The organism is Lactiplantibacillus sp. ME-2 (assembly GCF_022549155.1).
GTDB classification, from domain to species: domain Bacteria; phylum Bacillota; class Bacilli; order Lactobacillales; family Lactobacillaceae; genus Lactiplantibacillus; species Lactiplantibacillus plantarum.
In genome coordinates, this window is record NZ_JAKZEQ010000008.1 from 1 (window position 1) to 57,671 (window position 57,671).

The following is a 57,671-nucleotide window of genomic DNA, read 5'->3' on the forward strand; positions in this document are numbered from 1 at the left end:
ATAAAAAATACCTCCAAAGCTAAAGCTTTTACTTTAACTTTGGGGGTATAGGTCAAGGATTAATTGCCGAGTATCGGTTATTTTATAGAAAAGTTTAGACAAGTTGAGTTATGAGGGTAGGAACGACATATGTTGGTATTTATTGTGATTACCGTTGTTTATGCCCTACTGTTTGTTGGGGGGACGACAACGATTCAATAAGCAAAAGCAAACAAAATAGGTCGGCTGAAGATCCAGAATGTTGATGAAATTACGCGTGCTGGACTTTTTAGACTATTGCAGGTATTAATAAAGGCATTATTTCGTTTTTGACGAATCTAGTTAGGTATAATGATATTTATACCATGATTACGGGGAAAGTTGCCGTTACCGGTAAGAAGTGTTTATGCTTAGCAGGTGTGGCTTGGACATCCCTGAACTCTGTGCCTGTCTCAGGAAAGCAAAGAAGTGAGGTAGAACATATGGATGTTGATGAGAATTGGTGGTATGAGAGCGTACTAAATAAAGTTCAATAAAGGTGGTAGTCTAGTTCAGATTTAATCCTAAAGCTGCTAAGAATACCCATATCCCTGTCGGTAAATAGAGAAAGAGTAGAGAAATATGAATATAGAAGAAATCAATTCAGAAATATTAAAGGTTAACAATTATTTAAAAAAATGTTTATGGATGGATTTTGAATTTGCTAGTGTGGATGGTGGAGATATTGTTGTAGCAGGTAGAATAGATACTTCATATGATGAGCTTGCCATTAACATTGATTTCGGGAAACCTTATTATCTGTCTAGTTTGCTGTATTGGAACTTAAATAATTCTAAGCCATTTATAGAGTTGGCGGCAGGTAAAGAAATGTGGGAAATTATCGATAAATACCAAGTAGAAGGAGGAAATTATATATTTAAGATTAATGCTGAAGATTTTGACACAGCACCAATAATTATTGCTAGTAAAGGTCTTAAAGTTGAAATAATAAATAAAGATCCATTTTAAAAACAGGAATCACTGAGTTATTAAATCAAGTACAATACTTTCAACTCGTTCTTAATCAGGATTTTAGCTGATTAGCCCATTCCAGATGGTTTTGGATAACTTGAAGACCAGTGATGGTTCAGGAGCGCATCGATTGGTCCTTGGGTATGAGTTTCTGGTTCAACTGTGGCTTTGGTTAGTCCCGTGTTTCACGATTAGTATGGTATACCATTGTGCTAATCACTTATGACAAGTCTGAAAATTCTTAGCTATTATCGAAATTTGCAGCTTTTAAATGTTCTGGACCATATCCATGATTTGCTGGATAAGACAGTGATGGGTATGGCAATGGAAAAGGTGATGTTGGACCTCGTAAAGGTATTCGAAAATAGTAAAAAATGACAATGATTATCATTATTTGAGCAGTCATCATAGGAATTACGCTGGGATTAGGATTATGGAGTTATTGGTTGAGAAAAAGGACCCAAACTAATTTAGTAGATGTCATTATTCCAGTAGCTTACTTTGCCGTTCGAGCAATCTTAGCTGTGATGATACAAACTACGACACATGGCCTAGTATCGTCATTAGTTGGTAGCTTGTTATTCAGTTTGGCTTACTATGGTTTATCTGCTTGGGGGAAGTGCCTGGCTAATAAGTAATGTGGACTAAACCGATATTCGACGAGGACTAATTACCGAGTATCGGTTATTTTATAGAAAAGTTTAGATTGGTTGAGTTGTGTGGGAGAAAACAACACGTGTTGGTATTTTATCGTCCGGTTAGTCTTTGCACTGGTACTCGATGACGGCATTCGAGAACTGATAACCAGTTTAGTCGGTAATTTAGTGATTACCGTTATCTATGTCGGGGACGACTGGGACGCCTTCAGAAAAACTTTCTCTGAAACCTGGGACAGATACCTCTGTATATAGAGTAATTAAGAAAATTCCAAATGTTGAACGAGCAAAAGTTGTGCCTTGGTTTGGTATGCCAAGTGGGGGAATTTAAAGCAAACTTTCTATGTCTATTGAAGAACTTGTTAAGGGAGGATATATTGAGTTAATAACAAAATAGGAGGGGTGTAATGTTTAAACTATCAACAGAAGATTTGAAAATTTACATATTAGAAAGAGTTTCCAGGCTGGGAAATATTAATATTAAAGAATACAATTTCTTGGAAAACAAGCATGGAAGTGAAGATGGTTTTTATATTTATTCGGATGGTCAGCGATACCATTTTGTGTATAGTGAGCGAGGAACAGAAAATAAGCATAATGTGACCGATAATCTTTTTGAAATAACATATTGGGTTATTAGTTCTATTACAGATACGTTAGCAATAGGATATATGAGAACGCATATTTTACCAAATCAAAGTCAAAGAAAAATTATTTTTGATAAAAAATTAAGTCTGTTAAGTATAGTAGGTGAAAACTATAAGAAAGCTGGAGAAATAGAAATTAGTGAAATATTGAAAACATCTCCTTTATAGGTATCCTGAACTGCCGGATTAAGTACAAACTTTCAGACTAAGCAAGTAATCTAGTTAATCAAAGTCTGGTAGCAATCTTATTGCTAATTAGTAACTAAGAATTTGATGTAGCTACTGGCTCGAGGTGTTTAGGATAGCTTGAGAACTAATAATGGTCAGAAAACAACGAATAATCTTTGAGTATGAGCTCCCCAATTAATTGATTCTAGTTCTCGTTGGTACCATATTCTTGTGTTGAGTAAGAGCGCACAAAGTGGATGATTGCTGAATATTGGTTACTTCTTAAGTAAAGTCGCGAAAAATAAAATAATGGTAGAAGATTTAGTATGAATCCTCCAGAAGAAATTAAAGGAAGCTCAAGGTATATTCAATATCACCCTGGTGGTCACCATGGCGATTCACCTTATTATAAAGTTTCTTCTCCAGAACATGGAATTATTAGGATTTATACGAATGGGAAGGTTGTGAAATGATGACTGAAGACGTAGAAAAGTTAACAATGTTATATGACAGGGTTATCGAGAATCTTCAAGAGTTTTCAATGTCTCTAGAGAATCAGATAAAACAATTAAAAGGTTTTTCGGTCGCTGATGAACTAGCTTCGGATTTTTCTGATATTACATTAAATTATGCAAAGAAATTATTTGAAAATGCTTGGATAACTACAAAACAGTATTAGCAGTTCCTGAGCATTGATGAAAAATTAGAGGATATGAGTAAGAATAAGGCGCTTTGGTGTGAAGAAGCACTTAAAGATGCTAGTGAATGGAACAAATGTAGGAAAGCTGGAACAAAACTGCTAGCATCTTTGGAGGGCGAACGCTCGACCTATTCTTAAACAATGATCGATTTAATCAAGACTTGGTAGAATATCTATGCCTGCTTGATAACCAGATATTTGCTGTGGTTGGTGATTCAAAGCATCTTGAATAGATTTATTAATAAGGAATAATCTTTTTATTGAAATTAAAATCAATTCAGTTAGTAGGAACATTGTAAATGTAACAGTTACTTCTATAACAATGATATTCAAAACGGTGATTTTATTTTTATATGGAAGCATATCCAAAGCTAACCCTATTATTAACATATATGAGTTCGAATATGAGGCTGTCATTACTAGCAATAGTAGTTTTGAATTTTATATGGGGGAGAAGAAAATATTCTTTATACTTGATAATGAAGAATAAAACAATCAAGAATCAGACAGTAGGTTCGGTTATTTTATAGAAAATCTTAGACAAGTTGAGTTATGAGAGAGGAAATAATACATGCTGGTATTTATTGTAATTGGATTGATTACGGCGGTAATCACGATTGGCTTGGGTTATTGGAGCTATATTTTAGGGAAGCGTAACAAGTCGAATATAGTCGGTAGTGTTATACCAGTTGGGTATTTTATCGTCCGATTAGTCTTTGTGTTAGTACTGGGTGAAGGCGTTCGAGAACTGATAACCAGTTTAGTTAGTAATTTGGTGATTACCGTTATCTATGTCCTGTTGTTTGTTTGGGGACGACAACGATGCAATAAGCAAAAGCAAACAAAATAAGTTGGTTAAAGGCTCAGAGCGCTGATGAAGCACGCGTTTTGGGCTTCTTAGATACTTACAAGTGATGGATACTAAAATCTATCTAATTAATGCAGCAATCAAGGCTTTTCCAAAAAAACATCTAAGAGCAGTGCTGAAATTGCCACGAATTGCCGGAAAACAGAGCGAGGCGGCGTAATGGCTGTTCTAAACTTAAGGCTATGTTGTTGAGGATAGCAGTTATCAAATAAACGAGAATTAATTATTTTGACGCATATTAAAAATCAGTCCGTCGTATTCTGCCGTGATAAAGGCAGAGAATGCGATGAACTGATTTTTTGAAACCACTAATTTAACAAGCTAGGATCAATCTGGCGGTCTTTAAAGTAGTACTGACGGTCGTGATCATTAATGTGTCGCAAGATATGGGCGGGATTCCCCACGGCGACGACGTTATCGGGTAAGTCTTTGGTCACGATGCTACCAGCGCCAACGACGACATTGTCGCCAATCGTAATACCGGGTAGTACGATGGCACCTGCGCCGAACCAACAGTTACGGCCGATATGAACTGGCATATTGTACTGATAAGCTTGTTCGCGCAATGATGGCAAAATCGGATGGCTCGCGGTTGCAATTGTCACGTTGGGGCCGAACATCGTATAGTCGCCAACGTAAATATGGGTATCATCTACCAGTGTTAGGTTAAAATTGGCGTAAACCCCCTTGCCAAAGTGAACATGGTGCCCACCAAAGTTACTGTGAAACGGTGGTTCGATGTAACACTTCGGGCCGATTTCTGCGAACATCTTGCTAAGTAGAATTTGGCGCTTGGTTAGTTCGCTGGGCCGAGTTTGGTTGAAATCATAGAGCTGATCGAGATAGCCAAATTGGCGTTTTTCAAGTTCAGGGTCGTTAGGTAAGTAGAGTTCGCCAGTATGAAGACGATCGTTATTATTGGTCATTAATTAAACTTCCTTTCGTGGATGATGGCTGCCGGTAATCAAGGCTAAGCCACCTAAAATGAGCATAATCCAAATGAGAACGTTGGCGGTGAGCGTCTGCGGCCCAAGTTGGCCGAGACTGTTCCAGACCAGTGGCGCAAAGAAAGCGCTGATAATGGTGGCAATCGTCAGGTAGCTACTCAGGACGTTGACTTGAATGGTATCCAGGCCAGTATTGCTAGTGAAGACCAAATATGGCCCGGTGTACGAGTAAATAAAGTTGAAAAATACGGCAGCGCCAATAGCCACAGTTGCATTGGGTGCCAACCATAATACTAAGACTGAAATAGCTGCTCCGGCATAGCCTAAGGTTAAGGTGAACCGGTGTAAATAGCGGTATAGATAGCCAAAGGTGAGACCAGCCAGCAAGCCACCGATGTTCATGGCTGCTAAGGTTAAGTTGATAGTGGCAGCGTTACCAAAATGACGGGCGCTAAAGTAACTCGGCAGCTTTAATTGAACGCCCCAGATGAGTAGATAGGTGATAAAGGTAAGTCCTAGTAACGTCCACTGGTGCCGTGGTAGTTGTGTCTTTTCAGTGCGTGCGTGATTAGTCGTTGTTGATGGAACAGTGGGTTCCGGTACGAACCACGCCACGCCCCCAGCAACAATCACCAGTAGCCCGTATAGCCAAAAGACGGCATGCCAACTGAGACTGATCAGCAGGCCTGCTAATCCTAGCAATATCGCGTTACCTAGGGCTGAGAGGCCCGTCTGGTAACCTAACAGTCGGGCCCGTAAATCACCGGTAAAGCTGTGGGTCAACAAACTGATGGCATGTGGTGAAAAGAGGCCGACGCCTAATCCTAATCCGAGCCGACTGACCATGATTACGGTAAAGTTAGTCGTGATAGCGGGAATCAGTCCCATGATGGCGCTGATCAAGAGTCCACTAATCACGATTGGCCGTAATCCCCACCGGCTTGTTAATCGGGGGTTGAGTAACAAAGTAATCAATGCGCTACAGTTGGCGATGGTGACGAGCCATTCAATCAGCGTAGTCGGGACGGTGGGAAAGGTCCGTTTGAGCTGGGGAATGATTCCTGTAATAACGGTAGTGATGCCTGTTACAGTGGAGAGGCTAAGAATACTGATGGTGGTGGTCAACCGTGGCTGCATGGCTTACGCCTCCAACCAGTTTTTGATCCACTGTAAGACGCCTTGTTCTTGGTTTGTACCTGTCGTGGCGTTGGCTACGGCTGTCACGGCTGGTTGAGCATTCGCCATGGCAACGCCGCAGCCGACCTCCCGGAGCATTTCTAGGTCATTGCCCCCATCGCCAAATGCAGCCATGTCAGCGAGGTCGATTCCGAGAACCTGTCCGAGTTGCGCTAAGCCAGCCGCCTTATTCATGCCGGGTTGGATAATGTCGATGTCGCCGTGACCACTGCTGGTTGGTTCGGCGACATCCGTCAGTAACTCGCGTAGTTGCGTCACAATCGCTGTGGTGCGTTCTGGTGGACATGTGATGGCGAACTTCATAATGTCATCATCAAGCTGGTCGTAACTTTCAACGACGGCTAAGTGATGATAATAATGTCGCATTTGTGCCACGTGCTCAGGATTAGTGGTCGTTAGGGTGTAGGCACTTTTGGCACCGCAAACCAGTAGCTTTAAATCCGGGATGGTTTGAATCTTATTCAGAATCGTCTGGATTGCGTCTGGCTGAAAGGCGTTAAGTGCGTAAACGTGGTCGGCATCGCGGATATAAGCCCCATTTTCAGCAAGGTAGATCATCTCAGGATAGTCCTTGAAGAAGGACTTGAGTTGGAAATATTGATTGCCGCTTGCAATCACGAACCGTACGCCCCGTAGTTGTAATTGTTGATAAAGCAGTGCAAATTGAGCTTCATCGTAAGTCATATCGTCACGCAAAAAGCTGCCATCCATATCAGTTGCCATTAATTTAATCATGGTTAAAATCTCCCGTCGTTTAATTGATAGCCGTAGCTTACCACGAAATTCAGACCACGAAGGGACATTTTTAGAGGCAACTAGTATCAATTCGGTGATAGCGGGCATAGGCTTGGCGATAGTCGGTAGGCGTCATACCCTTCCAAGATTTAAAATTCCGATTGAACGTCTTACTATTCGGAAAGCCGCATTGCATGGCAATATATTCAATCTTATGGTCGGTCTCTAACAGGAGGCGACGGGCGTTCATCAATCGGATCAGTCGTAAGTATCGGTTAACGGATAGTTGGACGTTTGCATTGAATTGCTGATTCAAAGTGGTCAACGAAACGTGAAATTGCTCGGCAAGGGTATTACCATCGATGGGCTCAGCGTAATGTTGATTGATGGCAGTCATGACCGTATCCGTTAATGTCAAGTTAGGGCTGACCGTTGTTGCAGTCAGAGGAACGGTAAACGTTTGCCCCAGAGTGACAAGTAACTGGTAAAAGTGGCTGAGGATTTGTAATCTCAGTAGATCGGTCGTGGGGGTCGTCAACAGGTCGTGAATCGTGACTAATTGTTGGCGGACATCGGCGTAGGCTTGCGGGTGAGTTTTCGATGAGGCCGCGCCGTTCAATGTCAATTGCCAGTTCGCACTTGCCGGAATTTGAGTTTGTAAGAAATCGTCGTCAATGATGAGGCCGAACTCTACCCAGTCAACTTCGGTGGGCCCACTAGCGCTGTGAACCACGCGTCGATTAGTAGTCCAAAGGTCACCAGGCCGATATTCATTCGTCTGTCCATCGGTGACGAATTTTAAGGTCGTACCGCTGACGAGATAATTTAACTCAATCCCTTGGTGCCAGTGTGGGGCAACGTTGATATCAGTCAATGGATCATGTTCGTAATATTTAAAGGGGAGGCGGGGAATTGTCTGGACCGTCTCGTGTAAGATTTTCATCACTAAACCTCGCTTCAAGATTTTGTAAAATCGCACCGCTTCCTTTCAAAAATCAACCTTGATGGCTGACGCGCTATGCTATATTAGAATTATAGTTCGCGATGAGCGGTGGCATGACTTAATTGTAACCGTATTCGCAGTTGAAAGGAACGAAAACCCATGACAATTAAATTAATTGCGATTGATATTGATGACACGCTTCTGGATTCAAAGGGGCAATTATTACCAAGTACGATTGCGGCAGTTAAGGAAGCCCACGACCAAGGGATTAAGGTGGTTTTGTGTACCGGCCGGCCACTTGCTGGGGCGCAACATTATTTAGATGCGTTAGGCCTTGCTGGTGATGACCAGTACGTGATTACGTATAACGGTGCTGTAATCGAGAGCATTGCTGGCCGGATCGTCGCCAAACATTTAGTGGATAATGCGCACTATCGGCAATTAACCGCGTTTGGAAAACAACATCACGTGCCCTTTAACGTGCTCGATGCGGACAGTACGATCTATACAGCTGACCGCGATGTTAACTGGGTCACAGTTGTACAGGCGTGGGAAAACAAAGCTGGGCTGTTGATTCGAGACCCTGACGATTTACCAGCTGATTTTCAAATTGCCAAGGGGGTCTTTGTAGGTGAAGGCCCGCAACTCGATGCCGTAGAAGCGCAAGTTAAGACGACTTTTGGTAGGGACCTGTACGTGGTACGTGCGGCAACTAACTTCTTGGAACTGATGCATACTGGTGTCAACAAGGGGCAGGCAGTTCAGGATTTAGCGGCAGCTCTGGAAATACAACCGGACGAAGTGATGGCACTGGGAGACGAACAGAATGATCTGCCAATGTTTGCTTTCGCTGGAACAGCTGTCGCGATGGGCAATGGCAGTGATATTGCTAAGGCACACGCTGATCACGTGACGGCTACTAATGATGCGAACGGGGTCGCAGCTGCGATTCGGCAGTGGGCATTATCGGATTAACTCGGATGATTATTTTTAGAGAAACAGTTGACAAGACTACGCAATGAGTTTATGATTGCAAATATTAAAAATAAATGAGACTAAACGTGATGATCAGGAGAGTAAAGTCAGGGTAATCTTAAGCGAGCCGCTGGATGGTGTGAAGCGGTGGTGAGCCTGGCTGGAAAGTAGCCTGAGAACTGCTAATGCGACGAGCTGGAGTGTTAGCTGGGTGCCCCCATTAACGGGCCAACGTATCGTCAGTTAACATTACTGTTTGGGGAAACCCGTCATCAGTGTTATCAATTGGCCGTACGCGCAAAGGTGACGAGCTGCGGTTCGTGACGAATTAAGGTGGTACCACGCGTTAGCGTCCTTACAAAATCATTAATTGATTTTGTAAGGACGCTTTTTTAGTCTCATGGCAGTTTTGAGAGGATGGGGACAATGCGCTTAACAAGTAGTGATGGTGGTTTGTATCGAGTGCTCTTACTAGTGATTGTTCAAACTGGTTGATGAGAACGACGCTTAACGGAGGAGAGACGACGATGCAAATAACGCGAAAATTAACAATCAAACATTACATCATTATTGGATCAATGCTCTTTGGGATGTTTTTTGGGGCTGGCAACTTGATTTTCCCAATTCACTTAGGACAGCTGGCGGGGGCCAATTGGTTGACAGCTGGTTGGGGATTCTTGCTGACAGGGACACTATTGCCACTGTTAGGAATTATCGCCATCAGTGTGACGCACAGTAGTGGGATTTATGAGCTAGCGCGGCCAATTGGCAAACGCTACGCGACGATTTTTATGGTACTGACTTGTGCGACTTTGGGCCCCTTGTTCGCGACGCCGCGGACAGCCACTACGCCGTTTCAAATTGGTATTGCTAGTCATGTGAGTTCGGCACAGGCACCGTGGTATTTATTAGCTTACTCATTGATTTTCTTCAGTATCACTTACTGGGCAGCTCGTAGGCCCACCCGGATCGTCGATACGATCGGTAAATTGTTAAACCCAGCTTTTCTGATTTTGCTCGCCTTAATTTTTGGGATTGCCTTCAGCCGGCCGTTAGGGACCACGAATGCGACACCGACCGCGGCCTACCAACACGGCGCGTTCTTGAACGGCTTTTTGCAAGGGTATAATACGATGGATGCGTTAGCTGCCTTGTTGTTCGGAATTGCAGTTGTCACCACGATTCGGGGCCTTGGTCAACGGGATGCCGGAGCGATTGCTAAGACGGCCGCCAAGTCTAGTTTGTTGAGTATTAGTTTAGAAGCAGTCATTTATCTTGGCCTGATCTGGATTGGCGCGACGTCGTTATCGCAATTTAAGTTGTCTGCGGATGGTGGCATTGCCTTTGGTCAGATTGCCAATGCTTTTATGGGCACGCCGGGTGCGATTGTTTTAGCAATTATGGCGACCTTGACGTGTCTGACAACGGCAGTGGGTTTGGCGACGTCATTTGCGGAAGCCTTGCACGCTAAATTTCCTAAAATCAGTTATCGCGCTTGGAACCGCTTGGCCTGTGGGGCCTCATTTCTCATCGCTAATATTGGGTTGGATCAAATTATTGCATGGTCGACGCCGATGCTGATGTTCCTGTATCCGTTGGCGATTACACTGATTATCTTAGCAATTGCCTCACCGCTATTTCATTGTGATCCGCTCGTTTATCGATGGACGACGGCGTTAACTTTGATTCCAGCGTTCATTGATGGTCTAGGTGCTGCACCAGCCCTGATTACTCGGTTAGGATGGGTTCAAACGATTCTTGCATGGGATCAACGCTACTTACCATTAGCTAAACTAGGATTTGATTGGGCACTTCCCGCCATTATTGGTCTACTGATCGGCTTGGGCTGGCACTATGCGCGCCGCTTCCAGAACGCCCATGCCTACAAGATGAGCCAGGACTAAAGGTGTATGATAGATGGTAAGACTTTTGATGGATGGGTGAGCACATGGATTTTTTGGGAATACTTTGTTTGTTGATTTTGGCGACAACCCTCGCTGGGCACTTTGCTCACCGTGCGGGGATTCCTGCCGTGATTGGTGAGATTCTGGTCGGGGTGATATTAGGGCCGGCACTACTTAACTGGGTCCATTTAACGACTTTAGTTCAAACGTTCTCAGATATTGGGGTCGTGGTACTGATGTTCATCGGTGGACTGGAAAGCAACTTAGCACTTTTACGTAAGTATTTACGCCCTGCCATTATCGTGGCTATTATTGGAGTGATCTTTCCAGTCGTTATTATGGGGCTTGCGAGTCGCTTCTTTCAGTTTAGCTGGTTTGAATCACTGTTTATCGGTGTCATCTTTTCAGCCACGTCGGTTTCGATTTCCGTGGAGGTACTAAAGGAATTTAAAGTGTTGGATACTAAGGAAGGAGCCACGATTCTAGGGGCCGCGGTCGCTGACGACATTATCGGGGTGATTCTGTTGAGTATCATGATTGCGATGATGGGTGGTCAGAGTGGTGTTGCCCAGACTAATCTCGGTATCGTGCTCTTGGAACAGGTTGGCTTCTTCATAGGGGTCTTCATCGTGATTAAGTGGGTTGCCCCGTATCTGATGCGCTTGAGTGATCATCTGTTGATGGCTGCCAGCCCAACTATTATGGCGATTATTATTTGTTTAGCGTTGGCATGGTTGGCAGAACTAGTGGGCTTGAGTGGTGCTATAGGTGCTTTCTTCGCCGGAGTCGCAATTGCACAAACTGATTACCAACACGTGGTGGACGTTAGTATTGAACCAGTGGGCTACACGACGTTTATTCCATTATTCTTCGTCAGTGTGGGTTTAAATATGACGTTCAAAGGGGTCTGGCAATCGCTACCGTTTATCGTGGTCATGACGGTGCTCGGTGTGTTAACTAAGTTGTGGGGTTGTGGACTGGGCGCGAAGTTAAATGGGTTCAGTCGCCATAGTAATTACTTAGTCGGTGCCGGTATGATCTCGCGTGGTGAAATGGCATTGATAACGGCGCAAATTGGGTTTTCAGCGCACTTACTATCAAACGATTACTATTCGGATATTATTTTGGTCATCATTGTGGTGACGATGATTGCACCATTCGTCTTAAAGAATGCCATTCATCGCGCCGGTCAGGTGACCGCAACACATAGCATCATAGAAGAACATTAACCACATAGATTGGGCGGAAGTTAAGGACCGCTTGGACGCCGTAGTATGGGACTACGGCGTTTTTTTAGTCTGATAGATTTGAACGAGGCGTGAGGGTGTTGTATTAGCATGTTGACTTATTGTCGTGGTGGTTGTCGACTAAACGGCTATTTTCGTGGTATCGGTGAATTATTGTATGATAATAGCTAAAAATATGACGTTTGTAAAAATATCGTTCGATAGGTCGGGTGGGTGTTATATTAAGAGCATAGAAAGCAATTAATATTGAATTGATAAGCAACAAAAGTAAACTGATTTTATCGTTAAATATTTTTAAAGAATCCGGATTTTTAAATCAAATTGATGAAATATAAATATAGGAAAAGGTGATTAAAATGAAAAATATTAATAATTTTCAGGCATTGCAAAAAAATGAGCTTTCTAAAGTTAACGGTGGGATTGGGCAATGGATTGTGGGCGGTTTAGGCTTTCTTGCTGGTGATGCATGGTCCCATTCAGATCAAATCTCAAGTGGAATTAAAAAACGCAAGAAAAAAGGTTATGGCTACTAGCCTTTTTATGGTTAAATACAGTTGTTAAGGTGGGTGATTAACCTGAAGAAAAATACATTATTCAAAGGCTGTGCGCTTTTAATTTCTCTTTTGTTTGTTCTTTTAATGTTTCGGGTAGATAAAGACATGATATGGCTAGCATATGCCTTTGCATTGCTAGCTATACCTAGGCCCAGGCCCAAATATCCTAAAAGCTATGACAAATGGTACTATATAGCATTTTTATTTTTCTGTCTTGCATATTTATTAGAAGAAAACATTTTGGGAAATTTGGGAATTATAGTAGCTGTAATTTCTTTTAGTCCAACTACTCATCCATTCGCTAAAAATAACATCGATAAAAAATAACATGAACCTAAGTGCAGCACTAATGAGAGTTTATCTTCAATTCTTTAGTACTGCACTTCATTTGACAATTCTGGGGCATTATTCCTCGTTGGTGTAGGTTTAAATATAATGTTCAATGAGGGCTGGCAATCGTTGCCATGAGGTGTGTTAACTAAGTTGTGGGGTTGTAGACTGGATTCGAAGCTAAACGAGTTCAATCGTCATAGTAATTATTTGGTCGGTGCCGGTATGATCTCGTGTGAGGACGATGATTGCGCTGAGAGCGCTATTTGTCGCGCTAATCGGTATTACGAGAGTGCAATACTTCATTATTTACTGGTTGTTGATATTACTATGAAAAACGGCTCCACCGTGGTAACTGCCACAGTGGAGCCGTTTAAGCAAAAATTGAAAAATTATATTATCTCATTTGTCATTTTGACAGAAAGGCATACAAATTCACTCGTATTTATAATGTGCTATCGCCCAGCAGCCCCATCACTAATCACATAGATTGCGAAAACTACAATAAGCACTACCAGCAAGCTTCTCACTGGGTATTTCTTAATGATGTTTATTGTTTTATTGAGCATTAACGTGTGCCTTACCTTTTATATTTAAATTAATGTGCCAATAATTAAAACGGCGTCTGAGATCCAATGGACATAGATGCCGCTCCGTAAAGTATTGGCAGATCGCCATGAAGCAGTTATTGGATAACGCGTAATACCGACGATTAAGGGATAAATCCAGTTGAAATGATAATGTGGAAGGTGCAAACATGCAAATACGATGCATCCCAATATATTGATAATCGGCCACGCAAATTTTTTGAGCTTGGTTTGTGATAATAATCGAATCAACGGAATTGAAATAGAGGCCATTCCGACTTCCTCACCAACTAGTGATACTAGCAGCGTGAAGGCTATCCATACTCTTTCAATTAAAGGATAATCTCGTCCAGTTAAACTAGTTGTCAATGTTGTATTGTGAAATGACAATAAAGCATGCGAATTAATAATAGCTATAACCACAATCGCAATGACTTCCAGAATAAACAATAAAAGCACATACTTAACCACTATACGCCACTTTGGCGAGGGTAACGGTTGAAAAAATAGTTTTAAGTTAGAAAAACCATATAGCATTACTAAACTAATTATTCCAGCTGTAAGCATTGCTAACCAATCAAAATAAATATTAAGGAAAATCGCACCCATATAACCAGCCACAAAGAGCACTAATACTAGCGGGTAATATCTTCTTTTGAAATCAATTTCTATCATCTATTATAATCCCCCGAGACATCAGTTATAGTGCGTGTGACCGATTCAAACACGTATTCAACGACATTCTTACGACTCTGGCAGCCACCAGAAATATTCTTTCTGGGATCAGCAGTTAATTTCGCCAAATTTATTTGAAACAGTTAATTTTCATAATATGCGTTCCTTAATTTAAGTACATTTATTAAGATACACTACAATTCTAAAAAAATCATTTTTAAATTTATTATCGTACTATTCACCCGACTTAACGTAGCTTTTAAAGTGAGTATCCGACGATTCCACTATATTAATGGGGCCATTTTGCTATGACGAAAAAATCAAGGATTAATTATCCGGTCTTCTATTTAGCTTCTGAACAAGTTAGGTTACAATTATACTTAAACAATACTGAAAATATATACAGTAGTTATTAGACCATCGTAATTATTATGTTGTAAAGCAAAATAATCCTTCTTGATAAAACCAGCACAATTATCAGAGCGGAATCTATCAATAAATTGCTGATAGAATTAGGAAGAGGTGTGGAATGATTTCTGAATGAAGTGTTTTATAATTTATAACACACTAACATGATTTGAATATACTTTAAGTATAGTATGTTTTGTTAAATAATTAATATGTAGAAAATAAGGAGATCTGTCTTTTATCAAATAGTTAAATTGTTGACGACTAGTTTTTTAAATGCTTGAATAGAAGAGCTTTTGAGAAACTAGTGCAAATGCAGGTAAGATTTTTTACCTAAGAAAAGAACCTATACCTGTATCATTGACAGTAACTCTTGAGGAGAATATGCAATTGGTAAATTTTTTATTTTATATTTCGTTACTTTTGTTACTCATTATATCCGCTATCATTTCAAATGAATGTTTTGATTATGATACTTTCTTTGAGATGATGAGTAAGGAAAGACATAAAATGAATAGCCTTGGTCGCTTGATTTGGAGGCTGCCTCTGGTTAGAGCAAAACTGTTCGCTATTGTGTTACTTATCTCACTTATTATATTGCCTAAATGTATCACAGGAACACTTATACATATTATTAGCAAGTCCATAATACTTTTTATTTGGGTTTATCAAGTGTTTTTGTCGTTCGTGAAATCACTAAAGTATTCATTAATAGACTTGAAAAACATTTATTTTAAGAAGATAGCTTTTCTCTTTTGTTTTTTAATAGGGGTACTTTTTAGTTTCTGGTTTTTACTCTTGCTATTAACTAATCTTTGGAAAAATAGTGCACAAGTTACTGCTATTTTTATTTATTTGGATGTTTTTCTTATTGCTATTTTTATGGTCTGGTACAAGCTAGTTTTGAAAGACAAGACTCATTTATCAGTTCTATGTGTGGTTTCGGCAGTAATATTAATACTTTTTTCTTTTGTTGTTGGTTGCACAATGGAGGAGACCGAAAATACTGAGTTTTATCAAACATATATTTACAATAAAAAACAGGAACATACGACGAAAACAAGTTCAGCAATTTCAAATAATGAAATGTTGAATATCAGTTTACAGATGACTTTAAAAGGGGTGCAAGAGCTTACTACTTGGAGCTTTGAAGATTCTAATGTAAAAAAAGGAGATGCGTCTAAGTACTTGAAACCAAATACAATGAAAATTTTGATGATAAGTTGTGTAGAATACTGGATTTTTGATGTACTAGTGCTTAGTGTTTTGGTTTCAAGGCTAGATATTAATAGAAAAGGGGAAGGGCAGAGCTTTTCGCATTCCAAGCGTAAACGTCTACAACGTTCTCGTAAAAAATCTTCATGGTAGAATCTGCAGATATACCTGACTCTTGGTGTGATTAATAAATATCCCGATTTATGCACAATTAGGACTGTGATTGTTGCGATGCTGACAATGGTCGTGCTCATTATTGTTGATCTTAAATTGAGCGCGATGCTAAATATTCCCGAGACCAGCAATTCCAGGTCGTTGGCATGGATGCTCGGTGAAGCACCGCTTCCCATGATTGTTTCGGTCGTGATATTTTCCCCCATCTGTGAGGAATTGATTTTTCGCGGTATCTTTTTCAGCTACGCGTTAACGAATCAGTATAATCACCGTAATTATCAGATGATCGCGGTTGTTATTAATAGCTTAATATTTGCAAGTGTCCATGTTGATGCAAATTGGGAGCCGTGGATTTATTATACGTTAATGGGGAGCATCTTGGGGACAACTTATTTGTTGGCTAAGCGCGATATTAGACTGAATATTCTGGTGCACATGGGGACTAATTTGGCAGTTTTCGCGTTGGCGGCTATGAGTTAACGTTGTGGATAAAAAATTAAAACATAAGAATTAGTTTATCCACAGGGGATAACTTGGGAGGCTTGGTATGGTTGCTCGATTGATCAGGGTATTTGGTTATGTGTTAGCGGGTTTAGGGCTATTTATATTCATTCAATTACCGGTGTTAGCGGATGGCTATTGGAATTGGTGGGGTGAACGCTCGCAACAAATCAACGTCGGTTATCATTGGGTAGCATTAGTCGTTTTAACCGTTGGTGTTGCGGTCGTACTAGTACGTTGCTATCACCATTATTTTGAGATGCCAGTCCTGGTAGGGCCTTTTTCTTGGTCAATGATGGGGCTGACTGCTTTAGTGGCAGTGGTGGTCGTGGTGATTCAAATGGGGATAAGTGGTCTGCTAGTCAGTCCAACCGAAACACAAAATGATGAAATCATGGCACTGATCCACAGTCCATTGGGGTTATTAACATTAGTGTGCACAAACATCGTTAGCCCCGTACTCGAAGAATTACTTTTCCGTGGAATTGTTCAAAATACGCTGCGACGATACTTGCCAGTATTGGGCGCGATTATACTGACAAACGCAGTATTCGCACTCGGCCATGGTTATCAGTTAGCCAGTACGGTGGGCATCTTCATTACAGGGTGCGGTTTTTCATGGTTAGTACTCAAAACAAAACAACTGAGTACCGCAATGGGATGTCATATACTGGTGAACTGGCTGGTCACACTTATTAACATGATGTGGGGATAAGTTTCAGTTAGTGATATCCGGTCAAACCGCAAGTTGTGGATTAGGTACCATTGGGGATAATTATCAAGAAATGAATGTGAAGGAGCATGGTACATCAAAACGTCAAATTTATTGGTAGATTACTACTTGCCAGTTTATTGGCAGCAATCGTGATGGGTCTTAGTACGGCGCCCATCGATATTTTAACACTCAAGTATAACTGGATAACGGTGGCGATCTTCTTGGTCGTCTACCTGTTTGCAATTTATTTATTCTATCGAATTTATCTGGAATCAGTTACTAATAATCATTTTAAGATTACGAAAATAGCTGCTAAGCCGAGCGCGCGTCAATTAGTGATTACGGTACTGGCAATGGTGGTCATGCTGATTTTGGCAGCGGTGCAAGTTAAATTTGTTAGTGATGCTGTCTATTCAATCGCGGAGAATGTTGCTGACTTGCAAGCATTGTCTCAGCGCTCACCGATATTGATGGCGTTGGCCCTGGGTGTTTTTGCACCGATTTGTGAGGAATTAATTATTCGCGGCAATTTCTTCAGTTATGCGCTGGCGGAACGTTTTGATCAGCCACGATACCAACTAGTTACCGTTATTGTTAACGGCGTGTTGTTTGGTCTACTGCGTGGCGGTTTTAGTTGGGTGCAGTTGTCATACTATACGGTTATGGGTCTCGTACTCGCGGCAACCTACATATTATCTGGCCGGGATATTCGAGTCAACAGTGTCGTGCACGTCACAGCTAATCTTGGCCTCATGCTAATGGCATGAGGCCAAATGGACTTGGCAAGTAACTTGAGTGGGTTGATTTAAAAGCCCGTTAGTGAACATTCTAGTTACGGTTGTTTGGATGGAGTGGATGAAATGTTACAGAAGAATTTACGGTTTATTGGTAATTTACTAATTGTGAGTGTGTTATTGTCAATATCAGTTCCTTACCCGTGTATATTTACTTGATTACGGCCAATTGGTTTACACTGTTAGTTAGCTTCAGTTTATATGCCGTGATTATCGTTTTCTTGTACAACATCTATAAGACGACCGCGGAATTGCGGCAATTTGATTTTCGACCGTGGCGAACGCGGCTAAATAAACGGGCCTTGCTACTCATGGTGATCGGCGCAGTCATTATCGTGGCGCTTGCTTTTGGCTATGCTAAGCTGACGGCGGTATGGCACATCACTGAATCGGGTAATGAACGTGCATTAGATTTACTGTTGCGGAAAAATCCGGTAGCGATGACACTCGATGCCGTCATTTTTGGACCAATCGCTGAGGAGCTGAGTTTCAGGGGCTTTTTCTTTAGTTACGTCTTGTCAGACCAATATCTTGACCGGGAGTACCAAGCGGCTACCATTGTTATCAATGGGCTTCTTTTCGGTTATCTGCATAGCGGAAATAGCTTGGTGCCATTAGCATATTACACGCTATTCGGCATGGTGCTGGGGACCATCTACCTATTATCTAAGCATGATATTCGTGTGAATAGCGTGACACATATGTTAGCAAATCTGGGGATACTCTGGTTGGTTCCTAGCTAAAATAGTTACTTTGGATTATGCTAAAGTGAACAAGGTAACAGGTAGTAAGAATATTGTGAATACGGTGATAAAAATACAAAGTTGGTTCTGAAAACTGTAATTGATGGATATGTGATATCAGAAGGAGTTTGGTAAGTATGGATGAAATTATATCGTTTGAATTCTCTAATGGTTCGAAAATTTTAGATAGTAATATCTATGAATATAAAGTAGGTAAAGAAAGCGTTACTAAAATAGACTTGCCGGATAGCAATGGATTTGTGGCTGTTCATAAAGATAATAATAAAACAGAGTATATTAAGGCTCCATATATGAAATTTTGCACAGATAGCCATGTTTAAAAATGGTCAAGCATTAGTTTCGTGATAACGAAAAACGACTGGAAGTAGCTAGCGTAATACCGCTGGGCTACTTCCAGTCGTTTTTTAATTCCAGTTATACTCGTACCTGATGTTCAATCGTAAATAATGTCGGGTCCAACTGGGCAATTAGTGGGGAGACATCACCGATGCTGAGCAATGTCAAGTGGTGCATCGCTCGTGACGCAATCGTATATAAGATGCCAACTGAATCCGCATCGGGATAATTGGTAGCGGAGACATCGTATGCGACCACCGCGTCAAATTCTAACCCCTTTGCAAGGTAGATTGGCATAACAATCACGCCTTGTGGCATGGTACGGTCGCTATCGGCCATCAACGTTGTTACTGTATAGCGCTTCAGGTATTGGTAGACCTGCTTGCTTTCTGCTAAATCTTTAGTTAGTACGGCAACGGTGTTAGTTGCCTTGAGCTGATGTTCAACTTCGCTACGCAGACTGCTGAGAGCGGCGTCTTCGCCATAGCGAATCATGACCTTAGGTAAATCGCCTTTACGTGTGAACGCTTGAATCTGGTCGCCGTCGGGTAATAGCGCTTTAGCAAAGTTCGTAATCTGTTCGGTTGAACGGTAGCTCTTATTCAACGTAATCAAGTTCGCCCGTCGGACATTGAAAGCATCCTTGAGGCGTTCCAGTAATTGCTGTGGTAACTCAATCCCCTTGAATAATGCTTGTTCACTGTCACCTAACAGTGTGAACTTAGCTAGTGGGAACGCGTGCTTGATATATAACAGTTGTGCTAGCGAATAGTCTTGCATCTCATCGACAAAGATATATTGCATCCGCCGGTTCTGACCACTGCCAGTTAGGACATCGCGTAATAACAATAGTGGCGCGCAGTCAACCAGAGCAATCCGATGGTACTCAACGGCGGCCTGGTAAGCGGCAATTCGTTGTTGCCATTGGTCAGACGTCACGGTAGTGGGCCGATCAACTTGCGCTAAGAAATCGTTATATTGTTCATAGGTGTCTAAGAAGTAACCATTATAGATCGCATCGTAGACTTGCCGCAGTCGTTTGGTCACGATTTGCTTACCAATATAGAAGACTTCATCGTCGAGTGATTGAAAATCACCGCGGCGCTTGGAACCTAATAAGTCGTGGTAAGCTTCGTCGCTCAATTGGTCAATGATATCATTGACCCAGTCAGCTTGGGCTTCATCGTCAATGCGATGCTTTAAGCGTTTAATCAAAGTGTTCTTGATTGCTAGGAAACGGTCAGCTGGTTGCATCGCTGCTGGTAAGGCCGTCGCAATCTTTGTAATGACCTCTTTAGCGAAGAAAATTTCGCCATTAAAGACGATGTTTGTGAAGCGTAATTGGTCGGCTGGTAGCTGATGGCAATATTGATCGACTTGGCGCATAAAGTCGGCGCTTTCTTGAAAATCGCGAATTGCCGGTGTCAGTTGTTCACGCTGGCGGTCACTTTCGTAGCGCTCAAAGAGGCTTTCAACGGTTAGGCCTTGAAAACGTGCACTGAGAAATTCGGCAAGCGTGACTTGACGCATATTGCGCTCCCCTAAACTAGGTAAGACTTCGGAGATGTAGTGACTGAATAAGCGGTTGGGCGAGAATAATACCATTTGGTCCGCTTCTAGGGAAGCCCGTGAGTGGTAGAGCAGAAAAGCGATCCGTTGTAAAATAGCGGACGTCTTTCCAGAGCCGGCAACCCCTTGGACAACTAGTAAGTCACTAGTGGTGTCACGAATAATATCGTTCTGTTCTTTTTGAATGGTTGCTACAATATTTTGCATGTAGGCATCATTTTGTTCTCCAAGGACGGCCTGCAAGATTTCGTCACCGACCGTTTCATTCGTGTCGAACATATTCTTGATCTGACCATGATTAATCTGGAATTGGCGTTTCTTGATCAGCTCGGTCGTCTGCTGCCCGGCCGGTGTTTGGTACTGGACCTGACCCAGAGTACCATTGTAGTAGACTGAGGAAATCGGGGCGCGCCAGTCGTAAACTAAGAAATTCTGTTCAGCGTCGACAAATGAGGCGGTGCCAATGTATAAACGTTCGGCTTCCTCGTCGGGACTATCTTGAATATCAATGCGCCCAAAATAGGGTGAGTTACTGAGATCTTTCAAGACACCGACTTGCCGTTTCAAGATGGCTTCGGATTCCACGGCGCGTTCAACCATTTGCTTTTGTTGTTGCAGTTCCGCGTTCGTTTCAATCCGGTCATCGACTTCAAACGTGTTGACGGAATTATTATCACCATAGTTTTTCTGAATGACATCGGTTTCGTGATGAGCCTTTGCCAGCAAGTCGTCGGTCTGTTGTGCCCGTTCTTTAACTTGCTCGATGACTCGATCAACCCGTTGTTGTTCGCGTTGTTGCTCTTGATCTGATGTTGCCACGTAGAGGGCCTCCCGTCTGATAATCGTCTAAATCGCTTGAACAATTTTAGGCGGGTTTGGGGGTGATGTCAATCAAAGCGCCTGCAAATTCACTGATTTATCAGTAATTGTTGTGAAATGTGATTATGAGTGGCACTAAGGCGTGCTGGCCAACGGTGGGCAAGTTCGGCAGCTTTACGATGGCAAGGCTGAAGCTTGCAACCTATGACTATTTATTCTAATATGATTTTAATCATTCTAATAAAGTGGGTGGAACGAATGCGTGTCGCGCTAGCACAACTTAATATTCAGTTTGGAGATCCGGATGCCAACTACGAGCAGATTGAAGTGGCCATTCAACGGGCAGCTGAGCAAACTGTCGACGTGATCGTCTTACCGGAGATGTGGAATACCGGTTATGCGTTAACTCGCCTGAATGTCTTGGCGGATGATGATGGGCAGCGAACGTTACAATTACTCAGCAAGTTAGCTCGGCAGTTTTGCGTCAACATTGTCGGTGGCTCAGTCGCGGTCGCTCGCGATGGGCATTACTATAATGAGATGTTAGTCGTCGATCGTCAGGGACAGTTACTGAGTCGTTACGATAAAGTCCACCGGTTTGGGTTAATGGCGGAAGACCGTTATATTACTGCTGGTGAGACCGAGAACGTTTTTGAACTCGACGGAACTGTTGCGATGGGGGCGATTTGTTATGACATTCGTTTCCCAGAATGGCTTCGTAAACAAGCAGCTCGTGGCCCCCAAGTGATTTTTGTCAGTGCTGAGTGGCCGACAGTGCGGCAGATGCAATGGCGGCTATTACTGCAAGCACGTGCGATTGAAAATCAAGCATTCGTGGTTGCGGTTAACCGCGTTGGCAGTGATCCTGATAATCAATTTGGTGGTCAGTCACTAGTTATTGACCCGCTCGGCCAAATTGTGGCTATCGGTGGTGCCCATGCCCAGTTGATTACGGCCGAGCTTGATTTAACACAAGTTGAACAGGTTCGTGGTCAGATTCCAGTGTTTGAAGACCGGCGCCCGGAATTATACTGAAGCGTAAATTGGGGACTGGGGCTGGGAGCACTTAACTGTATTTTAATGGTGTTGAAGGAACGCCCGCTTGAATTTCGATGGGCTTAAACGTCGAAATGACGATCGTTATGTTGAAATGGTAGCGGCTAGTTAACGCGAATGATGTCCAGAATTTATTTTGACACGGTCAGGTATAACCAGTACACTAGAACTAATTAATCGTTGAAGAAAAGAACAGTAAGGCGTCCAATAACAGAGACCTAGCGCGTGCTGAAAGCTGGGGCGGACTAATGAATTGGCTTTTTGGAGATTCGGTGAACACCGGGGACCCACCCTTATCGGTCAATGAGTGGCAGAGACAAGCTTTCTGCAATTTAGGTGGTACCACGGTGATGCGTCCTAATTAACTAGTATTAGTTGATCAGGCGCTTTTTTAGTGCCAATAGAAAGGATGAATACAATGACAAAAAAAGTGATTTTAACGGGTGATCGCCCCACTGGTAAGCTGCATATCGGGCACTATGTCGGTTCATTACGTAACCGGGTCGCATTACAAGATTCTGGGGACTATGACTCATACATTATGATTGCGGATAACCAGGCGTTGACGGATAATGCGCATGATCCCGAAAAAATTCGTAAAAGTTTATTACAAGTTGCGATGGACTACTTGGCAGTGGGAATCGATCCCCAAAAGTCAACGATCTTAGTCCAGTCTCAAATTCCAGCATTAACTGACATGATGAATCAATACTTGAACTTAGTGACGGTAGCGCGCTTGAATCGTAACCCAACTGTGAAGACGGAAATCAAGCAAAAAGCTTTTGGTGAAAGTGTTCCTGCCGGTTTCTTTGTTTATCCAGTCAGTCAGGCCGCTGATATTACGGCTTTCAAGGCGACGACTGTTCCCGTTGGTGACGATCAAGAACCAATGCTCGAACAGACCCGTGAAATCGTACGGAGCTTCAATAAGACTTACCAAACTGATACGTTGGTCGAACCTGAAGGCTACTTCCCACCAAAGGGCTTGGGCCGAATCCCTGGACTTGACGGCAATGCCAAAATGAGTAAATCACTAGGAAATGCAATTTACCTTTCTGACGATGCTGATACTTTGAAGAAGAAAGTCATGTCCATGTATACCGATCCTGATCATATTCATATTGAAGATCCGGGTAAGGTCGAAGGTAACGTGGTCTTCACGTATCTTGATATTTTCGATGAAGACAAGGCCAAGGTCGCAGACTTGAAGGCCGCCTACCAACATGGTGGCTTGGGTGACGTTAAGATTAAACGCTACTTGATGGACGTGTTGGACGGTGTATTGCGGCCAATCCGCGAACGGCGTGCAATTTACGAAGCTGATCCAGCTCAAGTCTTACAAATTTTGAAGGATGGTACAGCGAAAGCGAACGTGGTCGCTGACCAAACGTGGCGTGAAATGCAAGACGCCATTGGAATTAATTATTTTAAATAAATTATGGTAGAAAATAGTGCAACTGACCGTCGGATGTGTGAAGACGGTGAGTTGCACTTTTTTGTAGACCCTTAATATATGGGGCTTTCCGGTAAATTAATAACGATGGCCCAACGCATCACGGTTGCGAATTAAAAAGAAAAGGCAGACTAAATTGAAAATTAGGCTGATTTCGTTTGCTTTCTTACATGAATGATTGTAAAAAAGTGCTTGTTAAAATAAGTTTTTGGCAAGAAAAGGGGTGGTAAGGAATTCGAAAGCGCTTGCTGTGGCTGCCTTTAGTCATAATATAAATTCATTGGTATAAAATTACGAAAAATAAAGCGCTTTCATATATTCTGTGATAATATAATTTGTGGGCACAAGTTTTACAAGCACCTACTAATTTATCGAAAGGAGGTTTAGTCATGTATCAGGCAATTGCGCAGGCAATCATTAAATCGATAATGGCGGATGAATATCCGACTAAGTTACCAACCGAAAAAGTGTTAATGGCGCAGTACAACGCCAGTCGCAATACGATTCGTAAAGCGATTGATGTGGTCTTCCGGCATGGGTTGTTGCGTCGTGTGCAGGGGAGCGGCAATTTTATTATCAAACAACCGCAGAACACGAAGAAAGTGCTCAACTTATCGATTGGATTTGACCAGTCCGCCATGGTTGAGGGTGGACCATTAGTATCAAAAGTTGTCACGTTTGATAAAGTGACAGCGGATGAAACTTTAGCACAACAGGGGAACATTGCGCTTGGTGACGAGGTTTATCGGGTGGTGCGATTACGTTATTTGAATGACATCTTGTATGACCTGGAAGAGTCTTATTTTCCGCGAACGGTCGTCCCGTTCTTATCGAGTGAGAGCGTGCAGCATTCAATCTTCGCCTTCTTGCGAGAGGCATATGGTATTACGGGGAGCACCACGGAAAACTACGTCCATCAAGTGCGGGTGGACGCGCAACGGGCGGAGTTGATCGGTTGCCCAGATGGTGACAAAACGTTGTGCTTGGAAGCAATCAATTACTTGGCTAATGGGACGGTCTTTAACTTCTCCAGGACGTTCTTCGTCTATCCAGATTTGGAACTCTATTACCATACCGAAAATATTGATTTACAAAACTAGTACGGGGGTGACGCAACAGTTGTGTTGGGTCACTAACTAGCGAAAACCTACATTAGGAGTGAGGGGTATATTATGAATTCATTTATCGAATGGCTTAACAAACACTTAGTGCCAGTTGCGGCCAAGATTGGTGCAGTTCGGTGGTTGATCGCATTACGTGACGCGTTTATAGCAATTATGCCGGCAATGATGGCCGGGTCGATCGCCACGGTTCTGAACGCTTTAGTTCGAGATATTCCAACGAAGTTCGGTTGGATGGGCATTGTTAATTCGATGCAGTGGTTGATTGGAATTAATGCGATGGTTTGGACGGGGACGTTAGCCATCTTAGGTCTGATTTTCTCATTTACATTCGGGTACCAATTGGCAATCCAGTACAAAGTTGAACCAGTTACTGGTGGGATCGTGACACTTGGAACTTTCATCATGAGTTTGCCACAAAACTTTACCGGCACGTTGACGAGTACGTTGAGCAAGGGCGCTACTAAGATTTTGACGGACTCTGGCATGGCGGTTGCTGGCAAAAAAGTGACGGCTTGGGGTTACTTCAACTTCAACACGTACTTTGGTTCGTATGGTTTCTTTACGGTCATGATTTTAGGGGCCATTGCGAGTGCCGTTTACATTGCTTTGATGAAGAAACACATTACAATCAAGATGCCAGATTCTGTGCCACCGGCAGTTGCCAACGCCTTCACTGGGGTTATCCCAGCCGCCGCTGCATTTTATGTCGTTGGGATTATTAACTGGATCTTCAGTAAATTCAACACCACGGTGATTGAATGGATCGCGAAGATTATTCAAGAACCACTATTGAATATGAGTCAAGGGTACGGCGCCGTCCTCTTAATGACGCTGTTAGTTCAAGTTTTCTGGTTCTTCGGGATTCATGGTTCCAATGTCCTGGCACCAATCTTGGACGGAATCTGGTTGACGGCTCAGCTTGCTAATGTTAACGCTTACCAAGCTGGCAAAGCCTTGCCATACGTTTGGACGCGGAACTGTTTTGACTTATATGCATGGATTGGTGGGGCCGGCTCGACCTTACTATTATTAGTAGCGATTTTAGTATTTAGTAAACGAGACGACCAACGTTCAGTGGCTAAGTTGGCGATTGGCCCCGGATTCTTTAATATTAACGAACCCGTGATGTTCGGGATGCCAATTGTACTTGACCCAATCTACTTTATTCCGTTCGTTTTAGCACCAGTTGTGACTGTTTCGATCGCCTACGCTGCTTTATCAGCTGGGTGGGTCGCACCGATTACGAACAATATCGTTTGGTCAATGCCACCGATTATGAACGCCTTAGTTGCCACAATGGACTGGCGGTCAGTGGTCTTACAATTATTTAATGCCGCCGTTGCCTTTGCGATTTACGTGCCATTCGTTAAGGCTGCCAACAAGATTAAACCAGCAGCGATTGGAGAATAGATTGTCATGAAAAGCTTAAAGCAGTGTTTACTCATCGGGATGAACCTTGGATTATTAGCCGTTATCTTAAGTCCCCTGGCCGGAACGACCGGTCAATGGGTGACGCTCGGATTAGGTTTAGCGGTCAGCGCAGCACTTTTCGTCGTTTATCGGCGAGTGGGTCAGATAGAAAGGAGCCACCAGAATGCAGATTAAATTAACTTTGAACGCCCCTGTGGATTATTTATACCAACAGTTGATCGATTCCGCGCGGGCTGATATTCAGCAGCAAACGGGTCGGCCGGCGCCACGGCAGAGCTTACAAGGCTATGAGTATGCCAAACAGTGGTCCAACGGTCTGACCGGTAATTTGAAGATTACCCACGCGCAACCCGGTGTTCGATATGCGTATGAATTAGAAACGCCCCGCGATCATTACGGCGTCGATTATCAATTCGCACCGGACACTGATGGTCACCAAACTGTCTTAGAATATGCCGAAACCTTTTTAGGCAAGGATAAGAAGACGAATGCCAATAATAAGCTTGGCGTGCTATTCTTAGGATGGTTCCGTAAACGCCGCTTTAAGAAGATGATGAATCAGATGGCTGCTAGTTATAATCAATAAGCAGGCTGGATTCAAAAATTGATTTCGTTAGAAGAGTGCTGTAAATCCGTAAGTGGATTTACAGTACTTTTTTGAACAGATATGGTACACAGCGTTTCAGATGTGGTCGTGATACCATCACGATGGAACAAGTGAGCAACTGCATTGTAAGCGCTTTTAAAACGCATGTAGTTCACTTATACTAGCTTTTGTAAGTTAAATCAAAGGGAGGAACAACTTATGATGAACGGTTTTAACGTGTTTATGGAAAAACACATTGTACCATTTGCAGTCAAGTTGAATGAACAGCGACATGTCGCGGCAATCCGTGATGCTTTTATGTACACATTCCCAATTACAATGGCTGCATCGTTAGTTATTTTAATTAATAACTTAGTTTTTTCAAAAACGGGGTTTATTGCACAAATCTTATTTTTACCCAAATTTTTTCCACACTTGGAAAATGCCCAAAAGTTATTAACCTCAGTAACTAACGGAACGATGAATATTTTATCGATTTTTATTGCGTATCTGGTGGCACGGAATTTGGCCAAATATTTTAAAGCTGATGACATGTTAGTAGGGATGACGGGGATTGCCTGCTTCATGATTTTATACTCACCATCAATTATCAAAGACGGTGTAACCTATTTGCCAACGACTTATTTAGGTGCACAAGGGCTGTTTGTTGCAATGATAGTAGGTGGCTTAGTTGGAGAATTTTTACCACGGCTAACGCGCATTAAGAAAATGCAAATCAAAATGCCTGAGATGGTTCCGCCGGCAGTTGCACGGTCTTTCAATGGCTTAATTCCTATCGTTATTATGATTATGCTGTTTTCTATGTTGAACTATGGGTTATCACTAATTTCACCACAAGGAATCAATGATATTATTTATAAATCAATTCAAACACCATTAACCCACATTGGGGTCAACTTATTTGGCGTTATCATTATTGCTATTGTTCAAAATCTTTTGTGGCTTGTCGGTATCCATGGTCCAAACACGTTGAACGCGTTACGATCAATTATTTTTACTGAAGCTGATTTGAAAAACCAAACGTTTATTAACGCTCATGGTACAGCTTGGGGTGTGCCCAACCGTGCAACCTGGAGTGTGTTGAATGATGTCTTCGCCAATATGGGTGGTAGTGGGATGACACTTGGCTTGATTATTGCTATCTTCCTCGTCTCAAGGCGTAAAGATTATCGTGAGATTGCTAAATTGGCATTAGTGCCCGGCCTCTTCAATATTAACGAACCGCTAATGTTCGGTTTACCAATTGTTTTGAATCCAATTATGGCGATTCCATTCGTTCTAACACCAGTGATCAATATCTTGGTTGGCTATACAGTGACAGTTATTTTTAACTGGATACCGACGCCGGCTTTTGGATTGACATGGACAACACCGGGACCACTGATGCCGTTCTTGGGGACTGGTGGCAATTGGCTTGGCCTGATTATTGGATTTGTTTGTTTGGGAATTTCCGTGTTGACGTACATGCCATTTGTACTCGCTGCCAATAAGATGATGGCTGCAGATAGTCAATCTAAACAAGATACGGATACGACGACAGAAACGGTTAAAGCATAGTTTAAAAGGAGTTTAACATGACGATTAAAGGACGAGCGTTTCCAGAAGGGTTCTTATGGGGTGGCGCAGTGGCTGCACATCAACTCGAAGGTGGTTATAAAGAGGGCGGCAAGGGTCTCAGTACGGCAGATATTATGACATTAGGGACGAATGAGCGCCCTCGTGAAATTACGGACGGAGTAGTGGCTGGCAAGTATTATCCTAATCATCAGGCAATTGATTTTTATCATCGTTATCCCGAAGATATTGAATTGTTTGCTGAAATGGGGTTTAAGTGTTTTCGAACATCGATTGCCTGGACGCGGATCTTCCCCAATGGTGATGAAAGCGAACCGAATGAAGCTGGATTACAATTTTATGATGATTTATTTGATGAATGCCTTAAAAATGGGATTCAACCAGTAGTGACACTAGCACACTTTGAAATGCCATATCACTTAGTTAAGCAATACGGTGGGTGGCGTAATCGTAAGCTTATTCAATTCTATTTAAACTTTGCAAAAGTATGTTTTGAACGTTATCGAGATAAAGTAACGTACTGGATGACTTTTAATGAAATCAACAATCAAACTAATTTTGAATCAGACGGTGCCATGTTAACAGATTCTGGAATCATTCATCAACCAGGAGAAAACCGTGAACGCTGGATGTATCAGGCGGCTCACTATGAACTGGTGGCGAGTGCCGCGGCGGTACAGTTAGGCCATCAGATTAATCCAGATTTTCAAATCGGTTGTATGATTGCGATGTGTCCGATCTATCCGCTTACAGCACCACCAGCAGACGTCTTATTTGCGCAACGAGCGATGCAAACCCGATTTTATTTTGCCGATGTTCATTGCAATGGCACTTACCCACAATGGTTGCGTAATCGTTTTGAGTCGGAGCATTTTAACTTGGACATTACGGCAGAAGATTTGAAAATCTTGCAAGCTGGAACGGTAGATTATATTGGATTTAGTTATTACATGTCGTTTACTGTGAAGGACACAGGAAAGCTAGCTTATAATGAAGAACATGATTTAGTTAAAAATCCATATGTTAAGGCTAGTGATTGGGGCTGGCAAGTTGATCCCGTTGGGTTACGCTATGCTATGAATTGGTTCACGGATCGTTACCATTTGCCACTGTTTATCGTGGAAAACGGTTTAGGCGCAATTGATAAGAAGACGGCAGATAACCAGATACATGACGATTATCGGATTGACTATTTAACGGATCATTTACGACAAATTAAGCTGGCAGTTCTGGAAGATGGGGTTGATTTAATTGGGTATACGCCATGGGGGTGCATTGATTTAGTTGCGGCTAGTACTGGTCAAATGTCCAAACGCTATGGGTTTATCTATGTTGATGAGAACGATGATGGTTCAGGTAGTCTAAAACGTTATAAAAAGGATTCATTTACTTGGTTTCAACATGTGATTGCGACAAATGGTGCCGAAATTGAGTAGTGCGATTTGGGTATGACGATGGTCATTAATTATTGACTAGTGCTTAATTAATGATGTTTGAAATAGTTGTCAATGGCCAGCTTTGATAGCTGGCCATTGGGCGTTTAGGAGGACTGTTAAATGACAATGTATATTGGAATTGATATTGGTGGTACTTCAATCAAGTGCGGCCTAGTTGATGCTCATGGACATATTAGTCGTAAAGTAACACGACCGACTGCCACAGCAAAGGTAGACATTATGGCCGATTTAGTTGCGATGATTCAAGGACTACAAGCAGATGGACAAGTTGCTGGTATTGGAGTTAGCATGCCGGGAGTTGTTCAAAGTGACGGCTTCTTGACGACGGCAGGTGCGGTCACGGCGTTTGAAAAAATTAACTTGCAAGCTGAGTTACATGCACAGACGCAGTTACCGGTCATTATTGAAAATGATGCCAACGCAGCGGCTATTGCTGAGCAATGGCTGGGAGTAGCTCAGAATGTGCCTAATTATTTAAGCTTGGTTCTTGGAACCGGGGTCGGTGGGGCACTGGTTATCAATAATCAGATTTATCGGGGTGCACACGCGCGTTCAGGCGAATTTGGTTGGATGGTTGTTGACGATGATGAGATTGATACTGAAATGGGAACCCTTAATTTCCGGGGTGCAACAGTTATCGGTCTCATACGACGTTATAATCAGTTTAGTGCGATGCCGGTTACTGACGCGCGCGAGATTTTTGACCGAGCAGATGCGGGAGAAGTACTGGCACAACATGTCTTTCATAGCTACTATTACAGTTTGGCTAAAGGAATCATTAATTTAATGGTTGCTTTTGATCCCGAATTAGTCGTAATTGGTGGTGGCATTAGTGCGAACATGACCTTTATGACTGATTTGAATGCAACGATTGCAGACTTACAGGCTAATCATAATAGTATTAATCATTTGACTTTGGCATCAGTAGTACCAGCTAAATTGCGGAATGATGCTGGGATGATTGGGGCAGTGTATCAGTTGATTAAGCGTGGTTAAAAAGGCGGATCAAACTGGTTTATTAAAATAGGGTGACACGTATTTTAATTTAAAAAATGAAAAAGCTTGAATGCTAGATGTTTTTTAGAAGCGGTTACGCATTTATGGTAATCTAGTGAATAGATTATTAGATAGGGTGGTGGCTAACCGTGGCATTCTTTGGCTACAAGGATATCGATAAGTTATCTGGAGTAGATTTAGCAATTTATCGATTTATTGTGGAGCATGATGAGCAAATCCCGTATATGCGAGTCCGTGAGTTAGCGCGGGGTGCGCACGTTTCTAATTCGTCAGTCATGCGCTTTATTCGTAAAATTGGGTATGATAGTTTTCCAGAATTTAAAGTATCGCTACGCAGTGAAACGCCCATTCAAAAGCCGGATGCTCCAGGTATTCAGTTTGTTCAACCGAGTGCCTTTCCTGCAGATATTACTAATATTATTCGACTGGCAGCTCAGTTGATGGTCAATGCGGATAATATCGTATTTGTTGGTATCGGAGCATCAGCGGCGTTGGGCGAATATGCTTCACGTCAAACGTCATCATTGGGATTTAATAGTTATGTCGTCAAGGATCCTTTCTATCCACTATTACCACAATTACGTAATACTAGTAATAACGTTTTGGTGGCAGTGTCAGTCTCCGGTCAGACGTCTGAGTTGGTTGAAATGCTTAATGACTTTGTGAATAATCCTGAAGTCAATATTATTAGTATTACGAGTAATCTTGAGAGTACGATTGCTCGAATGAGTCGATATGCGTTAACGTATCGGGCGACTGAGGAGCGTATTCATCAATATTATGACTTAACTAGCCAAGTGCCATGCCTTTACATTATTGAGGCACTGTTACGGGAACTTCGTCATCAAGAAGTCGTCCAACACCGGTTTGAGTAAACTTTTAATTTATTTAGCCAGCAAACGTCATTCCTGCAAAGCAGGCATATCAATGCTAAAATTAAAAGCATTCAATCCAAAAGTTAAACTAGTGATAAGGGAGTATGAGAACGTGACAGCAACACCATTCTGGTCGCAAATTGCGGCCCAAGCCAAGGCAGACGGGCGACCATTTTTTACGATGGCCCCGATGGAAGCCGTTAGTAATACTGTTTTTCGGCAAGTCATTAGCCATGCCGCTGCTCCAGATACGTTTTTTAGTGAATTCGTCTATGCTAAGAGTATTACGAATCCGAATACGAAGTTTCCGGTGCATGGTCGGTTGTACGTGGCGGCAGCTGAGTCGCAAAAACCGGTCGTTCAACTGTGGGGTAACGAAGCGGCTGACTTTGCTTCGGCTACAGCTGAACTTCGTGACCGGGGCTTTGAAGCAGTTGATATCAATATGGGCTGCCCGGATGGGACGGTCATCAAAAATCATGGTGGCAGCGATTTGATTCGCAATCCGCAGTGGGCTGAAGACGTGATTGCGGCTGCAAAGACGTCGGGACTGGCCGTTAGTGCGAAGACGCGCTTAGGTTACAGTAAAGTTGCTGAATATCATGACTGGATTGCAACGTTGTTATCGCAACATGTGGCAGTCTTGACCGTTCACTTGCGGACCAAACAGGAAATGAGTAAGGTTCCCGCGCACTTTGAAGTTATCGATGACTTGATTAAAATGCGTGATGCAATCGCCCCGGAAACGTTACTCCAGATTAATGGTAACGTGGCTGATTATCAGGCCGGGGTGGCGTTAGCCAAAGCACATCCTGGATTAGATGGTATCATGATTGGTCGGGGAGTGTTCGCGAATCCGTTTGCATTTGAGTCCCATCCCCAATCGCATGATTTGCATGAACTATTAGGTTTACTGAACATGCAGCTCGACTTGTTCGATGACTTTGCCACCCGTTATGACGTGCCACGTTTTCCGTCCTTAAAACGGTTCTTTAAAATCTATGCGCGCCCAGAACTAGGCGCCACTGACCTGCGTAACACGATGATGGATGCCAAGTCAACGGATGATGTACGCAAAATTTTAGCGGCTTATCAAGCCAAAATGCGGGTGACCAATCACAGTTAGTGTCAGCAGCAGACAGGTTGATTAAGGCAGTAATACGTTAATAAACTTCAATCTTATTATATAGAAACATCTCGATATCGGCAGTGAGTGCTAATGTTGGGATGTTTTTGTATCTAAAGGGGTATGACAATTGTATTCAAATCATTGGAGGACTGATTGTTCGCCTGTCGCCAAGCTAATCTGGATGCTTGTAACATCATTTACAATGATTGTAACGTTGTCATCTTATCAAGAAAACCATGTTACAAGCATTCGTTACTGCCAACTAGCTAGTCTAATGAACCCAAAATGAACGGCCCTAGTCAAAACACTAGTGTCGTTCATTTTGGGCTTTTTGATATTTTTTGGTGTGCAATCCGGCCCTAGAAGTCACAGTGTTACATCATAAATGTTAGAATAAACCTAACTAATATTTTATAAACGAAAAGTGAGCGTGGTGTTATGAGAAACTTAGCGATTGTGGATTTAGGGTCCAATTCGGCGCGGATGGCGGTCAGTCGTTTGCACGCTAACGGCACTGCTCAAGAAATCAAGCGTGTTAAGGAAGATACGCGTTTGTCGGAAGGAATGGGAACGGCACACGTACTCCAGCCCGCCGCAATTGAGCGAACAATCAAGGCGTTACTCAATTTTCGCCGACTTTATGAAAAAATGCCCAATACGGATGTTATTGGCATCACCACAGCTGCAGTTCGGATGGCACAAAATCAGGCTGAATTTCTCAATCAAGTCAAGCAAGAAGTGGGGCTCGATTTACGGGTCTTATCTGGTGACGATGAGGCCTATTACGATTATCTTGGGGTTGCCAATTCATTGGTCATCCATGATTGCCTAATCTTAGACACGGGTGGCGCAAGTTGTGAACTGATCTTGGTCAAAAATGGCCGCAAACAGCAACTGATCAGCATTCCATTTGGCGCGGTGACATTATCGGAACAATTCGGTCTCGACGACTTAGTGCCGTCTGCGAGTCTATTTCGGGCGCAGATGTTCCTACGTAACCGACTGGCAGATATTTGGTGGTTATCAGAAGCAGTGCACTTCCCAATCATTCTATTGGGTGGTGCCAACCGAACCTTAGCCCGCATTAATCGGCGCCGGCAACAAAAGTTAAAAGTTGAAGATATTCACGGGTATCGTCTGAAGACAGAGACGGTGTTCCACACGTTTTTGGACTTACTGTCACGGTCGAAAAAAGGTCGCCAGGAAATTTCAGGAATGGAATATGATCGTGCGGACATTATTGTTGGTGGAATGTTACCGCTAGTGACGTTATTACAGATGTTGGATAGTGATCGGGTGATCTTTTCTGAAAGTGGTGTTCGTGAGGGAATTATTTCAGAACACCTCAATCAATAGGTCGGTTCGGTAGATGAGTCGAATGGAGAGAATAGGAATGAGAATATGACAGCTGATTTTCGGCACTTTTATCAAAAAAATTGGGCGGAACGCACTGCCATCGTAGCGCAACAGGCCCATTTAACGCCAGCTGAACAGGCGTTATTTAAACAATATTATTTACCACAACATCATGAAATTATTGAGAATTATTTGACGGACTACCCATTACCGATGGGGTTGGCTGTCAACTTAGTCGTCGATGGCGTGGATCACATTGTTCCAATGGTTACTGAGGAACCTTCTGTTATTGCGGCAGCAAGTAATGGCGCTAAAATTGTCAAGCGTGCAGGGGGCTTCACGACCGTCCTTAATCAACGTGAAATGATTGGTCAAATCGTTCTGGAGCAGTTGTCTGATCCGGCTGCAACCGCTGCCGTGATTGAAGCCCACGCTGCAGCATTATTAAAAGTAGCTGATGCGGCCCATCCCAGTTTAAAAAAACGAGGTGGTGGCGCTCGGCGCCTACGTACGCGTGTTCTCGGACAAGGCTATTTATCAATTGACCTATTCGTTGATGTGCAGGCTGCTATGGGGGCCAATATGCTCAATAGTATGTTGGAAGCCGTGGCAAAGTCCATCGGTGTGATGACGAAGCAGGACGCTTTAATGAGTATTCTATCGAATTATGCAACGGCGAGCTTAGTCAAGGCCATTTGTGACATTCCGGTCGGATTATTACAGGCTGGGCGGTATGCCGGCAAACTAGTTGCCCAGAAGATTGCGTCGGCCAGCACGGTCGCTCAGCTTGATCCGTACCGGGCCACGACTCATAATAAAGGTATCATGAACGGTATTGATGCTGTCGCTATTGCTAGTGGCAACGACTGGCGCGCTTTGGAGAGTGGGGCACACGCCTATGCTGTTAAGGACGGTCAATATCGTGGCATGAGTACCTGGACCAGTGATGGTCGGATGTTGCACGGTGAACTGGAATTGCCACTACCGGTTGGTATTGTGGGCGGTTCAATCAAAATTAACGAGTTAGCCCAGTTGAATCAACGAATATTAGGTATTCAAACGGCGGGTGATTTGGAAAGAATTATGGTTGCCATCGGGTTAGCCCAAAATCTAGCCGCTTTACGCGCCTTGGTCACGACTGGTATCCAGCAGGGCCATATGCACCTACAGTTGAAATCGCTCGCGATGGCAGCGGGAGCGACTCCTGAGGAACTCCCCGTTATCTTACAACGACTTGAATTAGCATCTCAACAAGACCTCGCAACCACGCAACAACTCATTGCGGAATTGCGGCAAACAAAGGAAGAGACTGATGACTGAAATTAAATTGAACCAAACTGTTACAGATTTATTAAGTACCGCCAATTCGTTATATCCGGGCAATATTAGTGTTCGTTTTGGTGACACAAAAGCGGGTTACGTCCGCCATGATCAAGCACAACAAGTGTTAGATGATGGTGACCTGACCGTTCGGGTTAGCGATATTACGGCTCCTAATTACACAGCGTCACATGAATTATTACATCTATTATTGTTATTACAAGGCTTTCCACAGATTACCTTTAATTTAACCACGCGTGATCAACAACTGGACGAACAATTGATGGCAATCGCTATGGAACTTTATGACATGGTGAGCCACGACTTGGTCGTACGCAAACAACGGGAACATAACTTAATCGATGAGCAAATTGAAACGCTATACATGCAAGGTGTGGCGGCCACAATCGAACCGGAACCTGCGGGCAAGGCGGATGCGATGATGACGTTACGGTTATTAACATTGACTGACCTACTCGTTTTCTTTAATGGTGAATTACCAGCTGATGATTTGCAAAAGGTGACAACGGCCTATCCACAAGCTTGGCCGGCTGCACAGAAGCTATACGCCGTAATCAGTCAGAAGCCAGTTGACACCCCGTTTGCGATGCGGCGTGCCGTAGTAAAGCTGTTCAAGGCTTTTGATGATCAGATGACGGCTTGGCATTTACCAGTCCTACACGGAACGGAATTTGTGACCGTTCAGAGTGTGCTCAGTGAACGGCAAGAGCGGCTGGAAGTCCGGCAGTTATTTGACGTTTACCATTCAGATCTATTAGATAAAAATAAACATACCCGAGCGTACATTGGGTTATATAAGAGTGACCGTCAGAATGCGTTTGTCCTACCAGCACCGGCGCAAAAGAAGAGCGATGCCTTTTTCAAAGAGGTGTACGATAAGACGGTCAAAGAATTATTCCAAGAAATGAATCTACCCTATACGTTACGGTAAGCTAAGCAGGGAGATGTCAGAATGAGTGACATTACAGCAGCACAAACAACTTTACAACAAGCTCAGCATATCGTTTTTATGACGGGGGCCGGCGTTTCGACGCCCTCGGGAATTCCTGATTACCGGTCTAAAAATGGACTGTATACCGAACACCATAACGCGGAGTATTATTTAAGCCACGCGTTTTTGGCGGAGCATCCGCTGGAATTTTATCAATATTTACAATCAAATTTATATTATCCAGACGCCCAACCGAATGTGATTCATCAAAAGATGGCGGCACTGACTCAGCAAGGGCGGGCCAGTGTGATTACACAAAATATTGATAATTTATATGGGGTGGCTAAAACGGCTCAGCTCGTTGAATTTCACGGTAATCTCTATCAGGTCTACTGCACCAAGTGTGGTCAGCATGTCGATTGGCATGAGTATTTGAAGTCTCCTTACCATCAGACAGACCATGGCTACTTACGGCCTAACGTGGTGTTGTACGACGAGGGGATTGCGAGTGCCAATATCGAACGGGCAGTTCAATATTTACAGCAGGCTGACCTAGTCGTTATTTGTGGGACCTCGTTTCGGGTGTACCCGTTCGCCGGCCTAATTGACTATCGTAATCCGAAGGCTCAAGTGCTTGCAATCAATGCGGAACCGCTCCAGTTGCCATTTGCATTTACGATGGTGCAACAAGATGCGGTCGACTTCTTCGAGGGGGTGCAGGTCTGATGATAACAATTGGCTTAACAACTTGGACGGAACACCCTAGTTTACTGGGTGGTACTGAAAAGCTGACCTTAACTGAATATTCGGGAGTCCTACCAGTCGTCGAAGTGGACACGCCATTCTATGGTATTCCGAAAGTGACGACGGTCGCGAAGTGGCAAAAGGCCGTCCCTGATAAGTTTCAGTTTATTTTGAAAGCAAATCAGGTGATGACGCTGCATGACACTTATGACGAAGGGGTTTCGATGGATGCGCTAAAGACAGCTTATCGGGAATACCGTGCGATGCTCAAACCGTTAACGCAGCACCAGCAATTAAAAGCGGTGCTCTTCCAATTTCCGCCGTTTTTTGAACGGTCGAACCGCAACTTCCATTACCTACAACGGATGGTCGAGTGGTTACCCGGTGTTCCAATCGCAGTCGAATTTCGTAACCAGAGTTGGTACGAGGAGAGTGTCAAAGATGCGGTCTTTAGTTTTCTGAAGGATCTGGGGATTACCCATGTGATTGTCGATGAGCCGCACGCTTTAAATGATGGCGTTAGTTTCGAGCCGGTCGTAACGAATTCGAAATTGGCACTCTTACGCTTACATGGTCGTAACCAGCAGGGCTGGTCAGCCAAGGGCGCTAACTGGCGTAGCCAACGGACTTTATATCGGTATAGTGATCAAGAACTAGCTGAATTCAAGCAAACGGTGGAACAGTTACAACAGCAGGCGGACGAGGTTTGCGTCATCTTTAATAATAATTCTGGTGGTGACGCGGCCGATAACGCGATGGCACTCAAAGAGTTGCTAGGCGTTTCGTTTGGTGATTTAGGACCGCATCAACTGGACTTGTTTTAAAATGATTTATGAGTGATTGATGTGATACTTTGCTTAATTGAACGAGTTATCAGTTGAATTACTATGTTGGATCAATACAGTCACTATGACCGTGAACCGTTGAAATTTGGTAGTACGGTTGAATATTCTTTAATTGATGAATCATGACAACTAAAAATGTAGCGGTAGTTCGGACATTCAATAATGTGAGCTGCCGCTACATTTTTTTGCACTTACACCTTAGTTAATCAATATGGCCTTAGCCATCTGATTTGAAAGCGAACGGTTGGGATACATCATTTGGAAGTAAAGTTAGTGTAAAGTCAAGAAGTAGTTTATGTAAATTCCTGTTTAGTTTTGGTAATAATTATCTCGTTGGTCGTGGATACGATGGCTTGGGACTGCCTTAAAACTAGGCAGTTATAAGTACCTTAATTCATGATTCTTAGGTGAATTAGGGTGATTGAGAAAAGTGCGTGATTAAGATACACTGACTTCAGTTCAAGCAATTAAGTAGTTGCCTGCCACTATGTGAGTTGCAGATAGTTATGGCAGGTTGAAGTGTTGTTGAGAATCGAATGTTAGGTCATAACAATATAGATTGGGGCGGATTGGGTATGCAACCGGATATTATTTGCGCAAATGGGGTTTTCTGCGCTGATGGAAAAGTCTTATTAACACGGGAATCAAAAAACACAGCTTATTATTTTCCTGGTGGCAAGGTCGGTGTGGGAGAGAAGCTAACACAGACTCTGCAGCGAGAATTAAAAGAAGAGTTGTCATTAGTTGTGTCGCCAGATCGGTTTAAGTGGGCCTTCACCCACCGTGGTACGGCCTATAATCAACCGGGAAAAATAGTCGAGTTAAATTGTTTTTTAGTTGCGGGGAGTGGCGCGCTCAAAGTCGACTCGGAAGTTTATGATTATAAGTGGTGTCGGCCGGACGATAGCCGGATCGCGGAAGTCGTTCGTGAAGCGCTGGCCCGATATTCGTGGGTTGTTGAATAATAATAGATTACCAATAAATGACCGGTTAAAATCAACTCGTGATTTTAATCGGTTATTTTGTGGTGGTTGGTTGGGCCATTTGAAGCATGGTGCACAGTTGACTAGTCTGCCACGATCTTTGCGTGTGGAGAACTCTTTTGTTAGTGTTTCTTAATAAACACAGGAAATATGATACAATATAAGAGATTCTACACATTGGCCCAGCAACATGTTATTTTAGACCAAGACGTGTTGTTTGGACGCGTGTGATTTGTTCATGGATTTTAATCAAAGACATGCTTAACGAGTTAATCATAAACCAGTTTGAAGGGAATTTACGTCATGGCAGAAACAAAACCAACTTATTATATTACGACGCCGATCTACTATCCTTCGGGGAAGTTGCACATCGGTAATTCATACACGACAATTGCGTGTGATACTTTAGCACGTTACAAACGTGCGATGGGTTACGATGTTTACTTCTTAACCGGGACGGATGAACACGGCCTCAAAATTGAAGAAAAAGCAGAAAAATTGAACACTGATCCGAAGTCATACGTTGATGGGATGGCAAAACAAATCAAGGATTTATGGCAATTGCTAGAAATCTCTAATGACAAGTTTATTCGGACCACCGATGATTATCATGAACGCGCGGTCCAAGAAATTTTCGATCGGTTACTTAAAAATGGTGACATCTACTTAGGTGAGTACGAAGGCTGGTACTCCGTTGATGACGAAGAATACTTCACTGAAACGCAGCTGGCTGAAGTTTTCCGTGATGATAACGGCAAGGTTATTGGTGGTAAGGCGCCCAGTGGTCATGAAGTCGAACTTGTTAAAGAACAGTCCTACTTCTTTAAGATGAGTAAGTACGCAGATTGGTTGTTAGATTATTATCAAAGTCATCCTGACTTTATTGAACCAGCTAATCGGATGACCGAAATGATCAATAATTTTATTAAACCAGGTCTGGAAGACTTGGCCGTTTCTCGGACGAGCTTTACTTGGGGTGTCCCTGTCAAGAGTGATCCTAAGCACGTCGTTTACGTGTGGATTGATGCCCTGACAAACTATATTACGGCACTGGGTTACGCAACCGGCGACTCCGAAGACTTGTTTAACAAGTTCTGGCCTGCCGATGTTCAAATGGTTGGTAAAGAAATCGTGCGCTTCCATACGATTTACTGGCCAATTATTTTGCATGCACTCGGGTTACCATTACCTAAGAAGGTCTTTGGTCATGGTTGGTTATTGATGAAGGACGGCAAAATGTCCAAGTCTAAGGGTAACGTGATTTATCCTGAAACATTGGTTGAACGTTACGGCTTGGATGCGCTTCGTTATTATTTAGTTAAAGCCATGCCTTATGGTAACGATGGTTTATTCACACCAGAGGACTTTGTGGCGCGGGTTAACTATGACTTGGCTAATGACTTGGGAAACTTGCTGAACCGGACCATTGCGATGATCAATAAATATGAAGATGGTCAATTACCAGCATTCAAAGCCGGTGTGACTGAATTTGACGCTGACTTAGAAGCCACAGCTGCCACGACTATTAAGAACTTCAACGCTTGCATGGACAGCCTGCATTTATCAGATGCGCTGGCTGAAGTGTGGAAGTTGGTCAGTCGGACGAACAAGTATATTGATGAAACGGCACCTTGGCAATTAGCTAAGAGTGACGATGCGAATGATGCTGATAAGTTAGCCAGTGTGATGGCCCATTTAGCAGCTAGTTTGCGGGTGATTGCTAGTTTGATCAGTCCAGTCATGACGCATGCACCTAAGGAAATCTTTACCCAATTAGGGTTGGACCCAGCAACTTTAGCAATTGCCGACTTACAACTGGCTGATTTGCCGGCTGGCGCACAAGTCGTTGCTAAGGGAACCCCAATCTTCCCACGGGTCGATATGGATGCCGAAGTTGAATTCTTGAAGGGTAAGATGACGAAATCCGACAAACAGAAGGGGCGTAAAGCCATGGAAAACGCGAAACATGAAGCTGAAGTCGAACAAGGCTGGAACCCAGCTGAGACTAATTTGAACCTCACTAAACCAGCGATTACCATTGATGATTTTGACAAGGTCGAATTGAAAGTTGCTGAAGTCATTACGGTGCAGAAATTGAAAGGGGCTGACAAACTCCTACAATTCCGTTTAGATGCAGGAGATGCTGATCATCGCCAAATCCTTTCAGGTATTGCTAAGTGGTATCCAGAACCGGAAGAACTGATTGGCAAGAAGGTTATCATCGTTGGTAACTTAAAGCCACGGAAGCTTCGTGGTGAAATGAGCCAAGGCATGTTACTGTCAGCAGAACACGACGGTCAGGTGCAATTAATTACGGTACCAGATAATATGGTAAACGGATCATTGATTTCGTAAGTTATTAACGAAGTATTAATGTGAGCCGAAAATAAAGACCGTTCCCCAATTTGTAGATAGTTGGGGAACGGTTTTTGATATTATTGAATTAATTGCTTTGTGTAGATTTTGAACTATGAGCGCTTGATGATAGGAATCGAGATGTAATTCGTAGTATAGGTTACAAGCGTCGAATCTGTGTTCCACTTTTTCCCCTGATTTATTCATTGGGTGTTTTTGTGAATAAATCACGGGAAAAAGTGAAATTTAAGAAGTTTAAAAGCTTTTGGAATGATGCGCTATTAGGAAGTGTAGCTAGCTCGGCTTCAGCGCTCACGTATAAATTTCTTAGGAAATGTAGTGTGCCAAAGGTAATTGCTAAGTCAGCTTCTGCGGTTGTTTGGAGCGTGGTCTGGTGGTATATTAGTTGAAATTCTAATCGATAGTGGTTGCATATGTTTGATGTTATCCATAATTATATTTTTGAATGATGGAGGACAGTACTTTATGAAAAGAGAAGCGATCTACCAACTTTCTTATCATACTTTTTATATGATTATTTGTGCAACGGGCATCGCAGCACTTGCCATCTTTGTTGCCCATTGGTGGCAAGTGCTGGTATTTGGCGTGATGGTAGGTGTCGCTTCCGTTTTACTTGGGACACTTCTTGAACACTTGAACGTTGTAAAAGCTGATCATCAGGTGCAGAAAATTCCAAAATGGCTGAAACTTATTCAGTTGGTGGTACTGTTAGTGGTAATGGTTTTAACAACGGTATTCACCATTCGTACATGGTGGCTGGCGCTACTGATTGGGATGTGTGCCGGAATTAATTCGCTTCTAATGGAATTACTTGCTCATCGACTAGTGCCGATTAATTAGTATTTCATCATTAGGACGTATGTGATAGTTGCTGATTAGTTACAGTTAATCCGTATCCTGATTTCTTAAGACAAGTCGGGTACGGATTTTTTGCGAGGCGGAAGCAGTCAGGTTCATTCGAAAGTAGTGCGTTTTGACAAATGGGTTAATCTCCCGTACAGTAGTACGAACAAGAAATGAGGTGAGAACATATGAAGTATGAACAGATTCTCGTATGCGTCTCCGTAGATGGAAAAGGACGTTTTTCCGCAAATTAATTAAATTTAGGAGACTTAATTAAATGAAAAACGTCCAAAAACAAGTGCCATCATTATTACTATTAATCACATTAGTTGGTTTTCCACAAATCAGTGAATCAATTTTTACGCCGATCTTGCCAGCACTCAGTCAGGCAATGCACGTTAGCGCCAGCCACAGCCAGCTAACCATGAGCAGTTATTTTGTGGCTTTTGCAGTTGGGGTGCTCTTCTGGGGGCAATATGCTGACTATCGCGGGCGCCGTGATGCCATGTTAGGTGGATTAGCCTTTTATTTGATTGGTAACTTAGGGTTATATCTGAGCCCGGGCTTTACTTGGTTATTGGTTTGCCGCTTGATCCAAGCTTTCGGTGCTAGTGCTGGTTCGGTTGTGACACAGACTATCATGCGTGAGAGCTTTACGGGTGTTACTGGTGCAAAAATCTTTGCGAAGGTGAGTGCGGCCATGGCACTATCACCCGCTCTCGGGCCACTCATCGGAGGTGGCGTCCAGACTGTGTTCGGCTATCAGCATGTCTTCTCGGTCTTGATCATGATAGCAGTCGTAATACTGTTGTACGCGGGGTGTTGCTTGCCAGAGACTCGACCAGAAACGGTCAAAGTGGCCTCTTGGCGGCAACAAAGCGTTGTCGTTTCACGGTTATTGCACGATCCCGTGGTCTGGTGTTACGGTCTATTGATTAGTGGTATTAATGGTATTTTGTTTAGTTATTACGCTGAAGCGCCGTTTATTTTTGAAACGCACTTCGGCTTTAGTGCTGTGCAATACGGTAGTCTCGGTTTAGTCTTAGCCGCGGCCAGTCTGCTGGGCGCATTGCTAGTGAATTGGCTTGTCAACTATTGGTCACCAATGCAGGTCGCTTTAAGTGGCTTAGGATTGAGTTTGGTAGCGGCAGTTGGCTTGGTAATGACCGCTGTTGGCAATCACGTCATTGGGATGCTGATTGGGATTTTTCTAGCCTTCTTAGGTCTGAACATCACCCTACCAAACGCGTTGAATCGTGCTTTGATTGGCTATGAAACGGTGATGGGGAGTGCCAGTGGCTGGTTTAGCCTGGGTTATTATCTACTAGTGAGTGTGCTAACTTACTTAATGAGTTGGCTCCACCACGGTAGTATCGTGACATTGCCCGTATACATGTTAGGCGTGGTCGTCGTGATGACGGTGGTGTATGCGGGACTGTATTGGCGGCGTGTACGTCATTAATTTTGCTTGAAAGCTTGGGGAAACCCAGGCTTTTTATATTGGCATTGTTTTTAGGTCCAGTAAGACGTTTTGAAAAATCGTGTCCCAGTATTGGATGTGTAAACAGTGCACAATATCAAGTGCTTGACTACAGGCGGTCAATGGCTGGTTGGGCTTAGTCACGTAGTCCGTAATGCCCTGACAGAATTTTAGTAGTAATGCTGGGACGAGTTGGTCAGAGGGAAAGTTGATCGTTGTCATTATAGGATATATTTTAGTAATTAGCTTGGGCTGTTTATCGTGAACAGCAACGAACAGCTGGTTGGCTAGAAATGTCATGAAGGTTAAAGCTTCGTCAGTCAACCGTTGATATTTGTGGAAACTTTTATTAGCGCTTGTTAATAGGATGATTTGCTGCTCTGGCGTAAGAGTGGTGAAGATTTGGCGACATAACATCAAATCATATTTGGACCACAGTTGAAGATTCAATAGGTCTTGAATAAGCCCGTCAAGCGCTGCTCGTAACGTTGAATCCAGTGCCTGTTGTGGTGTTTCTAGGTGGTGCAAAGCCAGGTGGGTTAGCGTTAGTAACTGTTGATAACGATGAGCATGCGTTGCATTAAATAGCTTGTCAATTTGCTTCTTTAATTTCCAAAGCTCGCCAATATCTTCTTTGGCGACTGCGTTTTGGATTTGTTGCAGCAATTGTTCAACCGGGGGAATTTGATAGTGATGTAAGATGAAGTCAAATTCCTGAAGGGTAAGTTCTAACCGCTCTAGTAGCTGTAAAAAGCAAACAGCCGAGATGTTGCTGTGACCGTTGATGAAGCGATAGTAAGTTGACTTTGAGATAATGCGTTCATTGTTAGTAACATCATTGACTGATAGTCTTTTAGCATGCTGAACCATCTTGACAGTTGCACCGATTGAAGCTGAATTAGACAAACTGGACACTCCTAAATAACTGGATTTGCTGATGATTTCCCATATCTGGGAATTTTTCTCGCTTAGAATAATTAATGTGCTACATTAAACTGAACGAATAGTTAATGTAGTGAATTGAACATTGCGTGTATCGTTATCTGATGATTTTGAACATTCTATTAACTATTATTGTTTTATGTTAGTTGATGGAATTAAGCATTGAATGAAAAAGATTAGAATAATGTATGAATTTTTGAAAAGAGTACTTTGTGTTAAAGCAGGTGAATGTTAGTAACCATAACACTGAGGTGTTGTTACTGAAAAGTGTCGCTATTGAATTGAGAAAATTAAAACCAGTAATTTTGAATATCGTTGAGATGGGTTATTGGTTTTAATGAATATACTCAAATTTGGAAGATGTCAAAATATGAAATGTTAGCGCAGATATTGACTTTAAACTAAATTATTCTTCGAAAAAGTCACAATACATAATAAAGATTGTTTGAAGTCCTCTCAGCGGTTATAAAGTTTAAATTGATAGTCTCCATTCAGCATCGATAATAGTTTTTGTAAGGGTGATTTGATGAAGCGCTGGAATCGATTATTACAACGTATTCAAGTAAAATATGGCAGTTTATCAGAGCAGCAATTGTTAAAAATCAATTATTGGTTATTAGCAATCTACCTAGTCTTGTGTGGCGTTGCCTACATTCGGCGACGTCATTCCCACAGTGCTATGCTCCAAGTTGTGCCGGAATTAATAATTACCCTATTGGCATTTGGATTGTTGCGAATAATTAGATGGCGAAAAACCACGCCTAAGAGTCGGTTTAAGTTTGCGACTGAGGATTATTCACCAGAAGAGCAATTGGTTATGGTGGCAGTTGTTTTTATTGAAAACTTTCCAATTTCTGCGATGTTGGAGATGGTCAGCAATATTTTAATTGTTTTGATTGGTATTCGAAAGTTTTTGCAATATAAACTGGACCGATTATCAGCGTATCGAACGTTAAATATTATCCTGGTTTTTGAAGCTGTTATGGTTAGCTGGATCGTCCTATTTGGTGGATAAGGCAGTGCTCGTCAATGATTGGCATGGGCTGAGATTGAAGAAAAGTACTGTGAATTTTTGTCAATCATTCTAGTTAGAATATAGTTAGTTAAGAGGGTGCCTAGTGCAGCCTCTTTTTATGGCTAATGACTAGTATGTCGTTATTAGTTTGCAAGAAATAGGTTGGATGGCCCGTCTTCTTTTCCGAAAACTTGCGTCCCATGGTAAAATCAACTAAGATAACAAAAGTCGAAAAGGGGTTATTACATGCGGATTTTTGATTCTCATACCCATTTAAATAGTGAAGAATTCATCCAGGAAGTGCCACGTTACTTACAACAAGCGGCCGACCTTGATGTTACGCGGATGGCAATCGTTGGTTCGAATACACAACTGAACGCCGATGCGATTAAACTGGCGGAAACGTATCCTCAGTTAGTCGCGATTGTTGGTTGGCACCCGGAAGATGCCAAAAACTATGATCAGGCGGCTGAAAAGTTGTTGATTGAACAAGTCCAACATCCGAAAGTCGTCGCGTTAGGTGAGATTGGACTGGACTACCATTGGGATACGTCGCCACAAGACGTTCAGCGGCAAGTCTTTGCCCGCCAAGTCGCCATTGCTAAAGAGATGCAATTGCCAATTTCCGTGCACAATCGTGATGCTTTCGAAGATACCTATAAGATCTTGAAAGCAGCTGATATTCGTGACACGGGTGGCGTCATGCATAGCTTTAATGGTGACCCTGAGTGGCTCAAACGGTTCTTGGACTTAGGTATGCATATTTCCTATAGTGGTGTCGCATCATTTAAGAATGCGCGTGAAGTCCATGAATCCGTCAAGCAAACGCCACTAACGCAAATGCTGGTTGAAACGGATGCCCCTTATCTAACGCCGGAACCATACCGGGGAAAGCAGAACGAACCCGGTTACACGCGGTACGTTGTTGAAGCAATTGCCAAGTTACGTGAAACGACGCCGGAAATTATAGCGGCCCAAACTTATCAAAATGCAGAGGAATTTTTTAAGATTGAAAAAGATTAAAGAAGTAATTGTGGTTGAAGGGAAAGATGACACGAAGCGTCTCGCCCTAGCTGTCGATGCAGATACACTTGAAACGAATGGCTCGGCGATTTCCGAAGCCACCTTAGCCCAGATCAAAACGTTGCAGGCCAGTCGCGGCGTGATCGTGTTCACCGACCCAGACTTTTCCGGTGAACGTATTCGGAAGACGATTTCGGCGGCTGTTCCGGGTGTCAAGCACGCCTTTTTGCCCCGCAAAGCTGGTGTACCAACTAAGGCTGGGGGGAGCCTGGGCGTTGAACACGCGAGCCCAGCGGCGATCCAAACTGCACTCGCCCATCTATATACGGAGCAAATCGACGAGCCCCAACAGTTGATCAGTCACCATGATTTGATTGCGGCGGGCTTACTAGCTGGTCCCACGGCGCGTCAACGACGCGAACAGTTGGGTGAACGTTTAGGTATCGGATACGTCAACGGTAAACAGCTGCCCAAACGGTTACAACTATTTCAAATTCAGCCAGCTGATTTTTGGGCGGCTGTTGACCAACTAACCACAGAGGAGAAATGATGAGTAGAGATTTAGATATTGCGAATCCCGCCCGCACACGGGCAATTATGCATACGTACGGGTTACAAGTTAAGAAGAGTTTAGGACAGAATTTTTTAACTGATCAGAACGTGTTACACAACATTGTTGCCACTGCTGACATTGGAACCAATGATAACGTGATTGAAATTGGCCCTGGGATCGGGGCACTGACTGAGTATTTGGCACGGGCTGCGCACCACGTCCTGGCCTTTGAAATCGATGATCGGTTACTGCCAATTTTGGATGAGACACTAGCTGATTATGACAATGTAACGGTCGTTAACCAAGATATTTTGAAGGCTGACTTAGCCGCGATGATCAGTGAACATTTAGATAACGAGCGGCCGTTGAAGCTCGTCGCCAATTTACCGTATTATATTACAACGCCTATTCTGATGAACATTTTGGCGGGGGACGTTGCTTTTGAAAATATTGTTGTGATGATGCAAAAGGAAGTTGCCGACCGTTTGGCAGCTGAACCGGGTACGAAGGCGTACGGTGCGTTAACGATTGCTGTGCAGTACCGGATGGCTGCTGAGATGGCGATGGTCGTTCCCCGGACGGTTTTCGTGCCGTCACCGAATGTCGATTCTGCAATCGTGAAATTGACGGCATTGCCACCGCGGACACATGTGCCATTTGACGAAGCAGCTTTTTTCAAGGTCGTTAAAGCGGGCTTTGCGCACCGTCGGAAAAATCTGTGGAATAATTTGCAAAGCCTATTTGGTAAACAACCTGAGACGAAGACGGCCATTCAACAGGCTCTTGATATCGCGACGATTGATCCCAAGATTCGTGCCGAACGGTTGACGGTCGATGAATTTATTACATTGACGGATGCGTTACATCAGGCTGACTTACTTTAAGTTATCTATGCTTATAAAATGGTTGCACATTAGAAAACCTTGTGATATAATATTGACTTTTTTGTGAAAAGCTAGTATAGTGTCTTTCATGAGGAGGATTCTCAATGCCAATTTCACTAGCTGCAATTAAAGATAAACTTGACTCACGGATCGGCCAACGCATGAAGGTCGTTGCCCAGGCTGGCCGTAAGAAAACAACTGAACGCCACGGTATCTTGAAAGAAACTTATCGTTCGGTGTTCGTTGTGGATTTAGATCAACAAGAAAACGCATTTGAACGGGTCTCCTACAGTTATACTGATGTTCTGACAAAGAACGTTCAAATCGCTTTTGATGATGAAACAACTGAAGCTTAATTCGCGTCTCGTGAATTCTCAATATTAAGACCCCCAAGCAAGGTCTTTTTATTTTGCCTTGATATTAGTATAATTGTATCAAAGTAAGTCAGCGACCCCGGGTAATCGCGGTCATGGAAGAGGGTGAGACGCGTGCAGATCGTTGAAAAAGCACCGGCCAAAATCAATTTAGGACTGGATACCTTATTTGAACATCCAAATGGGGATAAAGAGTGGGACATGGTGATGACGTCGGTCGATCTGGCCGACTATGTCATGTTAGAATCATTGCATACGAACCGAATCGAAGTGGTCACCGATAGTGGCTTTTTGCCGAATGATCGCCGTAACTTAGCTTTTCAAGCGGTGAGCGTTTTAAAACGGTATTGTCATGTTGATCGGGGTGTCCGTATCAAAATAAGAAAGGCCATTCCGGTAGCGGCTGGTCTAGGAGGCGGCTCATCTGATGCCGCCGCTGTTTTACGGGGCTTGAACCGGATGTGGAATCTCCACTTGGACTTAGCCACGTTAGCACGTTTGGGATTGCAAGTAGATTCGGATGTGCCATACTGTGTCTACAGTCAGACGGCCCACGTGACGGGAAAAGGCGATGTGGTTACCCCACTGCCTAAGTTGCCGCCGATGTGGATTATTCTCGCGAAGCCGAAAGTCAGTGTGTCAACGCCAAATATTTTGCGGCAGGTCAATTACGAGCGCATCGACCAGCATCCCAATATTGAGGCCTTGTTGGCTGGTATTCAACAGCAGGATTTCGCGGAGATTTTTGCGAATATGGGCAACGTTTTAGAGCCAATCACGGCAAAACGCTACCCCGAGATTTTACAGATCAAGCGGCAATTGTTAACGTTTGGGGCGGATGCGGCCCAGATGAGCGGCACCGGACCAACTGTGTTCGGTGTGTGTCGCAAACAATCGCGGGCGCAACGCGTGTATAATTCCTTGAAGGGTTTTTGTCGGGAAGTATACCTTGTGCGGCCAGTTAATTTAAATGAACATTAGACCGTAGTAGTCCGCCGTGATGGTGGGCTTTTTTTATTGGTACGGGGTTAGGTGAGCCGAGTCTCTAATTTACTGCTGCGCTTAAACGGTAGCGCTGAGCCATTTGTCATCACGACCTGTGTCCAGCCAGAGATGGTGTAGCAGTGCAATTGGCACCGGAATGCGAGTAGCCGCGGCTTTGCTTGCAGGTTGACACACGAAGATGGTCGTTGTCTTCAACGCATCATCGGTTATTCGGACAACGCAATCTCTTTTTGTAAGCAATTTATGCGCGTTTATGATTAAATAAGGAGTAACGGAGGTGTTCGGATGAAGCAGTCGACAAAATTTGGATTGAAATTGGCGGGCGTCATTGGTGCTGCAACTTATGCGGGAACGTTACTTGGTGGCTTAGCGGCGTATCAAGTCGCGATGCACGTGAGTGACGCACAGAAGCAGCAGGGCCGCGAACGTTCGCGGGCAGAAAACACTGAAATTGAGAATTTTTGGTATTTCAAGCAGCCTAAACAGCAGTGGATGATCCAGTCCTTTGATGGGCTGAACTTAGTGGCAACATATATCCCTAATCCGAAAACAATTGGCCGCTTGGCGATTTTGGCGCATGGTCTAGGACATTCGCGCGAACAAATGATTCCGTATGCGCGCATCTTTATGAGCTTGGGGTATGACGTTTTAATGCCTGATGCCCGGTCATTTGGTGATAGTCAAGGCCATAAGATTGGTTATGGTTGGCTAGACCGACTAGATTATGAACGTTGGATTACGATGGCGCTTAGTCAATTAGGTCTGGATATTGACATCGTATTGATGGGAATTTCGATGGGGGCCGCCACGGTCATGGCGACTAGTGGTGAGCCGTTACCGGAGAATGTTAAAGCTATTGTGGAGGATAGCGGTTATGCGGATCTTTATGATGAAGCGAAGTTCAGACTGACTCATAAGTTCCACTTGCCAGCCTATCCGATTATGCCGGTGGCGAATCGCTTAGCACACGTTCGCGCGGGCTATGGGTTTAAGGATGGCCGGATTCTGCAACGGGTGATTGATGGTGGGTTACCGATCTTGATGATTCATGGTTCCAAGGATCAGACGGTGCCTGTCCGCAATGCACATACCTTGTACGACCAGCTACCCCAACAAAAGGGCCTGTATATCGACCCCGATGCTGGTCACGTTGAAGCCATCCGAACGCACCCGGATCGCTATCAAGAAGTGTTGGATGAATTCTTACATGAGCAGGCGGGGTTGGCTTAAGCCCCCTTAAATTAAAGTAATAATAAACATGAATTGACCGTGTTTTACCGGCTTAACGGTAAAAACGGTCTTTTTTTGCAATCTCGTCTTAGTGACAAGCGCATTCAACTAGTGGTCAAGGTGTTATTTGATTAGGCCCCCGATGATTGCCATGGCTGGTAATGATTGCGGCATTTTGAACTCAGGTATTGACAAATCACCGCATTCAGGTAAACTAAAATAGTAATCATTACGATTTACTTTAATTTAGAAAGTTGGGGTAGTGTTATGACGGAACCGTTAATTGCCGTCCAACACCTTGGAATTGGCTTTCCAAACAACCAGGTGTTTAAAGATTTGAATTTTAACATTGAACAAGGTGACTTTTTGACCGTGATTGGTGAGAATGGGGTGGGGAAGACCACTTTAATTCGCGCCTTGCTTGGCATGCTGAAGCCAACAGCCGGTCAAATTAAGTATTATCCGAATAAAAAAGCCATTAAAATTGGCTATGTGCCCCAATTTCGCAACTTAGACCAGGAGTATCCGTTAACGATTGAGGACTTTGTCGGGCTGAACCTAAAAGGGTGGCAGCCATGGCTGTCTCGAGCTGAACATCGTCAGGTAGCGACAGCATTAGCCGTGACCAATTTGAAGAAACTCCGTCAGCGACCGCTTGGGATGGCTTCTGGTGGTGAAAAGCAGCGGGCTTACTTAGCACAAGCAATTGTGCAACAACCGCAGCTATTAATTTTAGACGAATCGACGGCTAGTCTGGACAATGAAATGAAGTATGAATTGTTGGACCTCGTTCAGAACTTAAACCAAACTAGCAACATTACCGTCTTCTTTGTGACGCACGACTTGCCATTAGCGAAGCAATACGCCAAACATTATCTGGCCTTAAAGCCCGGCCACCAGCAATTTGGCAATATCGCTGATATGTCGGTAGAGCAATTAAAGGAGGCCACTAATGTCAATGTTTAGCTTAGTATTTATGCGAAATGCCTACTTAGCAGGAACCTTTATTGCAATTATTTGTGGGACGATTGGCGTTTTCGTGATTGCCCGGAACCTCTCATTTCTGACACACACACTGTCTGAAATTGGGTTTGCCGGTGCAGCCTTCGGGATTTTTATGGGCTGGACCGCGTTGAGTGGGATGCTGATTTTTACCGTGATTAGTTCGGTCATCGTGGGGCAGATGAGTGTGAAACAATCACGACGCGAAGCCTCGATTTCTGCAATTTCCGCTCTGTTTATCGGCTTAGGGATTCTATTCCTGTCGTTATCTAATCAAACTTCGAGTTATGCGACGAGCATCCTGTTTGGGAGTGTGATTGGGATTGCCAGTGCGGATGTCATCCGGGTCGCAATCTTATCGGCCATCGTCCTACTCGTGATGTTGGGCTTGTACCGGCCACTCAAATTTGATTCCTTCGATGCGATTGGCGCCCGGGTGAGCGGCTTATGGACGACCGGCATCTCAGTGGTCTTCTTGGTACTCGTTGCGATGAGCGTCAGCGTGGCTGCCCAAATTGTGGGGTCATTACTGATCTTTATCTTACTCACGTTACCAGCAGCGGCAGCGCGATACTTTGTCCATACGGTTAGCAAGATGATTTTTCTAGCGATTGGTTTCGCGTTGATTGGGGTTTGGCTGGGGCTGTACTTGAGTTACGTCACGAATTTACCAGTCAGTTTCTTCATCGCTGCAATCGAGTGTATCTTCTACTTTGCTGCGCTGGGTTATCAGCGACTTCGGGTCGGAAGCTAGTGGAGCTATTCTTGTTCATCTGTATCACGTTAAAAGTAGGTAGTTTACAGAATTAAGTGGTTCGTTGTGACACGCTAAAATGTTACTAGTCGTTTCTGGAATTCATTGGGAATTCTAGAGCGGCTAGTTTTTTGTTCGTGTTGGGGTTGCAACTTTTCGTTTGCGTGGGGGGCAAGTCACACAAGAAGTCTTCTAAAAGCATAAGTCCAAGGGTAGCGCTGTAATTGCCACACTTAGTCGTAGGACGGGAATCAGTAAAGGTATCATTTCGTTTTTGACGGATATGATTGGGTATAATGATATTTATACCATTATTACGGGGAAAGATGCGCTACTGGTAAGAAGCGTTCTCGTTTGAAGGGTGCGTTTTGGACAGCCTTGAACTTTGTGCCGGTCGGGCAACTAAGCAGGCAATGAAGCGTGCGGCTGAGGAATTGGCCAAACGTAAGCCGGCTAGGAAGACGACCAAGAAAGCAGCCACGAAGTCTCACAAAACTACAAAGACCAAGCATGGGACATCAAAAGTCTAAGCCCAAAAAGACTTCTCATGCGACAAAACACAAGACCAAGAAGCACAACAGAAGCGCTACAATAAGAAAAAAGCTGCGGGCAAGGCAAGAAAAGCTTCTCAGAGAAAACAATCCTCGCAGAATAAAGATAGTCATGGGAAAAAGGAGAAATCTAGCAAGGAAAAATCTTCAAAAGATGGGAAAGATAAAAAGACAAATAATGTCCCATTGGAAAATGGCTCTTATATTAGGAACGGAAAACCTTATGGACGACCAACATTAACCGGGAAAAAAAAACTCGAATTCGAGCGGGAAGTATATAATAGGCAAGCTAAAGATGGAGTGCTTATTGATCGAAATACGAAACAAGTGATACATTGGAAGCCGGGTTAACCCCGAAAAGGAAAGGTCGATTTCGGAAATCTACCGGGTAAGTCTTATAAGGAAATGTTCAATCTATATAAAAATAGGAAGATGACATTGAAGGATTTTCAATTTAATCCCAAAAACTCTAGATTAGAAACTCCGTCTGCTAATCGGAGTCATAAATATGAAACGAGGTAAAAAGTGTGCTAGTTTACAATGCTTTTAGTGCGGTAAGAGATGGAACATTTGATCAGTTTAAAAATTATTATTCTGGCAATGTGGATGAGACTGATAAGTTTGAAGGACTTAATTTATTATGCATGGCAATGACAAACGATGACAATCCTGAGGAAAAGTTAAAGATTGTTCATTTTTTGTTACAAGCAGGTATTGATGTTAACTTTGTCACCAAGAGTGAACATCGAAACGCATTACATTATTTTTACAATTGTGTATGGCGTCCGAATCCTAAGTTTGCTATGGAAATTACGAAACTACTAGTCGAGAACGGCATCGATGTAAATAGCGTTGATAAGTATGGACATGTACCACTGTTTTATGCGGTTTTTGATAATGATTTGGATACTAAGGAAAATGAAGAGTTATATTTTTATCTATTAAAGGCGGGCTCAGATTATCGTTTGCGTGATCCATTTGGGAAATCCATTATAGATTATGCACGAGAAACCAACGAGAGGACTGATTTTTTAGATATTGTAAAAGAGTATGAAAACGGCAAAAAATGATTGCAGGTTGAAAAATGGCAACGATTATAATTATTGGAGTAGTAATTATAGGAATTACGCTGGGATTAGGATACTGGAGTTATTTACTGGGAAAAAGGAATCAATCTAATTTTGTTGGCCCTATTATTCCAGTAGCTTACTTTGCTGTTCGAGCAATCTTAGCTGTGATGACACAAACTACGACACATGGGCTAGTATCGTCATTACTCGGTAGCTTGTTATTCAGTTTGATTTACTATGGCTTATTTGTTGGGGGTAAGCACCGGGCCAATAAGTAACATGAATTAGTCAGATTAAGATAACCGATATTCGACAAGGACTAATTGCCGAGTATCGGTTATTTTATAGAAAAGTTTAGTCGGTAATTTGGTAATTACTGTTGTCTATATCCTATTGTTTGGGGACGACAACGATTCAATAAGCAGAAGCCAATAAAATAAATTGCTTGAAAGCTCAGAACGATTCCAAAATTACTCGTTCTGGGCTTTTTAGGTGTAAGTAGCGACCAATCAATCGAACTTTCTGGACGCTACGTCGTGTGAATGATGGATTCCCCTGGCACATTCCGTATCTACTCCGTTATAAGTTGCCTAAGTTTATTGTTCTCGAATTCGCCAAATATGAGCTGTACAGACAAGATAATTGGCAAACATATTAAGAAATTCCGATGGTTTAGTAAAAAAACGTGAAAAAATTAGCTTATTTCCGAACGTTTGTGTTATCATTTTGCATAGACTTTAAAAATGATGATTTAGGTTGAGGTGGAAGTTATGAAAGTACGTAGAAGCGAACGTTTAATAGATATGACGCGCTATTTGTTGGAACGTCCCCATACATTAGTTTCATTGACATACTTCGCGGAACGGTACGCATCCGCAAAGTCGTCAATCAGTGAAGATTTAACGATTTTGAAGAAAGTGTTTCAGGCCCGGGGAACAGGAATCTTGGAAACCATTCCCGGTGCTGCTGGTGGTGCGCGGTTTATTCCTTATATTTTAAAGGAAGAGGCCCAAGAATTTATTGACGAGATGACCACCAAGGTTGCCGACAAGAGTCGGGTGTTACCGGGTGGCTATGTTTATTTATCTGATATTTTAGGCCAACCAGATATTTTGCGCCAAGTGGGTCGGGTGATTGCGACTCAGTACTTGAATCAAAAAATCGACGCTGTTATGACCGTTGCAACTAAAGGAATTCCGATTGCCCAAAGTGTTGCGACTTATTTAAACGTGCCGTTTGTGATTGTCCGCAATGATTCTAAAATTACGGAAGGCTCGACCGTTAGTGTGAACTATGTCTCGGGTTCTTCAGAACGGATCAAGAAGATGGAACTTTCCAAGCGAAGCCTAACGGAAGGCGCCAACGTGCTCATCGTGGATGATTTCATGAAGGGCGGCGGCACAATCAACGGGATGAAGACCTTGATTGAAGAATTTGATGCTAATTTAATTGGCATCACCGTTTTTGCCGAAGCCAGTTTTGTTGGCAATCGTTTAATCGATGACTACACGTCGTTATTACGAGTAACCAACGTGAGTGATAGTGACAAGGCGATTAAAGTCGTTGCTGGTAACTATTTGGAGAAGGTTTTCGGTGCGGAAGTCTAGCCTGGTGTGTTATCCAGACCAGTTTTTTGATATGATGGACTTATCTGAGGACTAAGGAGTAATTTGTAATGACAACCAAAAATGCAATCATCATGGCCGCTGGTAAAGGGACCCGGATGAAATCCAAGCTAGTCAAAGTATTACATCAGGTCTGTGGCAAATCGATGGTCGACCACGTCTTGACCCAAGTTGAAGCCACCCACATGGCAAATATCGTGACCATTGTAGGCCACGGTGCCAAAGATGTGGAAGCAGCCTTAGGCGACCGAACTGAGTACGCGGTTCAAACGGAACAATTAGGAACCGGTCACGCAGTATTACAAGCCGAATCGCTCTTAAAAGATGCGGATGGGATGACGCTGATCGTCAGTGGCGACACACCCTTATTTAAAGCTGAAACTTTTGAAGAATTATTTGAATATCATCAAGCTAAGGGTGCCGCTGGCACGATTTTAACGTCCAAGGCACCTAATCCTCAAGGCTACGGCCGGGTTGTTCGCAATCGGTTAGGCATCGTTGAAAAGATTGTAGAACAAAAGGATGCGACTAAGGAAGAACAAGAAATTCATGAAATTAACACGGGAGTCTACTGCTTCGATAATCAGAAGTTGTTTGCCGCCTTACATGAAGTGACCAACGATAATGCACAGGGCGAATATTATTTGACTGACGTGATTCAGATCATGAAGAATCAGGGTGATGTGGTCGCCGCCTATCAAATGGATGATTTTGATGAATCAATGGGGGTAAATACCCGTGCAGCTCTAGCCCAAGCAACCAAAGTGATGCAACAACGGATCAACGCGCAGCATATGGAAAATGGGGTTTCAATTATCAACCCTGACGATACCTATATTGATGCGGGCGTTAAGATTGGTGCTGATACGATTATTGAACCAGGCGTCTTGATCAAGGGCCATACGACAATTGGTGAAGATTGCTTCATCGGCGCGCACTCCGAGATCCATGACATGGTGATTGAAGATCGTGTTCGGGTGACGGCTTCCTTCTTGGAAGATTCCATCATGCACGCTGACAGCAACATTGGCCCGTATAGCCATTTGCGGCCGCAAGCTGAGATTGGTGAACACGTCCATCTTGGTAACTTTGTCGAAGTCAAGAAGGCTAAGATCGGTAATCGGACCAAGGTCGGCCATTTGACTTATGTTGGTGACGCAACGTTAGGTCAAGATATTAACGTTGGTTGTGGTGTGGTCTTCGTTAACTATGACGGAGTCAACAAGCACCACACGAATGTCGGCGATTCCGCCTTTATTGGTAGTAACTCGAACATCATTGCGCCAGTTGAAGTGGCTGACCACTCGTTTATCGCGGCTGGTTCGACCATTACTGATGATGTTAACTTCCATGATATGGCAATTGCCCGGGCACGTCAGACGAACAAGCCTGACTTCTGGGGCCGCTTACCACATGAACCAGAAAACATGTAATTATTATCATTGATAATTGAATTCAGAGACCATCCAAGTGCGTTGTTGCTGGGATGGTCTCTTTTTGTTAGCTCATCGGCGTGACTTGTGGTGTAATAAGGGCTATTTAGCTGCTAAATAGGACAAAGTTGATTTGACTGTGTCAGTTCAGGGCAACTGAGTGATTTTA

The 57,671-nt window shown here is 43.2% G+C and carries 59 protein-coding genes, 1 pseudogene and 1 other annotated feature; of the genes and pseudogenes, 51 read left to right on the forward strand and 9 right to left on the reverse strand.

Translation table 11 applies throughout. The features are described 5' to 3' along the window. Positions 1 to 600 precede the first annotated feature (600 nt). From MMY95_RS04315 to MMY95_RS04330, 4 genes are all read left to right on the forward strand, one after another. Positions 601 to 987 (forward strand): hypothetical protein, encoded by a 387-nt coding sequence (locus MMY95_RS04315; RefSeq protein ID WP_241277517.1) that lies wholly within the window; start codon positions 601 to 603, stop codon positions 985 to 987. 407 nt (positions 988 to 1,394) lie between these two features. Next, positions 1,395 to 1,628 carry a hypothetical protein gene (locus tag MMY95_RS04320; RefSeq protein ID WP_134795243.1) on the forward strand — a complete coding sequence of 78 codons (234 nt, stop codon included), beginning with the start codon at positions 1,395 to 1,397 and terminating at the stop codon, positions 1,626 to 1,628. A 425-nt stretch (positions 1,629 to 2,053) separates the two neighbouring features. Beyond that, positions 2,054 to 2,461, forward strand: a complete 408-nt coding sequence (locus tag MMY95_RS04325; protein ID WP_053267430.1) for an immunity 63 family protein — start codon at positions 2,054 to 2,056, stop codon at positions 2,459 to 2,461. Positions 2,462 to 2,930: 469 nt separating this feature from the next. Next, positions 2,931 to 3,140, forward strand: a complete 210-nt coding sequence (locus tag MMY95_RS04330; protein ID WP_053267431.1) for a hypothetical protein — start codon at positions 2,931 to 2,933, stop codon at positions 3,138 to 3,140. A gap of 171 nt (positions 3,141 to 3,311) precedes the next feature. Here MMY95_RS04330 and MMY95_RS04335 read toward each other — a convergent pair whose 3' ends face one another. Then, positions 3,312 to 3,551, reverse strand: a complete 240-nt coding sequence (locus tag MMY95_RS04335; RefSeq protein ID WP_241277518.1) for a hypothetical protein — start codon at positions 3,549 to 3,551, stop codon at positions 3,312 to 3,314. A gap of 181 nt (positions 3,552 to 3,732) precedes the next feature. On the opposite strand from MMY95_RS04335, the gene MMY95_RS04340 reads away from it, so the two are divergent. Next, positions 3,733 to 4,011, forward strand: coding sequence for a hypothetical protein (locus tag MMY95_RS04340; RefSeq protein ID WP_104795518.1), 279 nt, complete (start codon positions 3,733 to 3,735; stop codon positions 4,009 to 4,011). 326 nt (positions 4,012 to 4,337) lie between these two features. On the opposite strand, the gene MMY95_RS04345 is transcribed toward MMY95_RS04340, so the two are convergent. The 4 genes from MMY95_RS04345 to MMY95_RS04360 form a co-directional block, all read right to left on the reverse strand. Then, entirely contained in the window at positions 4,338 to 4,955 is a 618-nt protein-coding gene (locus MMY95_RS04345; protein ID WP_003643794.1) for a sugar O-acetyltransferase, read from the reverse strand. 3 nt (positions 4,956 to 4,958) lie between these two features. Then, on the reverse strand, positions 4,959 to 6,113 hold the full coding sequence (locus tag MMY95_RS04350; protein WP_024521245.1) for an MFS transporter: 1,155 nt from the start codon (positions 6,111 to 6,113) through the stop codon (positions 4,959 to 4,961). Between the two features lie 3 nt (positions 6,114 to 6,116). Beyond that, complete coding sequence (locus tag MMY95_RS04355; protein WP_202861245.1) at positions 6,117 to 6,908, reverse strand: Cof-type HAD-IIB family hydrolase; 792 nt, start codon at positions 6,906 to 6,908, stop codon at positions 6,117 to 6,119. A 70-nt stretch (positions 6,909 to 6,978) separates the two neighbouring features. After that, the gene (locus MMY95_RS04360; protein WP_015379762.1) at positions 6,979 to 7,851 is read right to left on the reverse strand and encodes an AraC family transcriptional regulator; all 873 of its coding nucleotides are present in this window, start codon (positions 7,849 to 7,851) and stop codon (positions 6,979 to 6,981) included. 159 nt (positions 7,852 to 8,010) lie between these two features. Between MMY95_RS04360 and MMY95_RS04365 the strand changes: the two genes are divergently transcribed. The 5 genes from MMY95_RS04365 (at position 8,011) to MMY95_RS04385 (ending at position 12,858) form a co-directional block, all read left to right on the forward strand. Next, a complete protein-coding gene (locus MMY95_RS04365) occupies positions 8,011 to 8,826 on the forward strand; it encodes a Cof-type HAD-IIB family hydrolase (protein WP_003641966.1) in 816 nt (271 codons plus the stop codon). An 80-nt stretch (positions 8,827 to 8,906) separates the two neighbouring features. Beyond that, positions 8,907 to 9,186, forward strand: a binding site (T-box leader). Positions 9,187 to 9,353: 167 nt separating this feature from the next. After that, positions 9,354 to 10,730 (forward strand): branched-chain amino acid transport system II carrier protein, encoded by a 1,377-nt coding sequence (brnQ, locus tag MMY95_RS04370; protein ID WP_003643798.1) that lies wholly within the window; start codon positions 9,354 to 9,356, stop codon positions 10,728 to 10,730. A gap of 44 nt (positions 10,731 to 10,774) precedes the next feature. Beyond that, positions 10,775 to 11,959: a cation:proton antiporter gene (locus tag MMY95_RS04375; protein WP_011100995.1), complete on the forward strand. Its 1,185-nt coding sequence runs from the start codon at positions 10,775 to 10,777 to the stop codon at positions 11,957 to 11,959. 374 nt (positions 11,960 to 12,333) lie between these two features. After that, entirely contained in the window at positions 12,334 to 12,510 is a 177-nt protein-coding gene (locus tag MMY95_RS04380) for a class IIb bacteriocin, lactobin A/cerein 7B family (protein ID WP_080371119.1), read from the forward strand. A gap of 33 nt (positions 12,511 to 12,543) precedes the next feature. Beyond that, entirely contained in the window at positions 12,544 to 12,858 is a 315-nt protein-coding gene (locus MMY95_RS04385) for a hypothetical protein (RefSeq protein ID WP_046947805.1), read from the forward strand. A gap of 596 nt (positions 12,859 to 13,454) precedes the next feature. Here MMY95_RS04385 and MMY95_RS04390 read toward each other — a convergent pair. Further along, on the reverse strand, positions 13,455 to 14,123 hold the full coding sequence (locus MMY95_RS04390; protein ID WP_053267434.1) for a hypothetical protein: 669 nt from the start codon (positions 14,121 to 14,123) through the stop codon (positions 13,455 to 13,457). Positions 14,124 to 15,248: 1,125 nt separating this feature from the next. Here MMY95_RS04390 and MMY95_RS04395 point away from each other — a divergent pair. The 6 genes from MMY95_RS04395 (at position 15,249) to MMY95_RS04420 (ending at position 19,014) form a co-directional block, all read left to right on the forward strand. Further along, positions 15,249 to 15,899: a hypothetical protein gene (locus MMY95_RS04395; RefSeq protein WP_241277519.1), complete on the forward strand. Its 651-nt coding sequence runs from the start codon at positions 15,249 to 15,251 to the stop codon at positions 15,897 to 15,899. Positions 15,900 to 15,977: 78 nt separating this feature from the next. Further along, the gene (locus MMY95_RS04400) at positions 15,978 to 16,400 is read left to right on the forward strand and encodes a CPBP family intramembrane glutamic endopeptidase (RefSeq protein WP_241277520.1); all 423 of its coding nucleotides are present in this window, start codon (positions 15,978 to 15,980) and stop codon (positions 16,398 to 16,400) included. Between the two features lie 67 nt (positions 16,401 to 16,467). After that, on the forward strand, positions 16,468 to 17,136 hold the full coding sequence (locus MMY95_RS04405) for a CPBP family intramembrane glutamic endopeptidase (protein WP_053267437.1): 669 nt from the start codon (positions 16,468 to 16,470) through the stop codon (positions 17,134 to 17,136). Positions 17,137 to 17,222: 86 nt separating this feature from the next. Beyond that, complete coding sequence (locus tag MMY95_RS04410) at positions 17,223 to 17,903, forward strand: CPBP family intramembrane glutamic endopeptidase (RefSeq protein WP_053267438.1); 681 nt, start codon at positions 17,223 to 17,225, stop codon at positions 17,901 to 17,903. 170 nt (positions 17,904 to 18,073) lie between these two features. Next, a complete protein-coding gene (locus MMY95_RS16060; protein WP_226319714.1) occupies positions 18,074 to 18,673 on the forward strand; it encodes a CPBP family intramembrane glutamic endopeptidase in 600 nt (199 codons plus the stop codon). A gap of 137 nt (positions 18,674 to 18,810) precedes the next feature. Further along, the gene (locus tag MMY95_RS04420) at positions 18,811 to 19,014 is read left to right on the forward strand and encodes a hypothetical protein (RefSeq protein ID WP_027821496.1); all 204 of its coding nucleotides are present in this window, start codon (positions 18,811 to 18,813) and stop codon (positions 19,012 to 19,014) included. Between the two features lie 94 nt (positions 19,015 to 19,108). Here MMY95_RS04420 and helD read toward each other — a convergent pair whose 3' ends face one another. Further along, positions 19,109 to 21,418 carry an RNA polymerase recycling motor HelD gene (helD, locus tag MMY95_RS04425; protein ID WP_053267439.1) on the reverse strand — a complete coding sequence of 770 codons (2,310 nt, stop codon included), beginning with the start codon at positions 21,416 to 21,418 and terminating at the stop codon, positions 19,109 to 19,111. A gap of 258 nt (positions 21,419 to 21,676) precedes the next feature. Here helD and MMY95_RS04430 point away from each other — a divergent pair, with 258 nt between their 5' ends. From MMY95_RS04430 to MMY95_RS04525, 20 genes are all read left to right on the forward strand, one after another. Continuing rightward, on the forward strand, positions 21,677 to 22,453 hold the full coding sequence (locus MMY95_RS04430; RefSeq protein ID WP_053267440.1) for a carbon-nitrogen family hydrolase: 777 nt from the start codon (positions 21,677 to 21,679) through the stop codon (positions 22,451 to 22,453). Between the two features lie 439 nt (positions 22,454 to 22,892). After that, on the forward strand, positions 22,893 to 23,909 hold the full coding sequence (trpS, locus tag MMY95_RS04435) for a tryptophan--tRNA ligase (RefSeq protein ID WP_003643815.1): 1,017 nt from the start codon (positions 22,893 to 22,895) through the stop codon (positions 23,907 to 23,909). A gap of 407 nt (positions 23,910 to 24,316) precedes the next feature. Next, positions 24,317 to 25,027 carry a GntR family transcriptional regulator gene (locus MMY95_RS04440; protein WP_003641997.1) on the forward strand — a complete coding sequence of 237 codons (711 nt, stop codon included), beginning with the start codon at positions 24,317 to 24,319 and terminating at the stop codon, positions 25,025 to 25,027. Positions 25,028 to 25,099: 72 nt separating this feature from the next. Then, positions 25,100 to 26,461 carry a PTS sugar transporter subunit IIC gene (locus tag MMY95_RS04445; RefSeq protein WP_003641998.1) on the forward strand — a complete coding sequence of 454 codons (1,362 nt, stop codon included), beginning with the start codon at positions 25,100 to 25,102 and terminating at the stop codon, positions 26,459 to 26,461. Between the two features lie 6 nt (positions 26,462 to 26,467). Further along, on the forward strand, positions 26,468 to 26,656 hold the full coding sequence (locus MMY95_RS04450; RefSeq protein ID WP_003641999.1) for a hypothetical protein: 189 nt from the start codon (positions 26,468 to 26,470) through the stop codon (positions 26,654 to 26,656). After that, the gene (locus tag MMY95_RS04455) at positions 26,646 to 27,068 is read left to right on the forward strand and encodes a DUF3284 domain-containing protein (protein ID WP_003642000.1); all 423 of its coding nucleotides are present in this window, start codon (positions 26,646 to 26,648) and stop codon (positions 27,066 to 27,068) included. The genes MMY95_RS04450 and MMY95_RS04455 overlap by 11 nt, the downstream gene beginning before the upstream one ends. Before the next feature lie 222 nt (positions 27,069 to 27,290). Next, positions 27,291 to 28,646 (forward strand): PTS sugar transporter subunit IIC, encoded by a 1,356-nt coding sequence (locus tag MMY95_RS04460; RefSeq protein WP_003643816.1) that lies wholly within the window; start codon positions 27,291 to 27,293, stop codon positions 28,644 to 28,646. A gap of 17 nt (positions 28,647 to 28,663) precedes the next feature. Continuing rightward, positions 28,664 to 30,100, forward strand: a complete 1,437-nt coding sequence (locus MMY95_RS04465; RefSeq protein ID WP_241277521.1) for a 6-phospho-beta-glucosidase — start codon at positions 28,664 to 28,666, stop codon at positions 30,098 to 30,100. 120 nt (positions 30,101 to 30,220) lie between these two features. Further along, positions 30,221 to 31,117 carry an ROK family protein gene (locus MMY95_RS04470; protein WP_011101006.1) on the forward strand — a complete coding sequence of 299 codons (897 nt, stop codon included), beginning with the start codon at positions 30,221 to 30,223 and terminating at the stop codon, positions 31,115 to 31,117. A gap of 149 nt (positions 31,118 to 31,266) precedes the next feature. Continuing rightward, positions 31,267 to 32,013: a MurR/RpiR family transcriptional regulator gene (locus tag MMY95_RS16065; RefSeq protein WP_053267442.1), complete on the forward strand. Its 747-nt coding sequence runs from the start codon at positions 31,267 to 31,269 to the stop codon at positions 32,011 to 32,013. Between the two features lie 112 nt (positions 32,014 to 32,125). Continuing rightward, positions 32,126 to 33,139: a tRNA-dihydrouridine synthase family protein gene (locus MMY95_RS04480; protein ID WP_053267443.1), complete on the forward strand. Its 1,014-nt coding sequence runs from the start codon at positions 32,126 to 32,128 to the stop codon at positions 33,137 to 33,139. A gap of 441 nt (positions 33,140 to 33,580) precedes the next feature. Further along, complete coding sequence (locus MMY95_RS04485; RefSeq protein ID WP_003642008.1) at positions 33,581 to 34,498, forward strand: Ppx/GppA family phosphatase; 918 nt, start codon at positions 33,581 to 33,583, stop codon at positions 34,496 to 34,498. A gap of 45 nt (positions 34,499 to 34,543) precedes the next feature. Next, on the forward strand, positions 34,544 to 35,818 hold the full coding sequence (locus MMY95_RS04490; protein WP_003642009.1) for a hydroxymethylglutaryl-CoA reductase, degradative: 1,275 nt from the start codon (positions 34,544 to 34,546) through the stop codon (positions 35,816 to 35,818). Continuing rightward, positions 35,811 to 36,770 (forward strand): hypothetical protein, encoded by a 960-nt coding sequence (locus MMY95_RS04495; protein WP_053267444.1) that lies wholly within the window; start codon positions 35,811 to 35,813, stop codon positions 36,768 to 36,770. The genes MMY95_RS04490 and MMY95_RS04495 overlap by 8 nt, the downstream gene beginning before the upstream one ends. Before the next feature lie 21 nt (positions 36,771 to 36,791). Further along, on the forward strand, positions 36,792 to 37,496 hold the full coding sequence (locus tag MMY95_RS04500; protein ID WP_003646490.1) for an NAD-dependent protein deacylase: 705 nt from the start codon (positions 36,792 to 36,794) through the stop codon (positions 37,494 to 37,496). Continuing rightward, positions 37,496 to 38,338 (forward strand): DUF72 domain-containing protein, encoded by an 843-nt coding sequence (locus tag MMY95_RS04505; protein WP_003642012.1) that lies wholly within the window; start codon positions 37,496 to 37,498, stop codon positions 38,336 to 38,338. The genes MMY95_RS04500 and MMY95_RS04505 overlap by 1 nt, the downstream gene beginning before the upstream one ends. A 596-nt stretch (positions 38,339 to 38,934) precedes the next feature. Further along, entirely contained in the window at positions 38,935 to 39,324 is a 390-nt protein-coding gene (locus MMY95_RS04510; RefSeq protein WP_015825136.1) for an NUDIX domain-containing protein, read from the forward strand. Between the two features lie 321 nt (positions 39,325 to 39,645). Beyond that, positions 39,646 to 41,697 (forward strand): methionine--tRNA ligase, encoded by a 2,052-nt coding sequence (gene metG, locus MMY95_RS04515; RefSeq protein ID WP_003643823.1) that lies wholly within the window; start codon positions 39,646 to 39,648, stop codon positions 41,695 to 41,697. Between the two features lie 486 nt (positions 41,698 to 42,183). Then, positions 42,184 to 42,558: a hypothetical protein gene (locus tag MMY95_RS04520; RefSeq protein WP_104795527.1), complete on the forward strand. Its 375-nt coding sequence runs from the start codon at positions 42,184 to 42,186 to the stop codon at positions 42,556 to 42,558. Between the two features lie 280 nt (positions 42,559 to 42,838). After that, positions 42,839 to 44,023, forward strand: a complete 1,185-nt coding sequence (locus MMY95_RS04525; RefSeq protein WP_016511603.1) for a multidrug effflux MFS transporter — start codon at positions 42,839 to 42,841, stop codon at positions 44,021 to 44,023. 33 nt (positions 44,024 to 44,056) lie between these two features. Here MMY95_RS04525 and MMY95_RS04530 read toward each other — a convergent pair whose 3' ends face one another. Then, a complete protein-coding gene (locus MMY95_RS04530) occupies positions 44,057 to 44,947 on the reverse strand; it encodes an XRE family transcriptional regulator (protein ID WP_043992601.1) in 891 nt (296 codons plus the stop codon). Positions 44,948 to 45,509: 562 nt separating this feature from the next. Between MMY95_RS04530 and MMY95_RS04535 the strand changes: the two genes are divergently transcribed. The 6 genes from MMY95_RS04535 (at position 45,510) to ispE (ending at position 49,813) form a co-directional block, all read left to right on the forward strand. Beyond that, complete coding sequence (locus MMY95_RS04535) at positions 45,510 to 45,998, forward strand: hypothetical protein (RefSeq protein ID WP_046038237.1); 489 nt, start codon at positions 45,510 to 45,512, stop codon at positions 45,996 to 45,998. A 246-nt stretch (positions 45,999 to 46,244) separates the two neighbouring features. Further along, a complete protein-coding gene (locus MMY95_RS04540; RefSeq protein ID WP_003643825.1) occupies positions 46,245 to 47,021 on the forward strand; it encodes a TatD family hydrolase in 777 nt (258 codons plus the stop codon). Continuing rightward, positions 47,008 to 47,571 (forward strand): ribonuclease M5, encoded by a 564-nt coding sequence (gene rnmV / locus MMY95_RS04545; RefSeq protein WP_011101014.1) that lies wholly within the window; start codon positions 47,008 to 47,010, stop codon positions 47,569 to 47,571. The genes MMY95_RS04540 and rnmV overlap by 14 nt, the downstream gene beginning before the upstream one ends. Then, on the forward strand, positions 47,568 to 48,458 hold the full coding sequence (gene rsmA / locus MMY95_RS04550; RefSeq protein ID WP_003642019.1) for a 16S rRNA (adenine(1518)-N(6)/adenine(1519)-N(6))-dimethyltransferase RsmA: 891 nt from the start codon (positions 47,568 to 47,570) through the stop codon (positions 48,456 to 48,458). Before rnmV ends, rsmA begins: the two co-directional genes overlap by 4 nt. A gap of 104 nt (positions 48,459 to 48,562) precedes the next feature. After that, a complete protein-coding gene (locus MMY95_RS04555) occupies positions 48,563 to 48,814 on the forward strand; it encodes a Veg family protein (RefSeq protein ID WP_003642020.1) in 252 nt (83 codons plus the stop codon). A gap of 132 nt (positions 48,815 to 48,946) precedes the next feature. Next, a complete protein-coding gene (gene ispE / locus MMY95_RS04560) occupies positions 48,947 to 49,813 on the forward strand; it encodes a 4-(cytidine 5'-diphospho)-2-C-methyl-D-erythritol kinase (protein WP_003643828.1) in 867 nt (288 codons plus the stop codon). An 81-nt stretch (positions 49,814 to 49,894) separates the two neighbouring features. Here the strand turns inward: ispE and MMY95_RS04565 are convergent, their stop codons facing one another. Further along, positions 49,895 to 50,077: a hypothetical protein gene (locus MMY95_RS04565; RefSeq protein ID WP_128383836.1), complete on the reverse strand. Its 183-nt coding sequence runs from the start codon at positions 50,075 to 50,077 to the stop codon at positions 49,895 to 49,897. Positions 50,078 to 50,122: 45 nt separating this feature from the next. Here MMY95_RS04565 and MMY95_RS04570 point away from each other — a divergent pair, with 45 nt between their 5' ends. From MMY95_RS04570 to glmU, 9 genes and pseudogenes are all read left to right on the forward strand, one after another. Beyond that, complete coding sequence (locus MMY95_RS04570; RefSeq protein ID WP_241277522.1) at positions 50,123 to 51,067, forward strand: alpha/beta hydrolase; 945 nt, start codon at positions 50,123 to 50,125, stop codon at positions 51,065 to 51,067. A 267-nt stretch (positions 51,068 to 51,334) separates the two neighbouring features. Continuing rightward, complete coding sequence (locus tag MMY95_RS04575; protein WP_003642023.1) at positions 51,335 to 52,033, forward strand: ABC transporter ATP-binding protein; 699 nt, start codon at positions 51,335 to 51,337, stop codon at positions 52,031 to 52,033. Then, complete coding sequence (locus MMY95_RS04580; protein WP_003646500.1) at positions 52,026 to 52,823, forward strand: metal ABC transporter permease; 798 nt, start codon at positions 52,026 to 52,028, stop codon at positions 52,821 to 52,823. The genes MMY95_RS04575 and MMY95_RS04580 overlap by 8 nt, the downstream gene beginning before the upstream one ends. 368 nt (positions 52,824 to 53,191) lie before the next feature. Further along, positions 53,192 to 53,353: a hypothetical protein gene (locus MMY95_RS04585; RefSeq protein WP_003642026.1), complete on the forward strand. Its 162-nt coding sequence runs from the start codon at positions 53,192 to 53,194 to the stop codon at positions 53,351 to 53,353. A gap of 387 nt (positions 53,354 to 53,740) precedes the next feature. Then, a pseudogene (locus tag MMY95_RS04590) lies at positions 53,741 to 53,896 on the forward strand (GH-E family nuclease); the annotation flags it as partial. Positions 53,897 to 53,901: 5 nt separating this feature from the next. Further along, a complete protein-coding gene (locus tag MMY95_RS04595) occupies positions 53,902 to 54,444 on the forward strand; it encodes an ankyrin repeat domain-containing protein (protein ID WP_003646503.1) in 543 nt (180 codons plus the stop codon). Positions 54,445 to 54,458: 14 nt separating this feature from the next. Beyond that, the gene (locus MMY95_RS04600) at positions 54,459 to 54,722 is read left to right on the forward strand and encodes a hypothetical protein (protein WP_003642029.1); all 264 of its coding nucleotides are present in this window, start codon (positions 54,459 to 54,461) and stop codon (positions 54,720 to 54,722) included. 492 nt (positions 54,723 to 55,214) lie between these two features. Then, complete coding sequence (purR, locus tag MMY95_RS04605) at positions 55,215 to 56,051, forward strand: pur operon repressor (protein WP_003642030.1); 837 nt, start codon at positions 55,215 to 55,217, stop codon at positions 56,049 to 56,051. 68 nt (positions 56,052 to 56,119) lie between these two features. After that, entirely contained in the window at positions 56,120 to 57,502 is a 1,383-nt protein-coding gene (glmU, locus tag MMY95_RS04610; RefSeq protein ID WP_003642031.1) for a bifunctional UDP-N-acetylglucosamine diphosphorylase/glucosamine-1-phosphate N-acetyltransferase GlmU, read from the forward strand. Positions 57,503 to 57,671: the final 169 nt, after the last annotated feature.

Bases quoted from the DNA above. Each gene is read 5' to 3' on its own strand.
- MMY95_RS04345 (WP_003643794.1), bottom strand. From the start codon at position 4,955: ATGACCAATAATAACGATCGTCTTCATACTGGCGAACTCTACTTACCT.
- MMY95_RS04540 (WP_003643825.1), top strand. From the start codon at position 46,245: ATGCGGATTTTTGATTCTCATACCCATTTAAATAGTGAAGAATTCATC.
- MMY95_RS04505 (WP_003642012.1), top strand. From the start codon at position 37,496: ATGATAACAATTGGCTTAACAACTTGGACGGAACACCCTAGTTTACTG.
- MMY95_RS04520 (WP_104795527.1), top strand. From the start codon at position 42,184: ATGAAAAGAGAAGCGATCTACCAACTTTCTTATCATACTTTTTATATG.
- MMY95_RS04350 (WP_024521245.1), bottom strand. From the start codon at position 6,113: ATGCAGCCACGGTTGACCACCACCATCAGTATTCTTAGCCTCTCCACT.
- MMY95_RS04465 (WP_241277521.1), top strand. From the start codon at position 28,664: ATGACGATTAAAGGACGAGCGTTTCCAGAAGGGTTCTTATGGGGTGGC.
- MMY95_RS04315 (WP_241277517.1), top strand. From the start codon at position 601: ATGAATATAGAAGAAATCAATTCAGAAATATTAAAGGTTAACAATTAT.
- MMY95_RS04500 (WP_003646490.1), top strand. From the start codon at position 36,792: ATGAGTGACATTACAGCAGCACAAACAACTTTACAACAAGCTCAGCAT.
- trpS (WP_003643815.1), top strand. From the start codon at position 22,893: ATGACAAAAAAAGTGATTTTAACGGGTGATCGCCCCACTGGTAAGCTG.
- MMY95_RS04360 (WP_015379762.1), bottom strand. From the start codon at position 7,851: ATGAAAATCTTACACGAGACGGTCCAGACAATTCCCCGCCTCCCCTTT.
- MMY95_RS04440 (WP_003641997.1), top strand. From the start codon at position 24,317: ATGTATCAGGCAATTGCGCAGGCAATCATTAAATCGATAATGGCGGAT.
- MMY95_RS04410 (WP_053267438.1), top strand. From the start codon at position 17,223: ATGGTACATCAAAACGTCAAATTTATTGGTAGATTACTACTTGCCAGT.
- MMY95_RS04575 (WP_003642023.1), top strand. From the start codon at position 51,335: ATGACGGAACCGTTAATTGCCGTCCAACACCTTGGAATTGGCTTTCCA.
- MMY95_RS04405 (WP_053267437.1), top strand. From the start codon at position 16,468: ATGGTTGCTCGATTGATCAGGGTATTTGGTTATGTGTTAGCGGGTTTA.
- MMY95_RS04365 (WP_003641966.1), top strand. From the start codon at position 8,011: ATGACAATTAAATTAATTGCGATTGATATTGATGACACGCTTCTGGAT.
- MMY95_RS04375 (WP_011100995.1), top strand. From the start codon at position 10,775: ATGGATTTTTTGGGAATACTTTGTTTGTTGATTTTGGCGACAACCCTC.
- MMY95_RS04460 (WP_003643816.1), top strand. From the start codon at position 27,291: ATGAACGGTTTTAACGTGTTTATGGAAAAACACATTGTACCATTTGCA.
- MMY95_RS04445 (WP_003641998.1), top strand. From the start codon at position 25,100: ATGAATTCATTTATCGAATGGCTTAACAAACACTTAGTGCCAGTTGCG.
- MMY95_RS04470 (WP_011101006.1), top strand. From the start codon at position 30,221: ATGACAATGTATATTGGAATTGATATTGGTGGTACTTCAATCAAGTGC.
- MMY95_RS04495 (WP_053267444.1), top strand. From the start codon at position 35,811: ATGACTGAAATTAAATTGAACCAAACTGTTACAGATTTATTAAGTACC.
- MMY95_RS04535 (WP_046038237.1), top strand. From the start codon at position 45,510: ATGAAGCGCTGGAATCGATTATTACAACGTATTCAAGTAAAATATGGC.
- MMY95_RS04580 (WP_003646500.1), top strand. From the start codon at position 52,026: ATGTTTAGCTTAGTATTTATGCGAAATGCCTACTTAGCAGGAACCTTT.
- MMY95_RS04450 (WP_003641999.1), top strand. From the start codon at position 26,468: ATGAAAAGCTTAAAGCAGTGTTTACTCATCGGGATGAACCTTGGATTA.
- brnQ (WP_003643798.1), top strand. From the start codon at position 9,354: ATGCAAATAACGCGAAAATTAACAATCAAACATTACATCATTATTGGA.
- MMY95_RS04330 (WP_053267431.1), top strand. From the start codon at position 2,931: ATGATGACTGAAGACGTAGAAAAGTTAACAATGTTATATGACAGGGTT.
- MMY95_RS04430 (WP_053267440.1), top strand. From the start codon at position 21,677: ATGCGTGTCGCGCTAGCACAACTTAATATTCAGTTTGGAGATCCGGAT.
- MMY95_RS04490 (WP_003642009.1), top strand. From the start codon at position 34,544: ATGACAGCTGATTTTCGGCACTTTTATCAAAAAAATTGGGCGGAACGC.
- MMY95_RS04485 (WP_003642008.1), top strand. From the start codon at position 33,581: ATGAGAAACTTAGCGATTGTGGATTTAGGGTCCAATTCGGCGCGGATG.
- rsmA (WP_003642019.1), top strand. From the start codon at position 47,568: ATGATGAGTAGAGATTTAGATATTGCGAATCCCGCCCGCACACGGGCA.
- MMY95_RS04390 (WP_053267434.1), bottom strand. From the start codon at position 14,123: ATGATAGAAATTGATTTCAAAAGAAGATATTACCCGCTAGTATTAGTG.
- metG (WP_003643823.1), top strand. From the start codon at position 39,646: ATGGCAGAAACAAAACCAACTTATTATATTACGACGCCGATCTACTAT.
- MMY95_RS04400 (WP_241277520.1), top strand. From the start codon at position 15,978: ATGCTGACAATGGTCGTGCTCATTATTGTTGATCTTAAATTGAGCGCG.
- MMY95_RS04355 (WP_202861245.1), bottom strand. From the start codon at position 6,908: ATGATTAAATTAATGGCAACTGATATGGATGGCAGCTTTTTGCGTGAC.
- MMY95_RS04570 (WP_241277522.1), top strand. From the start codon at position 50,123: ATGAAGCAGTCGACAAAATTTGGATTGAAATTGGCGGGCGTCATTGGT.
- MMY95_RS04555 (WP_003642020.1), top strand. From the start codon at position 48,563: ATGCCAATTTCACTAGCTGCAATTAAAGATAAACTTGACTCACGGATC.
- MMY95_RS04380 (WP_080371119.1), top strand. From the start codon at position 12,334: ATGAAAAATATTAATAATTTTCAGGCATTGCAAAAAAATGAGCTTTCT.
- MMY95_RS04525 (WP_016511603.1), top strand. From the start codon at position 42,839: ATGAAAAACGTCCAAAAACAAGTGCCATCATTATTACTATTAATCACA.
- MMY95_RS04340 (WP_104795518.1), top strand. From the start codon at position 3,733: ATGCTGGTATTTATTGTAATTGGATTGATTACGGCGGTAATCACGATT.
- purR (WP_003642030.1), top strand. From the start codon at position 55,215: ATGAAAGTACGTAGAAGCGAACGTTTAATAGATATGACGCGCTATTTG.
- MMY95_RS04510 (WP_015825136.1), top strand. From the start codon at position 38,935: ATGCAACCGGATATTATTTGCGCAAATGGGGTTTTCTGCGCTGATGGA.
- MMY95_RS04325 (WP_053267430.1), top strand. From the start codon at position 2,054: ATGTTTAAACTATCAACAGAAGATTTGAAAATTTACATATTAGAAAGA.
- MMY95_RS04455 (WP_003642000.1), top strand. From the start codon at position 26,646: ATGCAGATTAAATTAACTTTGAACGCCCCTGTGGATTATTTATACCAA.
- MMY95_RS04600 (WP_003642029.1), top strand. From the start codon at position 54,459: ATGGCAACGATTATAATTATTGGAGTAGTAATTATAGGAATTACGCTG.
- MMY95_RS04335 (WP_241277518.1), bottom strand. From the start codon at position 3,551: ATGTTAATAATAGGGTTAGCTTTGGATATGCTTCCATATAAAAATAAA.
- glmU (WP_003642031.1), top strand. From the start codon at position 56,120: ATGACAACCAAAAATGCAATCATCATGGCCGCTGGTAAAGGGACCCGG.
- MMY95_RS04420 (WP_027821496.1), top strand. From the start codon at position 18,811: ATGGATGAAATTATATCGTTTGAATTCTCTAATGGTTCGAAAATTTTA.